We start from the raw sequence: 55,109 nt of genomic DNA, 5'->3' as shown, positions 1-55,109 counted from the left end.
ACAGATACCATCGTACCAGTCAACGATTTTGTCGTTCCGACTTATAATCGTCTGATAGATGCCGGAGCCAAGAATGTGCATTTATCCTTATTTGATAACGTTATTGACACTTCGGGTTTATACAAAAAAGAGGACGGAACGCCATACGAATACGATGGACATTGGTCATGGATTTACGTGTACAATAATGAAGTATCCAAGTTTATAAATAATAAAAAAATCACCCTTATGAAATGGTTATCTAATCAATCCTTAAGCCATTAAGTGTCAGCGCAGTTTATCGCCTCAAAATGACGAAAGGCAGTGGGATCACCACTGCCTTTCTAACCAAGTATTCAATTAACCACGGAATCCGCCAAGTTGTGATTCAGCTAAAGCCACAAGACGTTTAGTGATTTCTCCACCTACGCTACCGTTAGCACGTGAAGTAGTTTCACCACCAAGTTGTACACCAAACTCAGAAGCGATCTCATACTTCATTTGATCAAGAGCTTGAGTTGCACCGTTTACAACCAATGAGTTAGAGTTACGCATTTTGTTTCACCTCCTCGCTGTTTGTACTCTTATATTGTGTCGAAATGATTTTTTCATGTGTAGGAAATTTTGGTACTTTTTATTTTGCATCAAACAAAAAATATAAAAAGCAGATATCTCGTTTCGGAGACATCTGCTTTTGCTATTTTATCTTCAACTACAAAGCTTTGCTTGCTTTTTAAGATCTCGACGTTCTTTCCAAATCTGCTTCATCTCTTCATACAAATCGTATTGTTGCAAGAACTCATGACGCTCTTTTGCTAATAAGTATTCTTGCTCCAATTGGTTTAACCGCTCTTCCAGTGCATGTAGTTTTTCTTGCATATCTCCAGCACCTCTTATCTTTTATTTTAGAGACGAGTAAACATGATTAAAACCTTTTATACCCCAATTACGTAAATCAAAACCAAAAAAGTACATTTTTTTTGAACGAAGAAAACAAGTAGCTCTTAACTAATCGTTATGATTTCATCCACAATTCATTCTTGATTTTGATAAAATAAAAATTACACTAAATGTAACCATTTAATCGAAAGGAGTTTTTCCTATGTCAGTTAAGAATCATTATATGCCACCCTTTCTGGAAGAATTCCGATCTATGAAACTAGAGATCATGATCCGTGATCTTTCTAAGCTCTCATCAGAAGATTTAATAAAAATTCGCCATGAAATTGATCAATTGCTTGATACAGGAACCAAAGAATAAGCAGATAAAAAAACCAGCTTAGCAAAACATCAAGCTGGTTTCATTGATTTTGTTGATAAAATGAACGAGATATGATCGAATCACGAAACAATCGATACATCTTTAATGCGTCTACTGCTTTGTAAAGTTCTGTACCCGCAAAAATCGTCGTTTGTTCTTCATCCATTCGTATGTAATCATGGTTCTTTAGCAATAATAAAATTTGCATACATTGTTCTTTACTGCCAAGATATTCAAAAAATAGTCGTTGTAATTCAGCAATGGTAACAGCCTTTTTCTGTCTTCTTTGTTGAAGATCTTTATCTAATTGAGGATAAACAAGAAGTCCCCATAAAATGACAATGGCAGCACGAGCGGAAGCATCCCAGTTTTTATGTGGTGGTGATTCTGCGGGAGACTTCTTTGGAAAATGTATTCGTGTCGATAGGAAAGAGCTAATTTCTTTTATAGATAAAGAATTCATCTTCATTTCCTCCTTTTTCCAAAAAATAAAACCTATTAATGTGTATCGTCATGAATCCCCCTTTTTATACCTACGTAGAAAAATGACTGTCTTTTCTGTTATATTAATAAATATAGAGTATCCAGATTTTATGGAGAAAGGAGTTCGGAAAATGTATGATCCAAAAAAAGGAAAGTATACTGAGGAAGAAAATACCTATATTATAGAGGCTATAAATAAAGGATCTGCGGCAGGTAAACGAGATCGAGATTTATTAAAGCAAATCTCATTAGATTTAAATAGAGGATACGCGGGGATTATGTCTCATGTTCGAAAATTACGTGCAGAAAATCCCCATCGATTTATCCAAAATGATGGGGACCCAATCACATTTCGCTTAAACAGTTGGGAGAAAGAAGAAGAAGATCTCGTCATTGCTACGGTAAATCGTTTTTTGAAAGAAGGCAAATCTCTTTCCACTGCGATTGCAGAATTAGAGTCAAAACTATCTCGGACACAAGGTGCTATTTATCAAAGAATCTATACACTACGCCGAAAAAATCCGGAAAAGTTCTCGTTCGTCCCGGAACAACGCCCCCGCAAACGACGACAACTACAAGACTGGCAATTGAATCGAGCTACAATCCAAAAAGCACATCCTTCATTTGAAGAATCATTAATTTTAAAAACGTTCGAAGACCGATACGGTCGATCTACTCCCGCAACAAAAGATCAATTAGTTCGATTAATGAGACAATATGGATGTACTCGTGTTTCGATCGCTTTATTAACATTAGAAGAGGACAAAAACTTCCCCAATATCGTGGCAGATTTTTTGTCCAGTCGTTTACAACATCGGCATTTTCTATAAGGAGAAAAAAGCACGAACCAGATGGATCGTGCTTTTACCCATTTTCTTTTCTGCGAACCGGAATACTGGCGTTAATAATCGTCGTTCGTTCCTTGGATTGAGGAATTATCGTAACTTGTCCCACAACATCAAAGTCAAATTCATCACAAAGTTCGATCAATCTCGCTTGAAAGAACTTTAGCTTTCTCTCATCTATATCAGAACGCTGATAGCTTAAAACTAAGGATAAACGATCATCTGCCTTGGTAGCGGTCGGTTCTTCTTTACTACCAAACATATTTAAAAATGTCATATTCCATTCGCGCCCCCTATGCTATATGAAACAAGCGTTTGATTTTTGAGATCAATGTATCCGACTCTAACTCTAAGAATGGAACGTCATGACCAGAAAGACGACGAGCAATGTTGGCATATGCTTTTCCAGCCATTGATTTATCGTCTAAAATGACCGGCTCCCCTGTATTGGAAGAACGGATAATCCGTTTGTCTTCTGGTACGATTCCCAGTAAATTGATGGCTAAATGGTTTTGGACTCGTTCTACACTAAGCATATCTCCATCCTTTACCATATCCGATTGGACTCGATTGATAATGAGATCAATTTGTCCTATATTAGCTGACTCCAGAAGTCCAATAACCCGATCCGAATCCCGTACAGATGGGATTTCTGGATTTACAACGATAATGGCACGGTCAGCAGCCACAATGGCATTACGAAATCCACCTTCAATTCCTGCGGGTGAATCAATTAGAATATAATCAAATTCTTTTCGAAGCTCATGAATCAACTGCTCCATCTGTTGTGGAACGACTTCTTCTTTATAACGTGTTTGGGCTGCTGGTAACAACGCCAAATCCGGATACTCCTTATGGCGCACTAAGGCTTGTCTGATCTTACATTGTCCTTCTACAACATCTACCAAGTCATACACAATCCGGTTCTCTAACCCTAGCATCAGGTCTAACTTACGAAGACCAATATCCGTATCGACCAAGCAAACCCGGTAGCCTAACTGAGCCAATCCTAAGCCAGCAGAAGCAACAGTAGTTGATTTTCCTACTCCACCTTTTCCGCTGGTAATCGTAATTGCGACAGAACGATGATTCAATGTCAAGCACCCCTTTCTCCATATTCAACTAGAAGGATGACATGTTTCATATTTATTTCCGTTTCTTCTACAAGTTTCCTCCATATTGTAGCAAAAATGACTACATAAAAAAAGGAAATATTTAACACTATTACAATTATTTATTTACCTAATAAAATCTTTGGCCACAGGTAGAACATTGATTGGATTGGTTGGGTATTTGGTGGGCACAAGAAGGACATATATAGACGACAGCCATCGATATCGGCGCAATAGGCATGTCACCTGCTTGTGGCGCTTTAGACATATGTTGGAAATAATCCGTTCTGGGTTGATTTGTCTCTTCTTTTAACGATTGAATCATCTTTTCGATTGATTGAATTTCATCTTTTATCGCCGTGGCTTTCTGAAACTGAGCTTCTAATTCTGAATTCATCTGAATGGTTTGTGTTTGTTCCCACTGCTGAAGGGTATACTGTCCAAGTTGACTCATCAACTGATCTAATTCCTGTCTCTTTCCATTCCCTTTTTGGTTTAGGCGATTCATCTCAAGCATTCTCTGCGAAGATTTACTAACCTGTTCGACACTTTTTCCTATTTTCTGCTTGATATCTTGTAAAAAGTTATTCAACCGTGATCAATCCTTTCTTAATACAGCTTTCTATTCTCTAATTGTACGGGAACTAAAAAAGATCCGCCACTAGAATGATAGCGACAGATCTGATTATTGTTTGTACAAATTCGTTAGGTCGTAGGAAGATCTACTTTTTTTCCAAAATCCAGTGAAATGCTACTTCGATAAGAACGTTCCACTCTTCCTACGTACGGAAGGCGTTCAATTCGCTTTATCCATTGATCTGCTGATTTTCGATCAATATATAGAATCACATACTTAAATCGTTTGGAGATATAATGAATGTTCCCCATACGTGAAAGGGATTTAGCCGATTTTAGATCTTTCACCCACACTACGAGCCCTAAACGTTCAACCATATTCATAACAAGGTACCACTACGATATATTTCGTAGCTTTCCTTTCATATTTGGTTAGGATACGCGGGGAGAACTACCTTTATCGTACCATGTGAAGGTGCTTCATTCAACACTACAGAAAGAAGGGGAACTGGATTGAGAAACCCACTATATCAAAAACTACAGGAACAAATAAACCAAAAAAAACATTCTGACCTAGCACTAACCGTACGCCCTTATGCAGGAGTCGCCTTTCTATATGCAAATAAAGAACTCTATTCCACAAGAGAAGCGTTTGAAAATGAGTTACAGGACATAGCTCAAGAACTCATCCTAGGGACGGTCTGGAACTTCACATACCTTTTTATCCGCACCTCAACACATGCCTATGTATATCGTGCCCAATTTGTCGCGCCCATGGAAAAAAGTTTTTGCTGTGGCAATGGATGCCCGGATTGTGTCCGTTTACGCTCCACCTAGTAGCAAGTGGTGCTTACGATTGACACATTCCTCGTTTCTGCTTCCTTGGGGTGCTTGACTCAGGAATCGGGATATGAATTTGATGCGACACAGACTTGGCAATCGTAGACGAGATTTGGTATAGAAGTTGATCTAATCTCTCTTCTGCTTCTAGGAACTGGCGGATCGCTGAGTTGTTTCGTAATTGCGTCTGTACTTCTTCTATCTTCTGCTTGGCTTCATGATAATTTGGATGAAAAATGCCAAATCTCTTTGTTTCTTCGTATAATTCTTTCTGCTTTTGAAACTCCTTTATTAATTTCTGAGCCTCGGCATCCTCTTGTAACTCTGCTTGACTACTAAGGTAGCTTTGTACTTCGTGCGATTTATTAATCTCATCAGCCAAGTCATAGGCATCTGATAGTAATTCTGTCATATCAATCGTCTTCATTTCGAACTCACCCTCCTTGTATATTTTAACAAACTTTTCCCCTCAGTGTTCTGGAAGATGTACGAAAAAATCCCTCCAATCATTCAGGTGGAGGGAAATGGTAAGGAAGGGTGGAAGCAAACTGCTTCCTCTACTATGTATGCCTCTTAGGTAAGAAGCATTCTTCTGGTTCATCCTTTACTCGTCTTTCACTTCAATCCAAGGAGACTGTGGTGATTCAGGTGATTCCCACAAACTATGATAACGTTCTTCGTTTCGGTGCAGACTAACAGGTAGCATAAATCGGGATGGACGCCAATTGTAGAAATACTGGCTTCGAAATTGCATCCATGATTGAATCGAGACAAGGTTTGTATGAATTTTATCATGCATGATCGATTTTTCCATGTACATTCCCTCCCCTTCCACCAACTTAGATGGTCTATTGTATGCCATCACCCATGTAGTTGTTCAGTCAGAAAGGAGAGAAACATGATCTCTCTTACAGAATTAGCTGATTTACAGTCTAAATTAGAAATGAATGACCCTGATGCGATTCGAGAGATACTAGAAGAGCTACCACCTTATGATCTACGCCAATTTTTCTTCTTCATTGATGAAGAACAGCAGAAAGAGTTGCTCTCCTATCTATCTGTCTCCAAGACAGCTCACCTTTTTGAAGAGATGAAACATCTGGAACAAAAAAGGAAATTTATGAGTCTGATTCCAGATGCACAAAAATCGAAGATCTTTCGTGAAATCTCATTCGATGACCTTGCCGACTTCCTTGGGGAGATTAGTCAAAATGAAGCAGAAACGATTCTGACCAAATTAGACCAACCGGATGCAGAAAATGTTCGGGATCTCCTTCACTACCCAGAAGATACAGCTGGCGGATTAATGACGACAGAGTACGTTCATATTCTGAGTGAGATCACCGCTTCCGAAGCAATCGAGCAACTACGTCAGAAAGCCCCTAATGCCGAAACCATCTATTATCTTTATGTCGTCGATGTAAGCGGACACCTGCTAGGGGTCGTCTCACTGCGGGAGTTATTAGTTGCAAAGCCTGAAGTAAAAATGAATGACATCATGTATGAGCGAATTATTTCTGTACCTGTGGAAATGGACCAAGAAGAAGTAGCGAAAGTCTTTACAAGATATGATCTGCTCGCTGTTCCTGTCGTGGATCACAATCATACCCTTCGCGGAATTGTTACAGTGGATGATGTGATGGATGTATTAATCGAGGAGGCCCAAGAAGACTTTGCTAATTTCTCAGGGGGCGGAGGTGACCAAGGATTATTTATCTCTCCCATACAAGTGGTTCGTAAGCGAATTCCTTGGCTGATCTTACTACTCCTCATAGGGTTAATCACAGCTAATCTCATTAATCTGTTTCAAGAAACGACTCAAAAACTACCGATTTTACTAATCTTTATGCCTATGATCGCTGGAATGACGGGAAACGCCGCCACGCAATCCTTAGCTACCGTGATTCGATTGATTTCAAATGGAGAATTAAACAGAGAACATTACGGAAAACGACTCCGCCAAGAAAGTACGATTGCCATGCTCATAGGACTTTTTTGTAGCTTGTTTATTTTAGGTTTTATTAGCCTTTTTTATGATGGACGATTAGGAATTTTAGTAGCGGTTTGCTTATTTTTCACACTCATTATCGGAACAATTGTAGGGACATTGATCCCCATGGTTTTACAAGCTTTTAAGATCGATCCTACCGTTGCATCCGGGCCACTCATTACTACGATTAACGATGTCGTCTCATTAATGATTTATTTTGGTTTAGCCACCTTATTCGTCCAACTAATCAGCAGTTGACTGTCATACAATTTTCAAAGGACTAATATTCCTTTATAACAAGGCAGTTCCTAAGGTATAATGTTGTTCAAAATAGGTAACATTTTCTACACATGGGGGGTCTCAATCGTTGGATAGCGATCTGGTAAGTACGTTTTGGAATTTTGGATTAGTTGTGTTTCTTGTGCTTTTAAATGGTTTTTTCGTAGCTTCAGAGTTTGCCTTGGTAAAGGTGCGCTCCACACGGATCGCTCAATTAACCGAAGAAGGCAATTTTCGCGCTCTAGCGGCACAAAAACTAATTGCTAATCTAGATGCATATCTATCCGCTACACAACTTGGAATAACTCTGGCATCACTAGGGCTTGGTTGGGTTGGTGAACCGTTTGTAGCAAGATTGATTATACCACTCATTCAAACCCTTCATTTGCCCGAAAATGTAGTCCATATCATCTCGTTTGCCATAGGTTTTTCGATTATTACATTTTTACATATCGTCATTGGTGAAATGGCACCAAAATCACTAGCCATTCGTCAAGCTGAACGAGTTACACTTGTCATCTCAAGACCCTTACGCTGGTTCTTTATACTCTTCCGTGCTCCCATCTGGCTGCTAAATAGCTCAGCAAATAAACTCTTACAATGGTTAGGAGTCAGCATAGATGCTGAGCACCAAGCCGCTCACACAGAAGAAGAAATCCGAATGCTAGTAGAACAAAGCCATAAAAGTGGGATCATCGATCAAACAGAGCTTTCCTTATTTGACAACATCTTTGAATTCGCAGACCGGGTAGGTCGTGAAGTAATGGTTCCCCGGATTAATATGGTATGTCTTTATGCGACAGACACTATAGAAGAAAACATTGACGTCGCTAAAAAAAGTCAATTTACACGCTTCCCACTATGTGGAAAAGATAAAGATGAAATCCTAGGCGTGATACATATTAGGGACCTATATGAATGTCTAATTGAAGGTGGTACTCCCAATTTAATCGAGATTGCCCGTCCATCTGTCCAAGTTCCCGAGACGATGGAAATCAAAGATATTTTACGGACACTCCAAAAAAATAGAACCGAGATGGCCATTGTAATCGACGAATATGGCGGTACCTCTGGAATCGTCACCTTAGAAGATATCATTGAAGAAATTGTAGGAGAGATCCAGGATGAGTTCGACGATGAGCGCCCTTTTTTCCAAGAAAAATCAAGTGGTACCTCGATTGACGCTAGACTGTTAATCGAAGAGGTAAACGAATACTTTAATATTGAAATTGAGGATGAAAACAATGACACCATTGGTGGTTGGGTCTTCTCTCAACTACAGGCACTACCGAAAGTCGGAGTTTCTGTTCATTTTCTAGAATTCACCTTTACCGTGCAAGAGATGGATTCTCGCAGCATCACCCGTCTACTTGTTCGGAAATCGGATAAAGCCGATATCTTACAGGATCAGGACGACACACCCTTACATATGTAAAACACATAAACACGCCTTTCCTTCTAGAGAAAAGCGTGTTTTTTCATGACTTAAAATTGCACCAAACCACGTCCTGTCAATGTGTTTCGACCTGATGAACTAAGCACTTTCGTTGAAGCAAATAATCTCTTTAGAATCGATGCATGACTAGCTTTTGGATGCTTCTGTTTGAATAGAGCCAGCACTCCTGATACATGAGCTGCTGCCATCGAGGTTCCACTTAAAGCAGCATATTTCATCCCCGGATATGTGCTGACTACTTTCACTCCTGGAGCAGCCACATCTACCGTAGATCCAGTTGCCGAAAAAGAGGCACGCTTGTTACTTTTACTAAGTGCAGCCACTGCAATCGCATTGGGAACTCTCGCTGGGACTTCCACTGTATCCCCTTTTCCTGATAACTGTCCTGCATTTCCTGCAGCTGCAACGACAAAAATCCCTCTGCGAGTCGCTACTTGAATTGCTTTTTCTAATGCAACTGGACTCACCTTGCCACCACTAATGCTAATATTAAGGATATGCATATTATTAGAAATTCCCCATTCAATCCCGCGAACAAGATCAGATAAAGACCCAACCCCTTTCTTATTTAACACTTTAATCGCATAAAGGGATACGTCCGGAGCCACTCCAATAATACCTAATTGGTTGACGGCTGCCCCAATCACTCCCGATATATGTGTTCCATGACCATTTAAGTCATGAGGTGGCTTTCCTGGTTCAATAATATTCACTCCACCTTGAACGTTTTGACTCAAATCGGGGTGATTAAAATCAATTCCCGTATCAATAATGCCAACTTTAATTCCTTTCCCTGTAAAAGATCGACTTTGCCCTCGAAGAACCCTACGGATATTCCAAGGTACTACTTCACCTTTTTGTCGGTTTTTGACAAGGCGCCTCTTGGTATATACATTTTTTAATTCGTATGGAAGTAGCTGGAGGGATCTTTCTGACTCTACATGAACCAACTCAGAGTCCCTCTCAATTTGTTTCATTTGGTTCCAAGATGATACCGTTGCTGTTATCATCGGCGTGTAAGATCCGACATACTCCACCTGACATCCTAGCTCCAAGAACCGCTCAACCCTGGATTCATTTTGATAGAGAAAGGTAAACCGTTGCCCTCCTTGATGACTTTCCATAAAAAATCACCTCTTTCTCCTAGATATGAAGAATGAGGTGTTATGGCTTGGACTTCTATAAAAATATACGTACTCTACTTGAGATCTTCGAGATCCCCTTCTGTATGTTGTTTACCCTTTGATTGCTGGGGCTTCCGATGTTTTGAAACAGACGAGCGGAGAATGAATTCGATTTGAGCATTCACACTTCGAAACTCATCCGCGGCCCATTTTTCAAGGTCCTGATAGAGATCTGGATCTAGACGAAGTAGGAATTTCTTCTTGGAGCTCATTATTGATAAAGGGTACCCGTATTAATCACAGGGTTTACATTACCTTCTGAGACCAGGGCGACGAGTAAGTTATTCACCATAGCTGCCTTTTTCTCATCATCTAATTCAAAGCCCTTCTTCTCTAATTTCGCCAGTACCGTCTCCACCATACCCATAGCACCTTCTACAATTTGCTTACGAGCAGCAATGACAGCAGAGGCTTGTTGTCTACGTAACATCACTTGCGCAATCTCAGGAGCATAAGCGAGGTGACTAATTCTTGCTTCTATTACTTCGATTCCAGCGATCTCTAAACGCTCATGAAGTTCTTTCTCAAAGGTGTGCATAATCTCAGTTGGATTTCCACGTAAAGACAATCCATCATGTGGAGAATCATAGGGAAAATGGCTTGCTAGAGAGCGGAGGGCCGTTTCGCTCTGAATATCGGCAAATTTCTCATAATCATCTACATGAAACGTAGACTGGGTTGGCCTCTTTACTCTCCATACGATAACCGCCGCAACCTCGATTGGATTCCCATCTGCATCATTTACTTTTATTCGATCCGTATGAAAATTCCGTACCCGTAAGCTAATCTTTGTACGTTGAGAAAACGGGTTTACGAAATGGAACCCTTCTTCCCGAAGCTCACCTATATACTTCCCCATAAACGTTAGTACACGCGACTCATTCGGCTGAATCACGACATACCCACCAGATGGCAGGAGACCTATTACAAATAAAATGATACCGAATACTTGGTCACCGTCTTCAGGAGTACCTAGCACAACAGCACCCGCGAATAAGACAAGCAACTGAACAGACAAAGCAAGAAAGCCATTCACATGCCAAGCATTTTGCTCTTTCATCCGCTCCACACTCATCACCCATTTCTAATTTGTTATCAAAGTGATATCACTTTGTTATTATTATAATACCTCCCATCTGTATGGTGAAACCTAATTTTATGATAAAAATGAAAAATGCCTCTTCTGTCCCATTCCCGTGGCTTTTGAGGAGACCCACGATACTTGTTGAATGGGAATATAGTCTTGTGTCATCACCCGTTTTAATTCCTTGTACAGTTTAGATGCTTGATCTGGGGTCACTCTAACAAACGGAAAATAGATTCTCGGCATCCACTCATCCGGTTGATAGGTAGGACAAATCCCCATTCGAATCGATCTTGTCACCTCCCAAATGGTTTGTTGAAGTTGGACGAGAGGATAGCTCTTCACAATGGGAATGTAGAATCGTGGGCTTCTAACCTCCGTCATTCCCACCCCACAACAATGGATACAAAATGATGCTTGCTGTGGAATCACCCTTTCCAGGGCACCCTGCAAGCCTTTCACTTCGTATCCATTGGCCACTTGGTATACTAGTTGAGGTGGAAATGTATCAGCTTCCATTTGACATCGATAGGTTGCTTCCAGCCAGATTTGTTGAATTCGCTTTTCTTCTGTTATGGGTAAATAGGACAAAATCGCATTCATCAGGATTCTCCTTTAGGTCTGAGTCGTGGTGCAACTAGTTAAGAGATATGTTCGTGATGAAGGAGCGATTTCCTGTAGATTTAAAATGTTAGAAATGAAAAGCTTCGGACAAGTAGGACATTGCCACAAAACGCCCTTGTTACGAAGGACTGCGCTAAGCAGGTTCACTAAAATCGCAGTAATGAGATCCATACTCCTAAATCAAAAAGATAGCGCATCTGACTCGAATGCAACAGCATGAGCAACACAAGGAATAGGCTCTCCTTGTTGATAGGAAATAGGTGATAGTAGAGCACCCGTTGCAACAACTAGGATACGGTGAAGGTTGCCTCTTTCTATCTCTTTCATAAGGTGTCCATAGGTTACGCACGCACTAGAGGCACATCCGCTTGCTCCAGCAAACTGTTCTTGTTCCTCACTGTAGATCATCATGCCACAATCCCGAAATCGCTCGCCCATTTGATATCCTTCATTCATCAGTAATTCTCTAGCAATCGGATGCCCTACTGATGCCAGATCGCCGGTTACGATGAGATCATAATCACTTGGCTTTCTTCCGGTATCTTGAAAGTGAGTCGTGATAGTATTTGCAGCGGCGGGGGCCATGGCTGAACCCATGTCAAACGGATTTTTTACACCCAGATCCATCACCTTGCCTACTGTAGCATGTGTGATACAAGGGCCATCCCCTCCGATCCCCACAACCCCGGCTCCAGCCCCCGTTACAGTCCACTGAGCCGTATCAGGCTTCTGGCCACCAAACTCCGTTGGGAATCGGTACTGTTTCTCTGCAGTGCAGTTATGACTACTCACCCCTGCTACTGCATACTGAACAAATCCTGCATCTACTAAAGAGGTTGCTAGGAGCAAAGATAACATAGAAGTTGAACATGCACCATAAACACCCATAAATGGAATTTGTGTCGTCTGAGCAGAAAAGGAGGCTGTAATATTTTGATTCAACAAGTCTCCAGCGAGATACGCCCCGATTTGCTGTGTGTTAAGTCCCGCCTTCTCAATCGCCATGTTTACGGCATCCTCTAATATTTTCCGCTCCGCTTTCTCCCACGTCTCTTGACCTGCATATAAATCATTGTGAATCAGGTCAAACTCTCTACCTAGGAGTCCTGCTCCTTCTTTCGGCCCCACTACAGCAGCACTTGATTGTAAGCGTACATCATTTAAAAATTGAAATGTACTTGATCCGATACATCGTTGGTGCACCATTCTCCCTCCTCTTTTCCTAGATAAACATCTTTACGATCAGCTGAATGAGACTTACTAAAAACGCGGAAACCACTCCAAAAGTAATAACGGCCCCTGCTATTTTAAACATATTACCTCCGACTCCCAGTACCCAGCCTTCTGATTTATGTTCCAATGCAGCTGATGCCATTGAATTGGCAAATCCTGTTACAGGAACCGCAGTCCCTGCTCCCGCCCATTGACCAATCGTGTCATATACTCCAAGCCCTGTTAATAAGCAGGACAGAAGTACCAAGGTGGCTACAGTCGTATTAGCCGCAGTTACAGGGTCCATGCCAAGATGGGCATATAATTTTCCTAGACCTTGACCGATCACACAGATCAATCCACCTACTAAAAATGCTTTAATACAATTCATAAATACCTTGGGTTTCGGTCTATATTTATCAGCTATTTGTTGATATTCATCTTCTAATTTCTTCTTTTTCTTTGATTGTTTATCCATTTATGTACACTCCTTCTATCTTCTTTTAGCCTGCACCCGAAACACAATTTTATTCCTACATCAAATACGTGTATGAACAAAATAACTGCTCACACTCCTTCTTCAACCATTCATTCAAAAGTCTATCCGTATACATATCATCTTGATGGAGGTACCTTACTTCTCGATATCCTAGCTTCGGTCTTACTGCTAGGACTCGTATCCCACATTGCTCTAATTCACGCTCTAAAAACTCCTTCTGCTGAAAAGCATGTTCCTCTAATCGTTTTAGCCATCCGTGGTATACATCCCTTAATTTCAGTGGAAATCTCGTCATCTTCCGTTGATCCGATTGAATAGTGAATAGAAATACCTCATATACCACATGTTGGTGAACCAAGTGTTGATGCCCAGTGGTTGTAAGAATCATCATAAACCAGCCTTTCTTATCTATCATCACCCATAGTTTTTACAGAAATAAAAAAAGTGATTCCTTTTTAGCTGAATCACTTTTCACGGGTCTAAATTTATTACATCATAATACATTTAAAAGTAGAAAACGTAAGCAAAGGAGACCTCAAATGAGTAGACTACGGGAATACTTTTTTTCGAATCACAATCATTTGGTTGACAAATGGGATCATTATTTAAACATTTATGAGAGACATTTCAGTCGATTTGTAAATAAAAAAATAAATGTATTAGAAATTGGAGTTTACCATGGTGGGTCTCTTCAAATGTGGAAAAATTACTTCGGTCCACAAGCCACCATATACGGCTTAGACATTTATGAAAAGTGCAAAGATCTGGTAGAAGAGCGAATCAATATCATAATAGGGGATCAAGGGGATCGAAATTTTTGGAAGGAAATAAAACCACACCTCCCTACATTCGATATCATCATTGATGATGGAGGACATCATATGCATCAACAAAAAATCACATTTGAAGAAATGTTTTCCGAGGTTTCACCTAATGGCATCTACCTCATCGAAGACATGCACACCAGCTACCTTACTCCCTATGGAGGAGGTAAGAATAGTAAGGAAAATTTTATTAACTATACCAAAAATATAGTAGATTCTCTATATGGATGGCATAACGATGAAGTAGATCAATACACCACCTCGATTGGTTCCATGACTTACTACGATAGCATATTAGTAATCGAAAAGGAGCCTAGGCAAAAGCCCTTTACAATCAAATCAGGGGTCCCTACGATGACGTTTACGTAAGGAATAACTGGATATATGCAATAACTAAAAGCGATTCCCGTAGAAGGAATCGCTTTTAGTTATTGCATATATCCGTGATCTGTATTATGTGAAATCTCGTTTAGTGCTTCACTTGCTTCATTCATATACGGCATGTGGACTGCTAAGTCTCCCAATGAAACCACTCCAACCAGGATCTCATTCTCCACAATAGGTAAACGGCGAACCTGATAATCAGCCATTAGCAATGCTACATCATCGACAGACATATCTGGACTTCCCGTTACAAGCTCATCCGACATTACTTCCCCGATTTGGCTTGAATTCGGACGCTTCTCCGCAATACCACGAATGACTAAATCTCGATCCGTAACCACTCCACAAATCTTTCCATTCTCACAGACAGGGATAATACCCACATCATTTTGTCTCATCATGAGGGCTGCTTCATAGAGACTGTCGTCCGGTGAAAGAACTTGAAGATCCGTTGACATGATACTCCGAACTGGACTACTCATAGGAAAAACTCCTTTTATAATGGGAATATTCCCAAGTAGTCTCTCCAGTCTCTACTTATTCCATACACTCCGCTAATTCAGCGCGACTCCTTTCCTTCTGCAAAAACCGAAGCGCTACAGTTGCGAGTAATTCCATGCCGATTTTCATGCTTTCCTCATCGAGATCGAAATGAGGATGGTGATGGGAACCCAAATATTGTTCAGGATTACCACATCCCACGAAGCAGAAGGCGCCAGGTACCTTTTGGAGGAAATAAGAAAAGTCTTCGCCGGGAGCAATCGGTTCTGTTTCGATAACTCCCTGATGGCCCACTACATCCAATGCGACACTTCGGACTAACTCTGTCGGTTCTGGATGATTTATAACGGCTGGGTAGCCATTTACATAAGTAAGTTTGCACTCTGCTCCAAACGATTTCCCGATTCCTTGGCACATCTGATCCAGCTTTACAACAATCGAATCACGAACGTCCACATCAAATGTCCGAACGGTTCCTAAAATCCGGCAACTATCTGGAATCACATTGTGAGAATCGCCCGCCTCTATCTTACAAACTGAAATCACGGCTGCTTTTTGTGGATCAATCTGTCTACTTACAATACTCTGCAATTGAATAACAAGATGAGAGGCAATCACGATCGGATCTATACATTGATGAGGGATTCCGGCGTGTCCACCTTTTCCTTGAATTTCGATCGTAAAGTTATCAGCTGCCGCCATCAACTCTCCCGATCGCGTTCCGATCGTCCCGGTTGGACTAGTAGCCCAGAGATGTAGGGCAAATATACCGTCCACCTGATCCACAATCCCTTCTTGCACCATCGCAATCGCCCCACCTGGTGGTAATTCCTCAGCTGGTTGAAAAATGAACAACACTTGCCCTTCTAACTCGTCTTTCATTTGAGACAGGATTTCGGCTACTCCAAGCAAGGTAGCAGTATGTCCATCATGTCCGCAAGCATGCATTACTCCCGGAACGGTCGATCGATATACAGAATCTTTTGCATCTTCAATCGGTAATGCATCCATATCCGCTCGAAGAGCCACAGTAGGTCCCAGTTTCGATCCCTGTAAAAAGCCCGTCACTCCATGTAAACCACCCACCCGTGTCCTCACTTCTAAGCCCAGATCTGCTAAATGTTTCGCTACAAGGGCAGCTGTCTGCTCCTCTTGGTAAGAAAGCTCGGGATGTTGATGTAGGTGTCTACGTATTCCTACGATTTTTGGATATACTTTCTCTATCATCTGTTTCATAATCCATTTCCCCTCCAGATTTTCCAACTAAAAATGGTATTTGGTTGCACGATGATCTCCTTCATATTATCATTGGGATGTCAGTAGTGCATTGCAAAGGAGGTACACACTATGTTTTTTCATGATTCGAAAACAAAAGGAGTCCAAAAGGATTTCAAAGACCTAGAAGCCATCATGTCTGGACTCGGATTCTTCCGCGGAGCTTGGGATTACACGAAGGCAACGTACGATATAAAGTATACGGTCGATGAGGTGGATTACTATCTACGTCTTCGTGCTGTCGTGGTGAATAAAAAACAATTAGAGAACCCAAAGGCCCGTCTAGAACTAGATATTCCCTACTTCGTACGTCACTTCTTCCCACATGGAATGGATGAAAATTCTGAAATTCCAGCAGAGTTAACAGAAGAAGTAAACCAAAAGGTAGCCGAACTCGAACATGCTCTTGCGAGTGCGTAGACTTCTAGTCCTCTACATATCCACATCCATTTAGAGCAAATAACAAAGGAGATGCCTTTTGATGATAGGCCATCTCCTTTGTTATTTGCTGTTTCACAATCCAGTTGCTCAATATAGATTAAATAGTGTGGCTTTGGTAATCAACGCCTTCCACCTTTACATTTACTTGAACAACATGGAGTCCTGTCATATTCTCTACCGCTTCTTTTACTTCATATTGTAGCTCGCGACATACAGCGGGAATTTCTTTTCCATATTCAACAATTACGCGTAAATCGACTACTGTCTCGCGCTCTCCAACTTCCACATGTACTCCTTTGGTCAGGTTTTTGCCGCTTACTCGCTTGGCAAGCCCCTCTGTCATACCTGCAGACATACTGGAAATTCCAGGAATCTTGCTAGCTGTCATCCCAGCTATGACCGCCACTACATCATCGGCAATTCGAATGATTCCACCGTTAGCTTCAGTCATAAAAGACACCCCTGTGACAATACATAGATAGTAACCATAACAAATTAGAGTTTTCGCTCTCGTTTCTTTATTGTAGCATACAGGGTCTTTGAAAAGAAGAGAGAACCATTTCATGTTATTTCTACAGAAATCCTTTTAACTAACTTTATATCCTGCGATCTTTACAATCATCTGAACCTGTGGATGTGTAAGGTTTACTTTATACCCGTAAAAGATCTTTTCATCAATCTCAATTTCATAAGGAAGAAGATATTTCCCTTTTACTAATCGAGTAAATAAGTGGTTCGATTCTAATTCACTTAGACTAAACTTTCGTGCTAAGTCATTCTTAATCCAAGTACTACCATAACTCTTACCGATATTATTTGGATCTCGATACCACTCGTAAATTTGCAACACGGCATTGTGCATAATGCGATCGATTTGCGCGTAGTCATTCATCTTTTCAATATTAATGAACTCCAGGATATTGTGTGACTGATCACAGAACTCTTGAATCTGTGATGATTTCGATAAACTCTCATCCCACAAACTAAACAACTCCACTTTTTTCCCTTTTGACCACAGACGATCTAAAAGTGGAATCATATCCTGGTCGGCACTAACAATTACAAAGGTTGTGATCTCTGGAATTTGGTACAGCACCTCCATCGCATCTAAACAAAGTTGGATATCTGCTGCATTTTTTCTTTCCTTACCCTCACGACCATTTCCATAAACTTGGTTTACGTGTACTCGTTTCTTTTGCAAACTCATCATCGATAGATCCATCTGTTCAAAGTCGGCATATGCTTCCATCATACGAATGGAATCTTTCCCATAATACTCTTGTAGGCGCAAAAATAAATTATGATGTATCTCAGGATGATCTGGATCCATGTGATACTTCTTTAATCCATAGTACACATTCTCTAAATCTATAAATATGGCGGTATCCCTTGTAAACTCCATTTGTCCCCCTCCTTTCCAAATTTTAGCATGATGCAATATTTCGCTTAAAAGTTGGATTTTCCTGCTTAAATACTAGGCACATCAAGCCTACAGCCTTCTTGTGTCTTTGACAAATTTTCTGTCATCCGTATCCATAGTTTGAACCAACTTCAACAGATTATGACAAAATCCAGATTCATACATGTCTAATTTGTAGATAAATCGCTCATTCTAACATAGAAAGGTGTGGATTTTGTGAACAAAAAAATTTGGTATCCATTACTAGCTGTATTTACATTATTGAGTGCTTGGGCTCATTTTTATACCTCCATTCAACCATTACAATTTGGTACAGCTTGTTTATCATTGCTTATATGGGCAGCCCTTCTAGGAAAAGCAACCGAAAGTGTAGCACATTATGCGGGTGAACGAATTGGAGGATTTCTCAATGCCACGTTTGGTAATGCCGCGGAACTGATTATCGCCATCTTCCTCGTAAAAGAGGGTTTATTTGATATGGTAAAAGCGAGCATCACCGGTTCGATCATCGGGAACCTATTACTTGTACTAGGCTTATCCATGTTCATGGGCGGTGTAAAGTATAAGACGCAAAACTTCAACCCTATCTTAGCTGGGCATAATGCCTCTCTCATGATGCTTGCCGTCATCGCACTCTTTGTCCCGGCAGCTTTTTTAACAGATCCTAAGCGTGTTACAGCGGAGGAAGACATCACAGTTAGCGTCATCATCGCCGTGGCTCTCATTCTCGCCTATATTTTATGGCTCATCTTTTCCTTAATTACGCATCGGAAAGAACTAGGTGCATCGATTGATGGCATGGTCGATGGGATTGAAGATAAAGAGCATGCGATCTGGTCAAAATGGGGATCGATCCTTGTACTCGTCATCTCCACCACCTTTGTTGCGATTCAATCCGAATGGTTGGTGCATAGCGTCCAGTCTGTCGCACATGCACTGGGTTGGACCGAAATGTTTGTGGGTGCGTTCCTCATTGCCATCATCGGAAATGCCGCTGAACATAGTGCCGCCATCTTTTTAGCGATGAAAAACCGTATGGGAGCTGCTGTAGAAATCGCCATCGGCAGTAGTTTACAAATTGCCTTATTCGTCGCTCCTATGCTTGTATTCATTAGCCTACTATTCAACCGCCCCATGGATCTTGTCTTTACCAACTACGAAGTGGCCGCCGTTGCTGTATCTGCCTTCATTGCCTCCTCCGTATCACGGGATGGCTCTACCAACTGGTACGAAGGCACCTTATTGTTACTGGTATATGTGATTTTAGGAACTGTATTTTTTATTGTTTAGAGTGAAAACAATAGACGATTTCATTTTCAAAAGGAACCACTTCACATCATGGATCATATGTGAAGTGGTTCCTTTTTCTTTTCTATAGGACCTTGCAGGAAATAGCACCTTCCACGGAAAAACATATTAAAATACAGAATTTGGAAAGGAGTAACAAAGATGACAGTTTGGATCTATCAACGTCAAATCGAAGACCTACACATCGAGATCGAACGACTCGAAAAAAAAGAAAGAGAAAAACAAAACGATTTTCAAATGGCCACTCGCCGTGGAGATGAGCCATTAGCACGTCAAACACGCCAAGAGCAATTACGTTTAAATGATCAAATTCGACAATTGAAAAGGGAGCTAATCCAAACCGAACGGGCATTATGGAAAGCGCAGCAGATGGAACAATTTAAATAAAAAAACAGCCTATGAGTTTGATACTCAAAGGCTGATATTTTCTATACTTAATATCATTACGGCATAATAAGACTAAATAAATCCGCTAATTTCCGTTCCAAATCATTAATGATTTGCTGACCTTGTTCACGATTGATCATACCAGCGCGAACAGCAAAATCGATTTGACGAGAAAGCCCGAACATCTGCATATTCATCACTTCTTCATAAAGTGGACACTTAGGTAGAGCTAGGTGTTCTAACTGAACCGCAATCAACTGCTCAATCTTAGAAGCATCACTCCTAAGGATTTCGAGCGCTTTTGCATTTAAATCGGTCTGTGTCGGTGTGGTCATTTCTACGCCCCCCATCGACCGTTCCACACGGGGTACGGTACTTCTTCAACATGTATGCTAGAACTAGTTTATCATGAAGAGTGGTAGATTTGCAAAATGAGTTGGAAGAAAAGAAGATTTTATATATATAATAGGGAGAATGTACCATAGAGATTGGGTGATGATGAGATGATTATTCAAATAAAGGGAGATACCAACTTTACTATTAATATAGATCCAGGAGTTTGGATCTTTGACGAACGACGATTCCCGATCGAACCAAATAGCCTCGGGATGGCTCTTCGTCCATTTCTGCTTAATGCTGAACCAAAAGAAGATGTACATACCGCCCTTATTCATCGCAGAGATGGCGAGAAAATAAGCCTTTCATACGAAGAAATCCTTGATTCCTATCTATGTTTTGCAATTGATGGAAAGCCTCTGAGCGAAAAACAAGGTGGGCCTGCTCTTCTCTATCTAAGAAATCAAGATCATGACCAACCAATCGACTCCATACAGACCATTGAAATGATAAGCTCTTAACATTTACAGATAGTAGGCGAACGCACAGGCGGAGAAAGGGATAACGCATAGGCTGTAGCATTCTGAATGTTTTAGAAGGGAGAATGCTACATGGCCACTTTTATAGACTGCATCAGGTACAAAAAACAAATTTCTCCTGCCATTTTACGGAATGAGAGTGTGCATGCGATTGGGGTGGGATACGCTAACCCTCAAAAACCATCACTAGGGGCTTGTATTATTACCTATATCGACAAGAGCCTCTCCATGCGGAAACAGTCCTCAATGACATCCTCCTTCAGAGCAAAGCTAGGTATACCCGCTCGTATTCCTGTACTTTTCGAACGAGTGGGGAGATTTCAACATCATGCTGCCAAACCTCTGAATCAAACGAGAATCCGTCCTATTCCTGGGGGAGTAAGCATTAGCTCAGACGAACCCATTGCCGGAACGGCCGGGATTATCGTTACCAACTTCCCTAAATCCAAACATTTATATGTATTTAGCAATAAACATATACTTGTTCCCGAAAGACCAGGAGCGACTAACTCTACCTATCAACCGGGAGTATACGATCGAGGAAGAGCAAGAATAAACAGGATCGGAAAATTGTTTCAATATACAGAACCGATAGCAGATATTAACTATGTAGACGCTGCGCTGGCGAGACCTAGACAAAATAGACTCCTAGACCCGAGATACCTTTTAGGAAATACAGGTCAAAAAATCGTTGTACCTGGGCATCTCATTTCCTGTTGTGTAGGGATGAATTTGATCAAAACAGGACGGACAACTGGTTTTCGAAGAGGAAACATTCGATCTGTCCATACAGACGTACTTGTAGATGGAGAGGTGGTATTTGTGGATCAAATCGTTGTAACCAGACATCGACAAGTAGTTGGAAAAGCTGGAGATTCAGGTTCTGTCTGGCTACAAGATCGAGATCACTATGCTGCCGCTGTAGAATATGCAGGAACGACGGATGGCAGAATCTCCGTTTGCTTTCCTTTCCATTGGGTGAGCCAAGTATTTGGAATCAGAGTGGCTGTCCCTACACCAAACGGAGGATTTCGGGCAGGAGTGACCAAAGGGAGAATGAATCGGCCTGACTGTACTCTCCCTCTTACAAAAACTCAGCTAAAACAAATTCAAGTGATAAATGCTTCCTAAAAAATCCCGACGTTTTTTACAATGACTCTGTTTCCAAGTACTTGTTTAAAAGTTGATATGTAGCTTGTAGAGAGTCTCGATGAGTACGCTCAAATGCGTGGGAAGCATCCACACCAGGACCGATGAGGGCATGCATAACATCTTCTCCTGCTTTTAAAGCTGCACCTGCATCTGAACCATAAAATGGATACAAATCAATCTGATACGGAATCTTGTACTCTTTTGCTAACTTCACTAATTTCCTACGAAGTTCGTAATTATACGGCCCTACCCCATCCATAGCACAAATCGAAACCGTAAACTCATCTGTACTCTGTCCTTCGCCAATCGCACCCATATCAACAGCCAAGAACTCTCTCACCTGAGCTGGAATATTAGAATTAGCGCCGAAGCCAACTTCTTCAAAGGTACCGATTTGAATATGAGTTGTATGAGGTAGCACGATTCCTTGCTTCTTCATCTCGAGCACTAGCTCAATCAACACAGCCACACTTGCTTTATCATCTAAATGCCTCGTTTTGATAAATCCAGTCTCTAATTCCTCATAATTTGGATCAAATGTAATAAAGTCTCCCACCTGAATCCCTAACTGTTCTACATCCTCTTTACTCTGAACCTTCACATCCAGACGGACGGCCATCGTGTGTTGCTCTCTTTTCGTATCTGCTTCTGGATTTACATGCACGGAAGGATTGGTTGCAAGAATGGTTCCGCGGATTTCTTTTCCATCTTCTGTATGAACAGTGCAGTAGACTCCATCGATAGCGAACCATCCAAAGCCTCCGATTTTCATAAGAGCAAGCTTACCATCGCTTCTGATTTCTTTCACCATGGCACCAAGGGTGTCCACATGTGCCGTTACGAATCGATGGACTTCTTGATCCTTTCCGGGGATGGTTAGGGTAAGCGCTCCCTTTGCATTCCGTTTCATCTCCCAATGGGTCTGCTTCCATCGTTTCTCTACATAATCGATTGCAGAAGTAGGCCATCCTGTTGGGCTTGGAATATGTACTAGGTCTTTTATCGTAGATACAATTTGATCGATTGGAGTTGTCATTTTGTCTCTCTCCTTATGCAAATATATACGACAAAGAGAATCTCTCCAATTGAGGATTCTCTTTGTCGTATATAACCATTTACTTTAAGTTATTTGGATTTAGACCTTCTAGATCTTCGACCAGAAATAATCCATCTTTGCGGATTAACTCACCATCAAAATAGATTTCTCCCCCACCGTACTCAGGGCGTTGGATACAAACCATATCCCAGTGAATCGCAGAACGATTGGAGTTATCTGCCTCTTCATAAGCTTGGCCTGGTGTAAAGTGGAAGCTACCATTGATCTTCTCATCAAATAAGATATCTTTCATTGGGTGTGAGATGGATGGATTTACTCCAATCGCGAATTCGCCAATGAAACGGGAGCCTTCATCTGTGTCTAAAATTTCATTAAGCTTTAGCGTATTTGCATCAGAGTTCGCCGTCGCTTTTACAATTTTTCCGTTCTCAAACTCGAGGCGCACATTTTCAAATACTGTGCCTTGATAGAGAGTAGGAGCTGTAAAAGTGATGTAACCATTGACCGAATCTTTGACAGGGGCCGTATATACTTCGCCATCTGGCACATTGCATTCACCGGCACATTTGATAACCGGAATTCCTTTAATGGAAAAACGCAAATCTGTACCTTGTCCTTTAATTTCAACTAAATCAGCGTCTTCCATACGCTTTTGAAGTGGATTCATCGCCTCATCCATCTTCTTATAGTCCACATTACATACTTCAAAGTAGAAGTCCTCAAACTGCTCTGTACTCATCCCGGCAAGCTGTGCCATGGATTCATTTGGATAACGAAGTACAACCCAGCGAGTTTTCTTCACACGAATTTCAGAATGCACCTGATGATTAAACAAACGCATATACAATGACATGTTTTCTGCTGGCACATCACTAAGTTCATTGATGTTATTCGCCCCACGAATACCTATGTAGCAATCCATCTTACTCATGATCGTCTTCTGTATCTCGGTTACCTGTGTCATGTGGTCTTTACTTGTCCCCATTAGCACAGCACGTGTAACAGTGTGGTCGTTTAATTGGACATGCGGAAACCCACCTGCTTCATACACCTTCTGAATGATTTCTCGAATCAGATTGCGGTCGTCTCCAAACATATCAACCAAGACGTTGTCGCCCTTCTTCACTCGACAAGAGTGATTGACTAAAATATCAGCTAGTTTTGTAATACGTTCGTCGCGCATCATAAATCCCCTTCTCCATTGTTTAAATAAGTCCTATATGATAAAGATATTGTAACGGTCATTCCTTGTATTCACAAGGGCACAGATTAATTTTTTTCTGTCAAGCTAAAATATTTTTCGCATACAAACCGAAAAGGGAGGAATGGAAGATGTTTTCCTTTGAAATCACAGCCCATGATCGAAAAAATCAGTATCCCCTTATTCTAAAACAACTTCAACACCTGATCGAGGGAGAAACCGATTGGTTAGCAAACCTTTCGAATAGCGCAGCTCATCTCTTCCACACCCTCGGACAAGTCAACTGGGTCGGATTCTACTTACTAAAGCAAGATCAACTCGTACTAGGACCTTTTCAAGGGAAACCCGCTTGTGTACGAATCTCCACTGGAAAAGGGGTTTGTGGCACAGCAGTAGCTGAAAACAAAACCATACTCGTGCCAGATGTACACCAATTTTCGGGACATATCGCTTGTGACGCAGAAACAAAATCAGAAATCGTCATTCCCTTGCGATTTCAAGGAAGCATAATCGGGGTTTTAGATATTGATAGTCCTGAATTAGAGAGATTCGACGAAGAAGATCAAACTTATTTGGAACAATATGTAGATTATTTGATTAACCATACAGATTTAATATCGTTTCACTAACCCATTCAAAAAAAGAAGCGATTGATTTAGGCCAATGAACCTAATCAATCGCTCCCTTCTTACAATCCAGTAAAACGTTTTAGCACATTACGCAACATTTTTGATAAAACGGGATCGACCCACATAGAAGTCCCATATGTGGTGGAGCCGACTGAGTACACGCCTCCGCCTTTGGCATGATCATAGTAAACAATTTCTCCGCCACCTTTGCCCACTTCCATGCCCTTTTCTGTTTCGACCGGCAAGCTTCCGTCACTCCGTTGAAGTGGGTCTTCATCCGGATTAAGCCCTTTCGCAAGGAGAATCACATTTTTAGGTGAATGCGCATCTCGTTTATCCGTTTCGTGTCCGGAAGCAGGCCCTCTCGGACCTTCTTTTCCCATAAGATCTCCTTTTTTTACTCCCGTTCCTTCAAAAATCCAATGATCTGGATGTAAGACCCGATACGGAGCAAAGGTAGTGATACCCGGCGTGGTATAGCGCACTCCTAATAATCGCGACTCAGGTCGTTTCAAACTTCTCCAAGTCCCGCCCTTTTCACCATTCAACATATGCATTTCGTTATCCTTACGCACTTCCATCAGATCATTATTAATAACCATCTTCCAGTAGACGCCATTCCCGCAAAGATAGATCAGGTTCCCACCACGGTCTACAAATTTTTCAAGTTGATCATACATTTCCTTGGTCCAATATTCGTTATGGGTTTGAATACAGAGGGTCCCATATGAGTCCAACAGATGAGGGTTTTGATGAAAATCCATATCGCTATATAAATCAAACGGGATCTTCTCACGCTCAAACCAAGCAAACACATATCTCTCTCCGCTCGCAAGATGTGTAGGCTCTTGCCCTAGCATCGGAACCGGACGTCCTTCCGGATTTGGGCGTTGTGTGGTTACATACTGCGCAAACCTCGGGCCTATCTGATCGGGTAGATATCGTTGGAACCGTGGATTTCTCTTATATGTATATAATGACGCTCCACCCCAAGGATTATAGGCTTGCCATGTATTCGTAGCAGAAAGCATAGCGATACGCTTTTTCTTCGCTTCCGCAGTTACCTTCTCCTTCATTGGTTTAGGTCGAACAATCCAAGTGATATAAAATTCCCGTTTACTCTCATCCCATACCTTAGCCGCATACATCCCCGACTTCCAATCCTCTGGGATCGTAAATTCAAAACTCGTTTGCCAATGACATCCTTCTCGATATGCATAAGCTGGATAGTTTTGTACCGCCCCTTTTATTCCTGTTTTTTGATATAAAACTTTCTCTTCCAATCCAAATCGGCTAATTACTAGATTAAATTCTTTTTTCTTTGTATGAACCTTAAATTCTACCTTCTCTCCTGGCTCATAACTAATCTTTGGCGTATATCCTTCTATCGGGTGAGTATTTTCAATCATCTTCACTTCCGTCTGCCGAATTACTCTCTGATCGTAAATGGGGATTCCTTTTGCTTCTACTTTTAGTTCTGGATAGGAGTCATACTCTGGCGACAAAGCAATCGTTACAATCGAAACATCTTGTTCTTTCGAATACGCAACATGTGGATAATCCGCTTTTTTTTCTTTACTTAGCTTAATGGTGTTGGAAAACAAAATGTTATTCTTATGTCGTAATTCAATCAAACTCTGAGCCGGTGCCTGCCCCTTTACTTTAAACTGATATAATAATTGTTTTGCCTGAAAACTGGGCAATGACCCAGGTGTGGCTGGCGTAGCAACCGAGGAGGGGGTGGTCGTATTCGGAAAAAGTTCTTGTATTTTCGAAAGAAGCCATTTCCATTGCCATGCGATAATGGACAAAAATAATAAAGCAATGGATTTAATAATACTTCTCCTAGTCATGATCATAACACCTTATTTCTCGATTATTTAAACAAACATTCTAATATATCTGTAGTATATCATGAAAATACTTACAGGAAGAAGCGGTCTTATGGCAATTCTGTGCTCGAAAAGCCCTGGAAAACAAGATGTTATCCAAGGCAATCAGCTCTATTTTTGGAATTCTTTATAGACACGCTGAGCCCGGCGAATCTCTTCTTTCATCCACTCTGGAATCGTTGCTTGGTGCAAGCTATCAAGATCAAACCAATGATAAGAATCGTGCTCCTCACTGATCATGACCTCTCCACTCGGTTGGTGACAAGCAAACTTAATGATCATCATATGTTTTTCTTCCTGAATCTCATCGTAAATATACGCAGGGGCCACCACTTTTACGGATAAACTCACTTCCTCCTGTAACTCCCGCGATAATCCATCCATTAGTGATTCATCAGGTTCTAGTGTCCCCCCCGGAAAATCCCAGCCATGAGAATCTTTTGCGAGCCTCTCCTGCAATGACTTACGCAAAATCAACACACGATTTTGATCGAAGATAATTGCTTTTGCCACAACTTTATATGGCTTCATCATATGCATAATCCCCCACTTCACCTCCATCTTAGCGCACGATTCAACCTAGCGCAATCTAGGGAAAACTTTTCAATCTTTGTCGACAAGCTCAGTCTAGGCTATAATAGTATAGCGAATTCTGAACAAATGAGGGACATATTTATGCGTTTACGAAGACATCCATTAGCACGGCAAATCTTATCTACACATCCACTCGTCATACAACAACCCGAAGAAAGCAAAGGGCAGTGGGAGACTCACTTTCCTTCCAAGCAACCGCTATATATCGAGCTCGGAACAGGAAAAGGGCAATTTTTAGCCAAAGCAGCGGAGCTTCACCCCCACATCAATTGGATCGGTGTAGAAAAGATCGAAGAGCCTCTCATGTATGCAGTCCAAAAAGGGGAAGCGACGGAGTGTACCAATCTCCGATATGTATGGATGGATATTACCAAACTAGAAGAAATTTTTGCTCCAGGAGAAGAAGTGGATCGAATTTACCTTCATTTTAGCGATCCGTGGCCAAAAACTCGCCATGCCAAACGTCGTCTCACTCATCACACATTTCTAGACAAATATCGCAATGTATTAAAGCCAGACGGTGATCTTATTTTAAAAACAGATAGTGTTTCTCTGTTCGATTTCTCATTAGAAGAGCTAGAAACAAACGGCTGGAACATCGTCGAAATATCACGCGATCTACACCAAAGCGAATGGGCAAACACCAATATCACGACTGAGTACGAGGAAAAGTTTTCCGCACGCGGCTTTACGATCAACTATGTACGTGCCTATCCGCCTCGGAGAGCATAAACTCTGTCCAAGAGCTCACCATTGACTTTTTTTAGTAGAATGATATAATTCATCCTTGTATGGCTCAAATGTATCCCTCCTTAGGGAGATGAGGATAGCTCACAAAAGGTGAAGGGATCACCCTCACTATTTCGCCCTATCGTATATAGATAGGAATCTCTTGCTTTCGTCGCTATCCGGAAGCAGGCAGATCCATTTAGCGAAATAGTCCCTGTCGTTTGTGCGATAACAACACAATTGATCGCAAATGATCACAAAAGGAGAGTTAATACTATGGCACGTTATACTGGCCCACGCTGGAAACTTAGTCGTCGTCTTGGCATCTCTCTTTCCGGTACTGGTAAAGAGTTGGCAAAACGTCCTTATGCTCCAGGACAACACGGACAAGCTCGTAAAAAACTGAGCGAGTACGGAATCCAATTACAAGAAAAACAAAAACTACGTCTCATGTACGGCTTAAACGAGCGTCAGTTCCGTAACCTATTCGACAAGTCTGGTAAAGCGCAAGGGATTCATGGTGAAAACTTCATGAAAGCTCTTGAAGTACGTCTAGACAACATCGTATACCGTCTTGGTCTTACACGCACTCGTTCTCAAGCACGTCAATTAGTAGTTCATGGACACGTTACTGTGAACGGCAAAAAAGTAGACCGCCCAGCATTCACTGTTTCAATCGGTGATGTAATCGGTCTTCGCGAGCGTAGCCAAAACCTAACCATCGTGAAAGAAGCTCTTGCAGAGCGCTCTTTCTTACCAGAATATCTCACTTTTGATGAGAGCAAAATGGAAGGTTCTCTCACTCGTCTTCCTGACCGTAGTGAATTACCATCTGAAATCAACGAAACCTTGATCGTAGAGTTCTACTCCCGTTAATCGTTTCGTAAACCAACTGCCATGTCTAGTCGACATGGCAGTTTTTTTATCCTTCTATTCATATATAACCGCATTAAATCATATAAAAAAGAAGTGGAACTATTTTTGTGTGTTATTCCCATTCTACAGCAATTAATGTTTCTTTTCCTCCACGCTCTCTCGGTAGCCGTATTTCAAAAATTCCTTCTTTACATTTCGCACGAATTCCTTTTTCCTTCACTAAACAAGGTAGCGAAACAGTTGTTCTACTTCCTTTCGAACCCGTCTCAATAATGAGTTCTGATTTTGTACAAAAAAATCGAATCTCATTGGGGCGAACGGTATTCGGTAGCTCACCCTTTATAATAACGTAATCCATCAACTCGACTAAATCCCATTGAATTCCGGAATCATTCCCACTAAAAGAAGTAGCAATCGGATTACTTTGAAATACCTCACCCAACGATTGTTGAATGCTTTTTTGAATAAATGATTGTATTTGAGTGGGGTTCAATTGGCCAGGAGAAATCGTTTCTCCACCCTGCCAAGGTATTGATCGAATGGTACTCCAAATATCGTTCATCGTATCCACACCTTCCTTATCATCTCATGTTAGGAGGTTTTTCAGATAAAATTTAAATTAGACTCACTAAAAGTAGACTCCATGACACAGTCATCAGGCATTTTCTCGGGAAAGAACATTCATACACAAATCCGATCCATTATCAAAAAGAACGAGGGTTCTAGCGTGGTAGGGGATCAGAACCAGATGATCCATACGATCCAAACCATTCACGATCAAGACCATTTCGACTTTCATCATCCAAGCTCGAATTAGCCATTAATCATAAAGGATGAGTTACATGATCTCTTGGTTTCGAAAACGTCGTAATCATTCGCCTCATCCAACCCAGCAATTAGCCACCAAACTCGACCAATTAGAGGCTAGTGTTAAGGAGCTACTAAATCGATCCCCTGAAGTCCATATCCATATCCATCAACTTGATATTCACCAACCCGTACTCGAACAACTCACCTTTCGGCTGGACCAGCTGGATATCGACGAGCTAAGCGGGTCGCTAAACATCGGAAACAATCTAGGTATCCAAGCCTCCAAGAAATCGGTATCCAAACACTCACAGCCATCCGCTCCATCTTCTACTGACCCATTATCTGAAATGAAAGTGAGTTCGAACCAGAGTGGATTTTCCATTCGCTATCCCAATAAGCCGGTGGATTAGCTCAGACGAATATAAAAAGGGAGTGGTGATACCGATGAAATCTCCCACGTTTTTACTTGGAACAATCCGGATCGGAGTCATGGAGGGGGCTTCTTCTGTCAATATGGGGAATAACTGGTTAAGTGACTTCGAGAGTGTTAAAAAGCATAATCAAGGCTTGGGGTCATTTCATGGGGACCAGAACCAGATTCACGATCTTTACTCAGTTCTACAGGATTCTGATCTCATTGATACTTTTACGCAATGTGCCGACTCAAAAGACATTCCGGACTGGCTACAAAAGTTGATAACAGAAAAAATGAAGCCAGATAAAAACGAGAAAAATGAAGCACCCTCATCCACCACTTGAGTGTGGTCCCACTGTCCCTTCATCTTCCTTTGAATCATCCTTCTCGATCTTGATCCAATTCGAATCAATAATATCAGGATCATCAATAACGTTTATGACTCGATACAAGATATTTCCATCCCCTGCAACCGTCCCACCTGCAGAATTAATCTTTAACTGCATGCTCCACTGGATCGGATAATTCTCCCCTACAAAAATCCCTGCATTTTGGGTGATTAACTGAACTTGGATCGTTCCAACCGTGACATCCATCTATTTCTCTCCCATATCGCATCCCTATATCTGCACACTCGCATCCGGTGCAATCAACTCAGGCTGTGTAATGGCAGTATCAAGTAGGTCACTATCCATTTGGAAGTTTATAGGTGCTGTCGATAAGAAGATGCCAGCCTGTATACCGTTTGCTATGTTCGCCTTGCCCTGACAAGTCCAATCCGACAAATTATTTTGCCCCGTCGAAACAGCGCCGTTCCCCTGAACCAAATTTACATTAATTTGATTCATAATCACCGATACTGGCATACTAATTCTCCTTTGGTTCACACTTAACTTATGGTTTAGCTTATGCATACAGCCCAACTAGCGTGATAACTGCCTACAACTATTCATCCATGAAAATGGACTAGCTATCATACCATTGTTATATAAAAAATAGACTCTACTTTTGATCGTAGGGTCTATTCATATTTATTCAGCAAATGTATTCTCTTGTTTTAAACACTTCTTGTACTTGAAGGTAAAAACCATCGTCATGATGATGCAAAACCAAACTGGTGCACAACGCATAAGTGCAAAAGGGGTTTCAAATAGTAAAGCCTTTATAAAAGCACTACCTTGTTTTCCCCATAAACCTGGGGTCAAATAGGCATCCATTGGGTTAAGATATACGTTGCCAGATGTAGAAACAGCCAAAAATACTACAAACCACAACAAGTAATAATTAGCGATTCGTTTTAACATGGCACCAGAGGATTGTACATCAGAAAACAACTCATCATGACCGTCTTTCTCTTTAATCCAGTAATGGATATAATGATGTCGGCTATTTGCAACACGTCGCCAGCCAAATTCTTCGTGTAAATCAACATATGTATTATATTTCTCTTTCGACATGCCATTTTGAACATCCAACTTAATAACCTGATTCGGATTCGTTGTTTTTTTAAAATGATAAACACCTGTAAGTGAACTTCTCTTTACCAATTCATAACCCTTCTTTAATTGCTCATTTAACCAAGCTTCTTCCTTATGGATATCGATAAACATTTTAAACTTTTTCATTTTATCATTCCCCTTTGTATACATGGATGATGTGTTGCATTCTTTCAATATCCAACTCCAAAACGTCTCTTCCTTGATCTGTCAGTACATAAACCTTTCGCCGGGCATCCTGTGTCTCCACCCGTCCAATCAGCTTATGTTTCATCAAATTCTCAATCGCACCGTATAACGTTCCAGCTGCAATTCGGACAGCGCCCGCACTCATTTCCTCCACCTTTTGCATAATCACATACCCGTGCGCCGGCTCTCGCAGCGCTAACATGATATAGCTCATTGTCTCCGTTAACGGTAATAACTTATTTCTCTTCACTATCATTCCGCCTAACTGTATAGTTTGACTGTATAGTTATATAATATACAGTTAAACTATATAAGTCAACTATATAACTGAAATCTTTTTCATTCCTAATAGAAAACAGGCATCTAGATCCTTTTTTTAGGGCCTAGATGCCTGTTTTTAAACCAACTTAATCTGAGCAAACTTCCTCTTCCCAACCTGAATCACAAGCCCATCTTCCAACTGAATCCGCGCCTGCACATCTAATAGCTTCTCCTGATTCACACGCACACCACCGTTTTGAATCATCCGCCTCGCCTCTCCATTTGACGGACAAAGCTTCAATTGAGTTAACAATGGTACAATCCATGTGCCCTCCGTCTCTAGACCAGCCTGTGCGATCTCTACTACAGGAATATCATCTGGCAAGGCATTTTGTTGAAAGACGGTGCGGAAACGTTGCTCTGCTTCTTTTGCCGCATCCCTGCCGTGGTACATCTCGACAAAGGTGTAAGCCAGACGCATCTTGGCATCGCGTGGATGAATCGAGCCAGCTTCGATACCCGCTTTCAGATTCGTTAACTCCTCATTCGGAAGATCCGTTGCAAGCTGGAAGTATTTGTACATCAACTCATCTGGGATCGACATCGATTTCCCGTACATATCACTTGGTTCATCGTCCACACCAATGTAGTTGCCCAAGCTTTTACTCATCTTCTTCACGCCATCGAGACCTTCTAGAAGTGGCATCGTTAAAATGACTTGCTCCTCTTGGCCAAATTCTTTTTGCAACTGACGCCCCATGAGCAGGTTAAAGGTTTGGTCCGTTCCCCCTAACTCCACATCGGATTGCAACGCAACGGAATCGTATCCTTGCATCAGTGGGTAGAAGAACTCGTGAATACTAATCGCCTGACCGCTTTGGTAACGTTTCGAGAAATCATCACGCTCGAGCATCCGAGCAACGGTTACTTTCGCCGCTAAATTAGTTACATCAGCAAAGGTCAAAGGAGCTAGCCACTTACTATTAAAGGAAATCTCTGTCCTAGCTGGATCAAGTCTCTTAAATAATTGAGTGGTATACGTCTTCGCATTATGAAGTACTTCTTCTTCTGTCAACTGTTTTCGAGTCTCCGATTTCCCTGTTGGATCACCAACCCGAGCCGTGAAGTCTCCGATCACTAATTGAACCGTATGACCGAGATCCTGAAATTGTTTTAGTTTATTAAATACAACGGTATGCCCTATATGAATATCGGGAGCGGTTGGGTCTAGTCCTAATTTTACTTTTAGCGGCTTCTTTTGTTCAATCGAACGACGTAACTTACTATGAAAGGCATCTAGTGGTAGAATCTCCACTGTCCCTCTCTGTAAAATAGCTAACTGTCGTTGTAATTCTTGCTCAACCTCTGGTGTCATTTGCTTTTTTTCGTCTTGATGGCTCAACATTCTCTCTCCTTTTTTAGGCAAAATAAAAAACTTCACTCCCGATAAGGGACGAAGTTATTCCGCGGTACCACCCTTGTTGAAGATCACATAACAAATGAATCTCCCACTCAATCATGATATCGGTTTGAAACCGTGCAGACCTGTGTCCGCATAAGCTCCCAAGCGTAATTCACCAAAAAGACTCGACTGGTTTGCACCTACCACCAGTTCTCTGAATTCGAAAAAACTTATTGGCTACTGTACTTGTTCGTCACTTTCAAATATATGGTATAATATTACCCGAAACCGAGGAGGGTATCAAGTAAATGGAGAAACGGGTCGATAAATACAAAAACTCCCATTCAACCACCCAAAAAATACTAAGAAAATTCCTTTATATCGGAATGATTATTGTAACCATTGCTCTTACTGGTGTGATGTTGGGAGTCGGTGTTGCAGCTGGTGTGGTTCAGTCGATCGTAAAAGACGAAAAAGTTCGATCGAAAGATGATTTAGATAAAGATTTAAAGAAACTATTTGAAACGAGTTATGCCTATTTTCAGAATAAAGATGAAGATGGAAAACCTGTCCTCATCGGATCTCTACGTGCCGAAAATCAGGACCGTACCCTATTAAGCGATATCAAAGAAGTAAGTCCTAACTTAACCAATGCCTTTATTTCCATCGAAGATCGAGACTTTTACAAACATCAAGGCATTGTTCCACGTTCCATCATACGTGCTGCCTATCAATCTGCCACAAACGCCTCTTCTCAAACAGGCGGCAGTACCATTACACAACAACTAGTTAAGAATCTTATTCTAAATGATCGATCCAAAGATTTAGAGCGAAAATCAAAAGAAATCATTTTAGCTCTGCGCCTAGAGCAATTATACAATAAAGATGAAATCATCCGTAACTACATGAATGTCGTCCATTTCGGCCCCGGTGCTCACGGCCAACAAATGTATGGTGTGAAATCAGCGGCAAATGGACTATTTAAAAAAGATGTAAAAGACCTAAACCCTGCCCAAGCCGCTTACATCGCTGGAATGGTTCAACGTCCTAATGCACTAAGTCCCTTCTACAGCGATTCCGCTACAGCTAATAAAGAAGAGTCCAATGCCGGCCTTGAACGCGGATTAAAGCGAATGAAGCTCGTTCTTTCTAAGATGAAAGAATATGGATATCTAAATGAAAAAGAGTACCAAGAGGCTCTTTCCTTTAACCTAGAAGAATCCTTGGCCAAACCAGAGCAATTTGAAAATGCCTACAGCAAATATCCATTCATCATGTTTACCATTGAAGATGAAGCAGCCAAGACCCTGATGGAAAAAGACGGGTTAAATCTGGCGGAGTTGAACAAGCAGGGAAAATACCGCTCTACACTGGAAGAGTATAAAAAGCTTGCCTCGACAAAGGGATACCGTTTCTACACTACATTAAACGAGCAATTATACAACGAAATCAATCAGGACGTCATAAAAGGAATCACACTTCGCCCCCGGTTGTATCCCAAATCCGGCAAAAAGTATGAAGAAGAGCTTGGCGCTTGTGTCATCGAAAACCAGACAGGAGCCGTCCTCGCCTTTGTCCCAAGTACGCACAAGTTTGATAAGAACCAAAAGGATCACTGCTTCGATGTCCAAAACCAGCCGGGTTCAGCCATCAAGCCAGTCCTTGACTATGGACCTGCCCTAGAACTAGGACTTCTCTCCCCTCAAGCTAAAATTGTGGATGAAGTGATTAAAAAAGGCGGAGGTGGCGGCGATTATAAAAATGCGAATGAAAGATTCCAAGGACCCGTCACAGTGGAGCATGCTTTGAAATTTTCACTAAATACTCCTGCCATTAAAACATTTCGTGCCGTCGGACAAGAAAGAGCGTTTAACTTTATCCGTCAGATGGGGCTAAATCCACATCCACATGATACAGAGTCGGCGGCCATCGGAGGAAATACGTACGGATTTACCGTAGAGAAGATGACAGCATCCTTTGCTACTTTTGCTAACGGCGGAACCCATTATCCCCCTTTTGTGATCAGTAAGATCGAAGATGCAGATGGAAATGTCATTTTTGAACACAAAAGCAAGCCAGTCGAAGTCTTCTCTCCGCAGACTTCCTATAAAATTACCAAGATGCTACGCACAGTTGTAAAAGGAGGCACAGCCTCGCTCATAGGAAGGAAAATCAATCCGAAATACGATGTGGCTGGTAAAACCGGAACCAGTAGTGACTATGACGATCTATGGTTTGTAGGATATACACCTAAAATCAGCATCGGCGTATGGGCTGGCTATGATTACAACATGTCCATGACCAATAAAGACATGGCGAAAAATGCATGGGTCAATATCTTTAAAGCGATCGAACGGGCCAATCCTCAACTGCTCGCAGGTAAATTTTCGAATCCAGGAAACTTAGGTTTTGAGATGGCAGTCGCTTCATTTGACCGAGCCCGCTTCTCTGCATGGCAAGAGACGAAGAGAAAAGAAGAAGAAGAAGAGAAAAAGAAGAAAGAGGAAGAAGAAAAGGAAAAAGAAGATGGGAATGAAGAAGGAAACGAAATCACGATACCGGTTATTACACCCCCCGGCAAACCTAAACCTCCGGGCAAACCACCCGAGCCAGGAAGGCCAACTAAACCAGACGATATTCAACATCAGAACATCCCATTTTCTCTTGACCCATCAAGAGAACGAAAGTTTCCGTAGCGATGCAAATATCCACAGATTGCCATAATTCACTACTAAAATACCATACCCTCTACTTGGGACTTCTGATACAATACAGGAGTCCCTTTTTTATGCCCATAACAAATGTAGTAGCACGGAATTGTCACATGAAAATCATCCATTAAATGATATAATTCTTACATGAGGAGGTAGCAAGATGGAATCAGAGAAACAAGAGAAACAACAACCTAAAAAAGGTAAACGCATACTAAAAAAGCTGGGTAAGACTACTTTTATTGTAGCCGTATCCCTATTAACCATAGCAGTAGGAGCTGCTGGAGTAGGTTTAGGAGCGGTTCAAGCATTCACCAAAGATGAGAAAATTCGCACAAAAGCAGATTTTGAGGAAACACTCGCTAATTTTAGCTCAGATTCGTATGTTTATTTCGGTGACAAAGATAAAACAGAAGTTGAAAAAATGCACCGCAAAGATTCACGGGAATTAATTAAAAGCTCAAAAGAGGTAAGCAAGCACTTATTAGATGCATTATTCGCAACAGAAGACCGAGAGTTTTATCAACATAGCGGATTCGTCCCTAAAGCGATCCTGCGCGCCACATGGCAAAGCGCTATTGGGATGGATGACGCGAGTGGCGGTAGTACCCTCACCCAACAACTAGTCAAACGAGAAATTCTCAAGAACCCTGAGAAGTCCTATCAACGGAAAGCAAAAGAACTAATTGATGCAAACCGCATAGAAAAATACTATAGCAAAGAAGAAATTTTAGTAAGCTACTTAAACAGTGTATTCTTAGGAAACGGTGCCAATAATAAGCTTCTTTATGGCTTTAAGGTAGGAGCATACGGACTTTTTAACAAGGATATCGATAAGCTCACGCTTCCAGAAGCGGCGTATCTCGTAGGGATGGTACAAAGTCCAAATCGGTACAATCCTAATAACCCAGCTAAAGAAGCAGACGAGGCTATTAAATTAGGGACAAAGCGGATGCAGTTAGTCCTAAAAAATATGCTTACCGTAAACAAGATCACCCAAAAAGAATATGATGAAGCGATTAAAGCTGATATCTCAAAATCATTTGTTTCCGAGGAAGAACTGAATGAAGAAGGTGGAATGGAAAACTATCCATACATCATGACAGCCGTTCAAAAAGAAGCTGTTGATATTCTCAAAGATATCGATAAAGAAAAAAATCCTGACCGTGGGTGGAAAGACAAACAATACAACGATTACGTAAGAAGTGGTGGATTCAAAATCTACACAACTATCGATAAGAAAATGTACGATGAGATGGATAAAGCTGCCTCTAAGATCAAATACAATAGTAAATCAATCAAAGGTCTTAAAAAAGGTAAGCAAACCGAGCAAATTGGTGCCGTTATGGTAGATCAAAAAACAGGTGAAGTCTTATCTTTCGTAGGTGGTACAGACTTTAAGAAAAACCAAAAAGATCATGCATTTACGGCCCGTAACCAACCTGGTTCGGCGATGAAGCCTATCTTAGCCTACGGTCCAGCACTAGATAAAGGAATCATCAGTCCAAGCTCGATTGTCGTCGATGAACCTCTCGCCAAGCGTGGTAGTAGCGGTTACTATGACGGAAGTAAAGGACCTATTACTACTACGTATGCTCTTGAGTGGTCTAGAAACGTACCTGCTGTCAAAATCTATCGCGATGTCCTACGAAAACTCGGGCAAGGCGGATTGTTTGATGGGTATGTGAAGAAGATGGGCATCGACATTATTCAGAAAGACCGACCTGTAGATAGTTTGGTTCTAGGTGGAGCATCTGTTGGCTACACTGTAGAAGAAATGACAGGTGCCTACTCCATGTTTGCCAATGATGGCGTATATAATGAAACGCATATCATTCGTGAAATCCGTGATAAGGATGATAACATCATCTATCAATACAAACCAAATCCAGTAAGAGTGTTTGAAACCAATACAGCAAGACAACTTACTTCTATGTTACGTGGAGTTGTGACGAGTGGTACAGGTAAGACCATTGGAAACGGTACAGGTGGATATAATGTCGCAGGTAAAACAGGTACAACTACGAGCTACTTTGACCTCTGGTTCGTAGGCTATACACCGGAAGTGACTATGGGCGTCTGGTCTGGTTATGACTACAATGCAATCGGAGATCAACATTTAGCTAAGGAAGCATGGGTAAAATTGTTCAAAGCCGCTGCTGCCGCTAGACCTGATTTGATCAAGAAAGGTTCAAGTTTCCCAAGCGGATCTTCCAGATATGTTCAGTATGAATCGGGAACACCTGTTGATTCGGATACACCTTCTTCCGGAACACAAACGAATCCGAATACCAACTCAAACACGAATACTAATAACCAAAAGAAAGAAAAACAACAACAAACACCAACACCTCAACAACCACCGCGAAATAATGGTCAAAAACCGCCAGGTGGAGATAAGATTAACCCAGAGGACCCCACAAAGAACCAGACACAATTTAAATTTGGCGATGGTGGAGAATAATTAATTCGAATCCCGAGAGCATATCTCGGGATCCTTTTTTATCATTTTTTCATAGATTTCTCACGATTTCGCTTTGCCCTGCTCCATCAAATCGTTTAAAATTATAATAAGATATCTTGATAAATAAGTAGAAAAGTTAACGAAAGGTGAGAAGCTATGTCTACCCTACGTGAAGAAGTGCGTCTAGAAGAAGTCGTAGATGGGGACACGATTATTGTCCTATGGCGCGGGCAAAAAGAAAAAGTACGCCTTCTTCTCATTGATACTCCAGAAATGAATTATGCTCCGTTTGGAGCCACACCGGAACCATTTGCAAGGGATGCGAAAACCTATATCTATGACGAATTGATCTTCGCTAACAAATTGGAAATCGAATTAGACCACCCTCTACGAGATCAGCATGGGCGAATTTTAGCTCATATCTGGATTAACACCGATCGCCTGTTAAACGAAGAACTACTCCGCAAAGGCTATGCTCGCTACGCATATGATTTTGCACGGCATAAACACAAAGTACGCTATCGGAAAGCGGAACAGCTAGCAAAGACAGAAAAGTTAAGAATCTGGTCGCAACCGAACTATGTGAAAAAGAGTGGATTCCGCTCAGATAAAAAGTATAAAACACTAGCCGAACATGTACCTCAATCAAGGCACAAATATAATTAAGAATATAGACATAAAAGAAGGAAGCGCTTACTTGCTACGTAATGGCGCTTCCTTCTTTTATTGTAAAAAAACTATTTTCTTATAGAAATTTATTATCCACTCAAATACTAACAGATTGCTTACTCTTCCATAGTCGATAAGTCACCTGTAGGCAAGCCTAATTCCCAAGCTTTTAACACACGTCGCATGATTTTCCCACTCCGCGTTTTCGGAAGCTTCCCTATAAACTCAATCTCACGAGGAGCCGCATGAGCCGCCATGTGATCCTTCACATACTGACGAATCTCTTCTTTCAACTCAGCAGAGGCTACATATCCCTGCCTTAAAGAAATAAATGCTTTAATAATCTCTCCCCTTACTGGGTCTGGTTTCCCGATTACCCCAGCTTCTGCTACGGCCGGATGCTCAACTAAAGCGCTCTCCACTTCAAAAGGGCCCACCCGCTTCCCTGCTGTATTAATCACATCATCAATTCGGCCCTGGAACCAAAAGTAGCCGTCCTCATCTTGGTAAGCCGTGTCTCCAGATAGATACCAACCCGGGATTTGGAAGTACTCTTGATACTTGGCTTCATTATTCCAGATCTGTCTCATCATCGAAGGCCATCCAGCCCGAATCGCTAAGTGTCCCATTGAATACGGTGGAAGCTCATTTCCATTATCATCGATAATCGCTGCGTAGATACCCGGAAAAGGTCGCCCCATAGAGCCCGGCTTCACCTCCATCTGCGGATAGTTGGAAATAAGGGTTCCACCTGTCTCTGTCATCCACCAGTTATCATGAATTCGCTTTCCGTAAACTTTTAATCCCCAACGAACCACTTCCGGATTTAAAGGCTCGCCCACACTTAAAACATGGCGTACCGAAGATAGGTCATGCTTCTCTACCAGTTTATCTCCTGCACTCATCAACATCCGAAATGCAGTCGGCGCGCTGTACCAGATCGTCACCTTTTTCTCTGCAATCGTCTGATACCAATCCTCGGGTGTAAACCTGCCACCCCGAACCACATTCGTAACACCATGTAACCAAGGAGCAAAAATCCCATAGGAAGTACCCGTCACCCACCCAGGATCTGCTGTGCACCAATAGATATCATCTTCTTGTAAATCCACGACCCATTTTCCCGTTTGGTAGTGGTGAATCATCGCATTATGGACATGCACGACTCCTTTTGGCTTCCCTGTGGAACCCGATGTGTAGTGAATTAGCATCGGATCTTCTCGATCTACCCATTCAATCTCTAAATCCACAGAGGCTGATGCCATCTCTTTCTCATATGAAATCGTTCCTTCTGTATCAGCATCATCGCCTACTAAGATGACATGTTTGAGATGTGGAAGTTCATCAAGAGGCACACGCGAGAGTAACGAAGGTGTAGTCACAAGGGCTACTGCTTCACTATCTTCCAAACGATCTTTTACTGCTACCGTCATAAACGCTTCAAACAAAGGACCAATAATCGCCCCCACTTTTAAAGCACCTAAAAAACTGATATATAACTCAGGTGTTCGCGGTAAGAAAATGAAAACTCGGTCTCCTCTTTTAATTTTGTATTTTCTAAGTAAATTTCCAAATTGATTTGATTTTATCTTTAAATCACCAAACGAATATTTCTCATCCCTTGATTCATCACTGTACCATAAAGCGGTTTTATGCTCTTTTCCTTCTACCACATGCCGATCAATCGCCTCGTAGGCAGCATTCACTTTCCCTGTCTCACTCCATGTAAACGCTTTCTCAACATCCACCCAAGAAAAATCTTTATAAGCTGCCTCATAGTTCTCTAAATTATTTTCTTTTGTTTGAATCCCTACTGATTCCGAGTGATCTAGCATATGATTCTCCTCCTAAGAAAAGAAAAATTTTCTTTTATGTATGATTATAACATAGAACGTTTTCTTCATTCATCATGAATCTAGTTTATATAGAAAAGCTTATGCTTGGGAAAAACATAAAATCTGACCTTTTTATGGGTCAGATTTTCTCAACCGTCTCATGAAACAGACTTAGTGCTTTGCTTTCCGTTCAAAGGTGTGGCAATCGGTTTCCTTTTGATCTTCCGCTTCTTTTCCTGTATGACTTACTACATAGATCGCATCGGCCTCACATTTATCGCCAGATCCCCAGTACGTGCAGTTGTTTACCTCACAACGAACATCACGTGCCATTTAGAAAACCCCCTTTCATATTGTGACTTTATTTTGCTCTGAAAAGGGGATTTTAAACGCACAGAAACAGGGATCATTTTCTACGTATATACATGTTTTTATGCAATTTTATGTAAGAGGTATCGGACCATCATATAAGACCGATCAGCCGCTAAAAGGGTAAACTCCTCAAAATTTACATGGGCAGAATGGTCGGCTCGATCCGACATAGAGCGGATTACGACAAACGGAGTGTTAAGCATAAAGCAGACATGGGCGACCGCCGCCCCCTCCATCTCCACGCAAGCGCCTTGCAACTCTTCACGAAGGATATGTACCGCTTCACTACTAGATATAAATTGATCTCCGGATAAAACCTTTCCTACTTTCACCTGCACTCCATCCATCTCCTGACCCGCCTCTTTAGCCCACTGGACTAAAAACGGATCAGCTGGGAAGATCGAAGTCTCTTGAAATGGAATCTGGCCACGAGCAAAACCTAGAGCCGTTACGTCCACATCATGATACTGGCACTCACTTGAAACCACGATATCCCCAATCTCTAGATCAGGATGAACAGCCCCGGCAACCCCGGTAAATAGGACCGATTTCACTTGAAACTGACTCATTAAGGTCGTTGCACAGATCGCAGCATTTACCTTCCCCACGCCTGACTTGGTAATCACCACTTCGCGCCCTGCCATAACCCCTTCATAGTAGGAAAAACCATGGATCTGATGTACTTGTTTTTCTGTTAAATCCTCTAAAAAACGAGCAATCTCGCTATCCATTGCTCCTATGATTCCGATCTTCATCCGATTGATTCCTCTCTCTCTATTCTGGCCACTGCTTTAAATTCGTTGAGTTTCGTAATTCCAAACTAAAAGGTAACCAAACTTGCTCTGCTCCGATTTCTTCATGTAACATGTATTTGGTCAATAATCGCATCGATACGGCTCCCACATCGTACATCGGATAACTTACTGTACTGAGCAATGGGCGTACTTGCGAAGCAAGAGGAATATTATGGAATCCAATGACAGAAAACGCCTCTGGAACCTTTTTACCTGCATCTTGCAGTGCATGCAGTGCTCCGACTGCCATCTCATCACTAGCACATGCCACTGCCGTCATCTCAGGCTCCGCCTTAAGCAAATCCTGCATCGCCTGATATCCGGATCGATATCCGTTATCCCCATAACGAACAATCGAGTCGTCATACTCCATTCCTGTCTCATGAAGAGCTTGCTTATACCCTTCTAAGCGCGGCACACCTTGCACACTATCTTCATTTGGATTGGAGATATAGCCGACCTTCTTGTGTCCTTCTGCTAGTAAAACCATTACCGCTTCTTTAGACGCCTCTTTTTGGTCAATATGAACAAAAGGAAGCTTCTTTTCTCGATCTTCTGTCGCTGCCAACACAACCGGAATCGAGGATGCCGAAAAAATTTCCTTATGAGCAGGCGTAATCGTTCCACCTAAAAATAACAATCCATCCACTTGCTTCTCCATTAACGTTTCAATCAGCCGAAGCTCTCGCTCTTGTCGTAAGTCTGAGTTACTCAGGATAATATTGTAGTTATACATCGTGGCGATATCTTCAATTCCCCTCGCCACCTCCGCATAAAAAGCATTTGAGATGTCAGGAATCACGACTCCTACTGTCGTTGTCTTTTTGCTGGCAAGACCACGCGCCACTGCGTTTGGACGGTAGCCTAAGTTCCGGATCACTTCTAACACTTTTTTACGTGTAGCTGGTTTTACATTGGGATTGCCATTTACAACCCGGGAAACAGTAGCCATCGATACATTGGCTTCTCGTGCAACATCATAAATCGTGATCGTCTCTTTTTTCTTCATGTTGTTTTCCCACATCCATTATGGTTATTCGTTTTTAGTATAGCAAAGATTATTCTTTCCATTGTACCAAAAAAGAACCAACCTAATTAGGCTAGTTCTGATTTCGCTCGTTTTGGGCCATTAATTGCAGGATATAGGGAATGGTATCCCCCATCACACTTGTCCAAGCAACCGGTGTTCCGCGGTTAATCCACACGATAGGTTGGCGACTAGCAAGTGCCCGGAAAAGTTTCTTCGTCGATACAAGTCTTGGCATCATTTCGGGAAGACTGGAGTTTTGTTTCTTTGCTTCTAGTATTAACTGCTCTGCATGAGCATCAGAAGTAAAGAAATCAACAATCGGACTTTGATCTTGACCCGCCAAAATGACCATATTTCCATTATGATCGGTAATTACCCAGATCCGGCGGCTATCTGCTAAAAGCCGGCATACTTCCCAGCCATTCGCTACACCTTGCCCCGACATCGTAGCCCGTTCTAATTGTTCTAATTGAGCTTTTAATTCGGGTGGGATGGAGAGATTTCCAGGGACAACATGTTCTTTTGCCGGTGTTGGGGTTGGTTCTGATGTTGGGGTTGCAACAGATGGAGCCATATCCACTTTCTTTGATGATGAATCTTTTTCAACAGAGAGTGGTTCTTTCGGACCTTTATCCTTTTCGATCGTTTCTGTTTGAGCCACTTCTCCAGTAGGTTCTTCTTCTCTATTTTCATCTGCGGCCCCATCATGTACCGGGTTTAGGTCGTTCTCTTCTTCTTGACGATTTTGTATCGTGGGATCTGTTATAGTGGTAGTCGCAACTTCTTCAAACGGGGACACACTTTCATCTGGCTTCACTTCTTGCGTGACACCTGCATCTTCAGTCTGCTCTGAGGCTGGATCGCTTACAGGGATAAATGGATGTTGAGTTATTTCAGGTTCAACATAGCCTAACTTCGGACCCTGCTGGATGGCGACTACTTGACTTGGCGTTAATAACATCTGCTCAGGGAGGCCCGAATGAAATAGGGGAGCCGGTGCACCTAATTTCGCCACACGCCCAAAAATATCGTCCCATGAAGCTAATCTCACCTCTCCGCCTTGTTGTGCACTTACGTGACGAGCATCTTTTTCTGTTACGTAGATGACCACTGTAAATTTGCCCGGTTCGTACGGAGCTAATAATAATTCATTTCCCCTCGAAGGAAGCCATGCACCTGCTGAGTGGGATAGTATATGTACCGCGTATGCACTAATAAGCGCCATAAGGCGTCCTTTATCTATATACAACCTAGAAGGCAATCCGGGGTTAAATAAAACGCCCTCTGCATCCGAACGAAATGCCTTTAGTAAAAAAGGTAGGGCTGGTTCTTCTTGAATTACTAGATATTCTGGATTCGTAGCTCTTACATATCGCGCAACATCGACATCCGTAAACGCAATCACATTTTTCCCATTTGGGTGATTACTCTTCGCTAATAAAGGCTTTCTGCCAGCTTCTGAATTTTGATATACAACGGTTAGCCTGGGTACATTCTGAGAAAAGAAATCATACAGACGATCAGGACTAATCTGATTTTGACTAGCAAGTTCTAAGCATTCCCTTGCATTCATAGGGAACTCCTCCCATCAACTTCTCTATATTTAATCATCATAACAAACTTTTTCGTAGAAAAGCGAACAGATTCGCATCTGTTCGCTTTTCTGTAATGATTTATCTAGTTCCCAGCAATTCTGGAAGAAAACGCGATTCACGTAGTTGAGTCATAAATTGCTCAAACGTTGGTAAATCAATCTGTTGGCGTGAGTCAGATAAGGCAACGATTGGGTTAGGATGAGTCTCTACCATCACCGCATCCGCCCCCGCTGCAAAAGCCGCTTTCGCTAGCGGGAGAAGCAAATCCCGACGGCCAGCCGAATGCGTTACATCAACCATAACCGGCAGATGGCTTTCTTGTTTGATTAATGGAACCGCGGATATGTCTAATGTGTTCCTCGTCCATTTCTCATATGTACGAATCCCACGCTCACACAAGACCACTTGATCATTCCCATTTGCGACAATGTACTCGGCGGCAAATAAAAACTCCTCCATCGTAGCGGCGAGTCCCCGTTTTAAAAGAACCGGAGTAGGAGCAGTGCCCACGGCTCGAAGTAGATCAAAATTTTGCATGTTTCGAGCGCCGACTTGAATGACATCCACATATCGAGTAGCCATTTCAACATCGGCTGGATTCATAATTTCACTGATTACTTTTAGTCCGAAATGATCCGCAACACGCCGTAATATCTGGAGACCTTCCAACCCTAAACCTTGGAAATCATAAGGAGATGTACGCGGTTTAAATGCTCCACCGCGAATCATCTTCACGCCTTGTCTAGCCAATACTTCGGCCACTTGGAAGACTTGTTCCTCTGATTCCACCGAACAAGGACCTGCCACAATCTTAGGAATCCCATCCCCAATTTGAACGGTTCCTAAATCGATCACAGTATCCTCAGATTTTCTTTTTCGACTAACGAGTAAGCCATTATTATGATTATCTTCAATTAAGGTCAAGGATGCTTGAAAGATCTGCTTAAAGAGATGCTGAACCGTCTGATCATCAAAAGGACCGTGATTATGGTAAATAATTTTGTTCAACATATCCGTTTCACGCTCAGGATCAAACTTTTTAGTCCCTTGCTTCTGCTTCATCTCACCAATCTCTTGTACATACCTTGCGCGTTCATTTAGAAGTTCTAAAATCTGCAAGTTTAATCGATCTAATTGCACTCGAATCTCGTCTACTCTGCCACTCAACTCTGCTCCTCCCCTCTCTAAGGTGTTATATGAGCATTACTACGCTTGTCCTCTAAATGCGATCTTTATCCATTGATTCTTTGATTTCGATCCACTTACTTTGAACTTTAGTCCCTGCATCACCCATTTTTTCAAACGCATCGCCTGTCTGGGACTTTACAGCATGGACCAACTCACTACTCTTATCTTTCGCTACTTCCAATCCTTCTTTTAAATCCTCTCGCATCTCTTTGCCTGTCTTGGGTGTGGTTAATAACGCTACGGCTGCTCCAATGATGCCACCGATTACTGCACCAACCATAAATTCGCTTACATTCATTCCTTTTTTCTCGCTCATCTTTGCCCGCCTCCAGCTATGATTGATTTCGATCTTTCCATTTACGTATTAACTCTAATCCTAATCCCATATAAGATACCGCATTTCCAATCGTCCCTCTATGAGTTTGTACACTTTCAACAATCGTATGTGAAACACGGTCAATGGATTTTCCGAGGTTTTGAATCGTGTCAAATACTTCTTGGGTTTGTGCCGCTTTATGTCGGACGTCTGCTACAAGTTCATTGGTCACATGAAGAGCCTTCTCTGTTTCGGAAAGCACGGACTGAACCTGAGGTTGTAAATCCTGGATCGTTTTTTGTATGGTTTGTAAGGACAATGTCGCCTCTTCCAAACTAGATGAAGCACTTCGTAATGTACGATTCATAGTTATGAGTGTGCGAATGATGTAAATCACTAGAAGCAAGAAGGAAAATGTTGCTATACCCGCACAAATTTGATAAATCACCGTGAACTCCACCTCATTCTACATACCTTGATAATGGTTGGAACAAACTAAATATAGGTTATATGTTCAATCTTGATCATACCACAGTTCGCGCAAATCTATACAAGGCTCTTTAATATTCTTAATTTTCTTTGTCTAGTTTGTGAAATTATCTACGAGTATAATAAGAAAGTGGTATTTTTAAAATGGGGTGAATGATATTGAGTGATCAAAAAGTGATTGTTGTAATGAAAGGAGACCAGACAGGTCAAGAGTTGTTAGATGAGGCTCTTCGTGTACTGGATCCAAACGTAATTGGTCTAGACTTAGAATTCCAAGAGTTTGATCTGAGTTTAGAAAATAGACGGGCAACCAATAACCAAGTCGTCCATGATGCGGCAAAAGCGATGAAACGAACTGGTTACGGAATAAAAGCAGCTACTGTTACTCCAGAGATAAAAGGAGATGTGGGCTCCCCGAATGCAATTTTACGCCGAGAAATCGATGGAAAAGTAATCATTCGTACAGGGCGTCGTATTCCTGGAGTTCGCCCAGTAGCAGGGACTTATTCTCCCATCTCTGTTATTCGTATGGCAGTCGGTGATGCATACGGCGCGAAAGAATGGCGTGAAGGAAGCGGTTTAGACGAAGTCGCTTGTCGTACTGAAACGATTGATCGCAAAACCTGTCGTGCTGTAGCGGAGTTTGCTTTTATGCATGCAAAGAAAACCAAAGCGAAAGTATTTGGCGGCCCAAAATATACCGTTAGCCCTGTATATGAAGGTATGTTGAAAGAAGAGATGGATGAAGCAGCAAAACGTTATCCTGGCGTTCGATACGAACCTCAATTAATTGATGCAACCTATGCATTATTGCTGAATAATTCGGGTGATCCGATGGTTATTCCTGCTTTAAACCGCGATGGGGATTGCTTGAGTGATTTGGTTCTTCAAATGTTTGGAACCATCGCTGGCTCCGAATCAATCCTCATGAGCTTTAATGACAACTTTGAACCTGATATCGTAATGGCTGAAGCTCCGCACGGAACAGCCCCATCCTTATTTGGAAAAAACCTTGCGAACCCGATGGCCATGATTTTAGCAGGGGCTGCAATGCTTACCTACATGGATGACCCACGCGCGATCAATGCTTCCCGTGCCATCTATGAAGCCACGATTGAAACCGTAAAAGAAGGTATCCGTACCTCCGATTTAGGCGGAAGTGCTACCACAACGGAGTTTACTAATGAAGTGATTCGTAAAGTACAAACAAAAATTGAAGTTTGGAAAACGCTAACTGGTTTTTAAGCGATGATTCCATATTCATAGAAAAACAGGCCCACTGCTTCACACAGTCGGCCTGTTCTTTTGTTTCAACGATGGAGGAGCTAAACGGGTCTATGTATCTATCTGTCGCTCCATAGCGAGCCTCACTAGCACAGTAGGTAGATACATCAAATCTTAGCCTGTTTCCATTACTGGTTAAGTCCTTGTTTTTGTTCTTGTTTTTGTTCTTGCTTCTGTTCCTTTTTTTCAGCCCGAAGCTTGGCAAATAATTCTTTTCTCGCTTCACTAAGTTTTTGTTTATCCACATTTAGCTTCGTAGCAACATCTTCCCACTTATTATCCTTTGTTTTTAGTTTAAGTACGTCTTCCAGCTTCTTTCCACTCGCTTTGGAGAGAACCGAAGCCTTCATCAAACCTTTGGGATGAATATTATATTTCTCGTTTAATCCCTTTAAAGTACTTGTGCTTTCTCCTGTGTATGTGGATAGTACTTCATACATCATCGTTGGATTTTTGATCAACTTAAGCTTTTTACCGAAATGAGGGGCGATTTTCTTCATTTCAGGATAAATATCTTTCCACTCCAGCTTATGAGCTGTCATCACTTGCTTCCAATGACCTAGCTTCTCCTTTTCAGCTATAGCTTGTGCCAGTGGCTGATTCGTCTTCTTCGCAATCACTGCACCAAAGACTACGTTTTTCACACCGATTTTCGAATCTTGGGCGAGCTTTTGTACTTCTGCCTGCGGAACTCCTAAGTAAGTACTAACCTTGCTTGAAATCTGTTCAATACGTTGTTCCTTTGACATCTTCTCTTTCTTCTCATGCCCTTTTTGTTCTCCCATTTTCGAGGTGGGCTCGTCCGCGAATGCCTTTTGGTTAAATACAAATACCCCACCTGCCAGTAAGCCCATCGATAACGTAACAGCTAAAAACTTCTTTTTTAACATTTCTTTTCCACCTTTCCTTTTACTTGCTACATAGTGTAACCAAAATAGTTGGCATTAATTGGTTCTCCTTTTGGTCTTTTCTTGATCCCTTGGACAAAAAAAGAAGCAAACAAAGTACGTATAGTTTGCTTCTTTTTTCCTACTACCTTTTCTTTTTTTGTGGGCGAATGCTTTTTTTACCTTCTAAGATGTCCATTCCGATCTGTGGGTTGTTTTTGACATTCTCTGCAAATTGGGTAAGTTCTTGGGCGTCAACATCTGCCTGTGTGACCTTCATTAAGTATTGAATAACAGCTGGCATGCCACCCTTCTCGTATATCTTCTTCGCCCCTTCTAAAATCTTATTTAATTGCTGTTCACTGAGAACGTTGTGTCCCATGATATTATTGATCATTTTTACTAAACTCTGCATCGATGGCCCTTGATTCATAGGTCCCCCTCCTATCCTGATTCTTCTTTACTGTATGAATCCGCTCATTGCTCGGTCACACTCTATTCTCTTTCTGCTGCCTATTTTTCTATCTAATCAATAAATGGACACTCCTGATGAGGAGTTTTTACATATGGTAAAAAACAAATATCTATCCAAGGCAGGAGTGATGATCCATGAGTATCTGGCGCGCACTTCTCTTATTTCTGCTATTGATACCAACCATATTCGTATTTGTACTCTCTCTATAAGCATCTACCCAATTTCTTTTATACAGGCTCATGCCTGTACACGGGAACCTTGAGGCGCATACAGTAAATTAGCTTAAGAGATCATGAAGAACCGATAAAACTTGTCAAACAAATCGTGGTACAACTGCAAACCGTTCTCTTCAGCAATCTAAACAAATAGGAGGGTGTTACATGGGTGCATATGCAGGTGGATTTGGATGGAGAAGCCTTCTCATCTTCTTATTAGTTACAGCTACTATCTTCGTATTTGTTTGCGGTGGATTTGACTGCTAAATAAATAAAGGAACATTACTTGTTTAGGGAGGTGAGATCTATGAGCGGCTGTGGAAGCTATGGTGGCGGAGGATTCGGTTGGAGAAGTCTTCTAATCTTCTTGCTCGTCGTTGCTACTATCTTCGTATTTGCATGTGGATGGGGCGGCGGTTACAGAGGTTGCTAATCACTAGAAAGAATTCCCTCTGGTAGGAGGTGAAATCTATGGGCGGCTGCGGAAGATATGGTGGCGGAGGATTCGGTTGGAGAAGTCTTTTGATCTTCTTACTCGTTGTTGCTACCATATTCGTATTCGTTTGCGGATGGGGTTGTGATGATTATAAATGCTAATCTTATGATCATCAGCAACCTATAAGGGAGGTGAGATCTATGAGCGGCTGTGGAAGCTACTACGGCGGTGGTGGATTCGGTTGGAGAAGCCTTCTCATTTTCTTGCTAGTCATTGCTACCATATTCGTATTCGTTTGCGGATGGGGTTGCTAATACAAAAATAAGAACAAAAAGGTTGCGTCCTCTCTGGCAGAGGGCGCTTTTATATGAAAAAAGCCCTAACACCAGTGATATCAGTGAATCCAACTCTAAAAGAAATTAGATTTGCAAACGAATTGCAAACCGGTCCAGAAGTTTTTTCAAAAACAAAATAAGACACCGATAAAACAGTGTCTTATTCTGAATGAATTCGCAATGTACCTTGATTCCGATCCATAATTTGTAGTAGCATATGATATTCTTCTAATAACATTAACTCTAAAAAGCGTAAATCTTGTTTCATCTTCTCATGGGAATGGTTTAAACGTGTAATCTCAGACTGTACCAATCCGACCCGTTTTTCAAGCTGTTCCATATACTTCATCATTTCTTGCTTATTCATACGTTTGGATGGATCTTGCTCTGCGATAGTTCTCACCTCTCCCTACAACCACTGCTATATCTTATGATGAGGTGTCTCTATCTGACTTCCCATCTATCACGGGAATCTCAAATTTCATCTCCGAAAAAAACTTTGCAAAGGCAGGCTGTTGTTGAATCTCACCTACCAAATGTAACAAATCCTGATAGCGCTCCTCCAACTCTTTTTGTGTCAGTTCTTCCGACTTTCTCTCAGGCGAAGATCTCAAAACACTCTCTAATGCTTGAATCTCCTGATCTAAATATTGGATTTTTTTCTTTAATTGTTCAACGTGCTTCTTCTTATAAAACCATTGTCTTTCCACTTCAGCTAGTGATTCTCCAATACGAGACAATGATTCAAAACGAGGACGTCTCTTCCTCTGGAGCTGTGTATATACCCGTTGTTTCTTTGCATCTGAATACGACTCTGGATCTTGTTGGCGCAATACTGCATTCCATCGAAACCCACATGCCCCTGCAGTACGTCCCATTTTCTTACCCACTTCATCGAATGCATCTAACTGGCTACCACCGCTACTTATAGACTGTAATACTCTCTCTCTCAAATATTGATCTTCTTCTGTCGTCCAACGTCTCCCCTTCATTTCAGTCCTCTCCTTCTATAAAACATCATCCACCTAGTGCTTATCACTTTTTCTAGGCTCTTATATATGTATTTAGTCAGAAAGTGATTCAATTATGTAAGAAAGCAATAAAAAAAGCCCTAAATAGGACTTGTTATACCCAAAGTCGTTGGGCTATCTATCTTATTTTGTTTCCTGCAACTCTTTCGAAGTAGGCAATGAGCAAATAGGTATGGAAAATTTAGCCATATCTTCCGCAGGTACTTGCTGTATGTCCCCAGGTAAACGGTCCAAGCACATCTGTAACCATTCTAAAATGCATGTAAGCTGCACCCTATCATTTTCTGGGGCATAAGGGGTTAAATATCGTAGCGCCGAAGTGGCTAGCTTTCGTACTCCACGAACTTTTCCGCGCTCTAACTGATGGTGGATAGCAGCAATTTGAATCAATCCATGGTAAAAATCATTCGATCTTTCCGTCTGCCATAGTTCTTCTAATGCTTCATGAGCTTCCCAATACTCTTTTGCATGATATAAGTCAAAAAATTGGAGATAGAGTGGATGAAACGACATCCTTACCCCCTCCTTATTCTATAATGAGCAATTTCTTCGTTATTGTAACAAATAAAAAAGACCAGGTACAGGTTCCACCCTGGTCATAAAAGTGGGTTAAGATTCAGGAGTTAAAAAGAAGCATAGTAAGTAACATAAGTAAGAAGGTCAACCTTACCTACGGGAAACATTGTAACATAGCTATCGAATTTTGTCGATATTTCAGACAACTATCATAAGCTATATTCGTTCGCTAACCGTAGGCCTGTTCAGCATGTATATGTACTTTACTGATTCATGAACAGGCCATCACTCACATCATTTACTATACCGTCTTCTGTTTTGATAACCTCTCTACTTTTTGCAATTGATGCCTTATATAGATATTCTTTTTATCCTCTTTCAAAGCTTGCTTATAATGATGGACTGACTCAGCAAACCGCTCTAATTCTGCCAAGATAGAAGCACGTCGCTGATGAATCCATGGTTCTTCCTGTAAATAGCGCAGACCGATTTCTAGGTGTAGCTCTGCTTGACTTCTTTGATTTAGCTTCCAGTAAATCTCCGCCAAAATTGTATGTGCATAGGAGTCTTTCGGATCTAGTTCCAAACCCTTTAGAACCAATGATCGTATATGAAGGATCGAATCATCATGATCCATACTCAGCAAAAATCGTCCATACTCGCGATATCCTTCAGCAGAGACAGGATGTAGCATAATATTCGTACGATATACCGATTTTGCACGATCCCATTCACCCGTAAGCTCTAGAATGTTTGCATATAATAGTTGGCTCTCTGCATCAGTAGGGTCTAGCTGTAAGGCCGCTTCTACTGCCTCCATTGCAAGGCCATAATTCTGCTTCCGCAACTCTAATCGGGCTAGTTCTAAATAATCTGTACGAGATGGTTCACCTTGAAGATTTTCTTCCAGTCTCGTTTTAATGCGTTTGTATTGACTTGCAGGAATCCGAGTGCCACGAATCCATAACAGTGATGAATCTACAATCGAATTTGTCATCACGTATTCCCCCTCGTCTCGTTTGTAACGTTTACAAGCCGCTCCTATTATTGTCCCTTTTATTGTATCATTCAACGTTTAGGTAGAAAAAGAAAAACGAAACTCCCTTCGTTTTTCTTTTTCATCATTATGCACTAAACAACCGAAACAATCTTTTTCCAAATTCTGATACAGAGAAAGAGTTCTTTTTGCCGTTTTGATCAAGATATAATTTTTTTACATATTCAATCATCCATTTAGGAATTTTCATCCCTCGGATCAGTGGGTAAAATTGCCGATATCCTTCTACCAAGTGATCCCACCGATGATCATTTCCAGGAATCACATACTCGGATATATCGATCAGCTTTGCACGACCTTCTTGGAGAAAAACATTTTTTAAGTGAATATCCCGTGGATTTAATCCGACAGATCGCGCATAGGCACGAGCTTCGTCTACATCTTCTAGCACTTGCTCTGGGATCTCAACACCCTGTTCCAAGCATTCTAATAGGGTCAATCCAGATTCATAACTTAAGATAAGATAGTGTTCTTCATTTCCATAGCATTTAGCGAAATAGGGTGATTCACCTAGTTTTTGATAAGATGTCCATTCATTATCTTTTTTCCATAATCGATCAGGATGAAAAAGTTTATAAACGACAGATATGTCCCGAGGATCCTGCACCACGATAGCATCTGTTCCAGTACCGATCAGACGAAGCTCAGGTGGAATATGAATATCTGTAACGGGTAGATTTTTTGGGAAAACACGAAATGATACTTTTTTTAATAAGGCCACAGTCGTAATGGACATGGTCCCTCCCTAACATGTACTCCAACTACAAATTTACTCGCTATGATTTGCTTGCTGGAGTAGAGTAACTTCCTCCTGGGTTAGCCCTCGGTATTCTCCCAAATCAAGAGAGGGATCTAATTCGAGAGGACCCATTGAAATCCGCCTAAGATACGTTACCTTTTTCCCTACTGCTTCAAACATCCGTTTTACTTGGTGGAACTTTCCTTCTGTAATCGTAAGTTCAATCTCAGATAGCATTCCACTAGTTAAGATAACTAATTTTCCAGGGAGTGTCTGATACCCATCTTCTAACGTAACTCCCTTAGAAAACGCCTCAATATCTGCCTCTGTAACCACCCCGTCTATTTCAGCATAGTACGTTTTCGTTACATGCTTTTTAGGCGATAACAATTGATGGGCCAGTTTTCCATCGTTCGTTAGTAATAGAAAGCCCTCTGTATCTTTATCCAGACGACCTACAGGAAACAGATCAAAGCTCTTGTACTTTTCATCGATTATGTCAATGACTGTCTCATGTTGATGATCTTCCGTAGCAGAAATGACGCCTGCTGGTTTATTCATCAACAAGTAGATCCACTCACTATAAAAAACTTTTTCATTTCCCACAAATATTTCATCTTGATACGGGTTTACGTGGGTAGATGGATCTTTCACCGTTTGACCGTTTACGAGGACTAGTTCCTGTTTGCAAAGCTTTTTTATCTCCTTGCGAGTTCCAAATCCAGTGTTAGCAAGGATTTTATCTAAACGAGAGGTTTTTGTTTTACTCATATTATTCTCCTAACTACATGTTAGCTTGATTTTAGCCTAGTTTCTATATTTGATTGTAACAGAGAAAAAGCCATCTAGAAAATGTATTCTAGATGGCTTTTAGTAATTGCTGTCGTGGACTTATTACGCCTTGTTCCGCTTTTCATTACTTGGGATCAAACTAGGGATCGCATTATACACACCCAAACTAATCACCGTACCTACAAGCGCTTTCATCACATCTCCAGGTATAAAAACAAGCAGTCCAAGAACTAGATTCTTCCCATAAGGCACATTCATATAACTACAAAACCAGATATATCCGATTAAGTGAACAACCACGATCCCTCCTAACAGATAGGCACATAGAACATGCCAA

73 protein-coding genes and 1 other annotated feature (2 of these 74 running past the window's edge) are annotated in these 55,109 nt (G+C 41.5%); of the genes, 25 read left to right on the top strand and 48 right to left on the bottom strand.

Features of this window, described 5'->3' with window-relative positions:
• Positions 1–264, top strand: the 3' portion of a protein-coding gene (locus BLU58_RS03755; RefSeq protein WP_093290891.1) for a prolyl oligopeptidase family serine peptidase. It extends 1,062 nt beyond the left edge of the window; only the last 264 of its 1,326 coding nucleotides appear in the window; its start codon lies beyond the left edge, outside the window; its stop codon occupies positions 262–264.
• A gap of 75 nt (positions 265–339) precedes the next feature.
• Here the strand turns inward: BLU58_RS03755 and BLU58_RS03750 are convergent, their stop codons facing one another.
• The gene (locus BLU58_RS03750) at positions 340–534 is read right to left on the bottom strand and encodes an alpha/beta-type small acid-soluble spore protein (protein ID WP_093290890.1); all 195 of its coding nucleotides are present in this window, start codon (positions 532–534) and stop codon (positions 340–342) included.
• Positions 535–687: 153 nt separating this feature from the next.
• On the bottom strand, positions 688–858 hold the full coding sequence (locus tag BLU58_RS16290; RefSeq protein ID WP_165873857.1) for a hypothetical protein: 171 nt from the start codon (positions 856–858) through the stop codon (positions 688–690).
• A 223-nt stretch (positions 859–1,081) separates the two neighbouring features.
• On the opposite strand from BLU58_RS16290, the gene BLU58_RS16285 reads away from it, so the two are divergent.
• Positions 1,082–1,240: a hypothetical protein gene (locus tag BLU58_RS16285; RefSeq protein WP_176786485.1), complete on the top strand. Its 159-nt coding sequence runs from the start codon at positions 1,082–1,084 to the stop codon at positions 1,238–1,240.
• A 40-nt stretch (positions 1,241–1,280) separates the two neighbouring features.
• On the opposite strand, the gene BLU58_RS03745 is transcribed toward BLU58_RS16285, so the two are convergent.
• Positions 1,281–1,703, bottom strand: coding sequence for a hypothetical protein (locus BLU58_RS03745; protein WP_093290889.1), 423 nt, complete (start codon positions 1,701–1,703; stop codon positions 1,281–1,283).
• Positions 1,704–1,854: 151 nt separating this feature from the next.
• Between BLU58_RS03745 and BLU58_RS03740 the strand changes: the two genes are divergently transcribed.
• On the top strand, positions 1,855–2,553 hold the full coding sequence (locus BLU58_RS03740) for a hypothetical protein (protein WP_093290888.1): 699 nt from the start codon (positions 1,855–1,857) through the stop codon (positions 2,551–2,553).
• A gap of 34 nt (positions 2,554–2,587) precedes the next feature.
• Here BLU58_RS03740 and BLU58_RS03735 read toward each other — a convergent pair whose 3' ends face one another.
• From BLU58_RS03735 to BLU58_RS03720, 4 genes are all read right to left on the bottom strand, one after another.
• Entirely contained in the window at positions 2,588–2,845 is a 258-nt protein-coding gene (locus BLU58_RS03735; RefSeq protein ID WP_072333624.1) for a hypothetical protein, read from the bottom strand.
• A 16-nt stretch (positions 2,846–2,861) separates the two neighbouring features.
• The gene (gene minD, locus BLU58_RS03730; protein WP_093290887.1) at positions 2,862–3,662 is read right to left on the bottom strand and encodes a septum site-determining protein MinD; all 801 of its coding nucleotides are present in this window, start codon (positions 3,660–3,662) and stop codon (positions 2,862–2,864) included.
• 148 nt (positions 3,663–3,810) lie between these two features.
• A complete protein-coding gene (locus tag BLU58_RS03725; RefSeq protein WP_093290886.1) occupies positions 3,811–4,272 on the bottom strand; it encodes a zinc ribbon domain-containing protein in 462 nt (153 codons plus the stop codon).
• Positions 4,273–4,385: 113 nt separating this feature from the next.
• Positions 4,386–4,640 carry a YlbG family protein gene (locus tag BLU58_RS03720; protein ID WP_093290885.1) on the bottom strand — a complete coding sequence of 85 codons (255 nt, stop codon included), beginning with the start codon at positions 4,638–4,640 and terminating at the stop codon, positions 4,386–4,388.
• Positions 4,641–4,769: 129 nt separating this feature from the next.
• Between BLU58_RS03720 and BLU58_RS03715 the strand changes: the two genes are divergently transcribed.
• The gene (locus BLU58_RS03715; protein ID WP_093290884.1) at positions 4,770–5,093 is read left to right on the top strand and encodes a hypothetical protein; all 324 of its coding nucleotides are present in this window, start codon (positions 4,770–4,772) and stop codon (positions 5,091–5,093) included.
• Positions 5,094–5,106: 13 nt separating this feature from the next.
• Here BLU58_RS03715 and BLU58_RS03710 read toward each other — a convergent pair whose 3' ends face one another.
• On the bottom strand, positions 5,107–5,523 hold the full coding sequence (locus tag BLU58_RS03710) for a YlbF/YmcA family competence regulator (protein WP_093290883.1): 417 nt from the start codon (positions 5,521–5,523) through the stop codon (positions 5,107–5,109).
• Between the two features lie 177 nt (positions 5,524–5,700).
• Positions 5,701–5,910, bottom strand: a complete 210-nt coding sequence (locus BLU58_RS03705; protein WP_143123690.1) for a hypothetical protein — start codon at positions 5,908–5,910, stop codon at positions 5,701–5,703.
• An 84-nt stretch (positions 5,911–5,994) separates the two neighbouring features.
• Between BLU58_RS03705 and mgtE the strand changes: the two genes are divergently transcribed.
• Positions 5,995–7,344 (top strand): magnesium transporter, encoded by a 1,350-nt coding sequence (mgtE, locus tag BLU58_RS03700; protein WP_176786484.1) that lies wholly within the window; start codon positions 5,995–5,997, stop codon positions 7,342–7,344.
• A 109-nt stretch (positions 7,345–7,453) separates the two neighbouring features.
• Positions 7,454–8,800, top strand: coding sequence for a hemolysin family protein (locus tag BLU58_RS03695; RefSeq protein WP_093290880.1), 1,347 nt, complete (start codon positions 7,454–7,456; stop codon positions 8,798–8,800).
• A gap of 50 nt (positions 8,801–8,850) precedes the next feature.
• Here BLU58_RS03695 and BLU58_RS03690 read toward each other — a convergent pair whose 3' ends face one another.
• The 7 genes from BLU58_RS03690 to BLU58_RS03660 form a co-directional block, all read right to left on the bottom strand.
• Positions 8,851–9,945 (bottom strand): S8 family peptidase, encoded by a 1,095-nt coding sequence (locus tag BLU58_RS03690; protein ID WP_093290879.1) that lies wholly within the window; start codon positions 9,943–9,945, stop codon positions 8,851–8,853.
• 74 nt (positions 9,946–10,019) lie between these two features.
• The gene (locus tag BLU58_RS03685; protein WP_093290878.1) at positions 10,020–10,217 is read right to left on the bottom strand and encodes a type II toxin-antitoxin system antitoxin; all 198 of its coding nucleotides are present in this window, start codon (positions 10,215–10,217) and stop codon (positions 10,020–10,022) included.
• Positions 10,217–11,065 (bottom strand): SPFH domain-containing protein, encoded by an 849-nt coding sequence (locus BLU58_RS03680; RefSeq protein WP_093290877.1) that lies wholly within the window; start codon positions 11,063–11,065, stop codon positions 10,217–10,219. Before BLU58_RS03680 ends, BLU58_RS03685 begins: the two co-directional genes overlap by 1 nt.
• 96 nt (positions 11,066–11,161) lie before the next feature.
• Positions 11,162–11,692 carry a hypothetical protein gene (locus BLU58_RS03675; RefSeq protein WP_093290876.1) on the bottom strand — a complete coding sequence of 177 codons (531 nt, stop codon included), beginning with the start codon at positions 11,690–11,692 and terminating at the stop codon, positions 11,162–11,164.
• A gap of 201 nt (positions 11,693–11,893) precedes the next feature.
• Positions 11,894–12,916, bottom strand: a complete 1,023-nt coding sequence (gene spoVAD / locus BLU58_RS03670) for a stage V sporulation protein AD (RefSeq protein WP_255404578.1) — start codon at positions 12,914–12,916, stop codon at positions 11,894–11,896.
• Positions 12,917–12,935: 19 nt separating this feature from the next.
• Positions 12,936–13,403, bottom strand: coding sequence for a stage V sporulation protein AC (gene spoVAC, locus BLU58_RS03665; protein ID WP_093290874.1), 468 nt, complete (start codon positions 13,401–13,403; stop codon positions 12,936–12,938).
• Between the two features lie 55 nt (positions 13,404–13,458).
• Positions 13,459–13,815 (bottom strand): YhjD family protein, encoded by a 357-nt coding sequence (locus BLU58_RS03660; RefSeq protein ID WP_093290873.1) that lies wholly within the window; start codon positions 13,813–13,815, stop codon positions 13,459–13,461.
• 148 nt (positions 13,816–13,963) lie between these two features.
• Here BLU58_RS03660 and BLU58_RS03655 point away from each other — a divergent pair, with 148 nt between their 5' ends.
• The gene (locus tag BLU58_RS03655; protein WP_093290872.1) at positions 13,964–14,617 is read left to right on the top strand and encodes a class I SAM-dependent methyltransferase; all 654 of its coding nucleotides are present in this window, start codon (positions 13,964–13,966) and stop codon (positions 14,615–14,617) included.
• Positions 14,618–14,676: 59 nt separating this feature from the next.
• Here BLU58_RS03655 and BLU58_RS03650 read toward each other — a convergent pair whose 3' ends face one another.
• Positions 14,677–15,114: a CBS domain-containing protein gene (locus BLU58_RS03650; RefSeq protein WP_093290871.1), complete on the bottom strand. Its 438-nt coding sequence runs from the start codon at positions 15,112–15,114 to the stop codon at positions 14,677–14,679.
• Between the two features lie 55 nt (positions 15,115–15,169).
• Positions 15,170–16,369: a M20 metallopeptidase family protein gene (locus tag BLU58_RS03645; RefSeq protein ID WP_093290870.1), complete on the bottom strand. Its 1,200-nt coding sequence runs from the start codon at positions 16,367–16,369 to the stop codon at positions 15,170–15,172.
• Between the two features lie 111 nt (positions 16,370–16,480).
• Between BLU58_RS03645 and BLU58_RS03640 the strand changes: the two genes are divergently transcribed.
• Entirely contained in the window at positions 16,481–16,828 is a 348-nt protein-coding gene (locus tag BLU58_RS03640; RefSeq protein ID WP_093290869.1) for a YugN family protein, read from the top strand.
• 118 nt (positions 16,829–16,946) lie between these two features.
• Here BLU58_RS03640 and BLU58_RS03635 read toward each other — a convergent pair whose 3' ends face one another.
• On the bottom strand, positions 16,947–17,300 hold the full coding sequence (locus BLU58_RS03635) for an Asp23/Gls24 family envelope stress response protein (RefSeq protein WP_093290868.1): 354 nt from the start codon (positions 17,298–17,300) through the stop codon (positions 16,947–16,949).
• Between the two features lie 135 nt (positions 17,301–17,435).
• The gene (locus tag BLU58_RS03630) at positions 17,436–18,251 is read right to left on the bottom strand and encodes an NYN domain-containing protein (RefSeq protein WP_093290867.1); all 816 of its coding nucleotides are present in this window, start codon (positions 18,249–18,251) and stop codon (positions 17,436–17,438) included.
• A 234-nt stretch (positions 18,252–18,485) separates the two neighbouring features.
• Between BLU58_RS03630 and cax the strand changes: the two genes are divergently transcribed.
• Together cax and BLU58_RS03620 are read left to right on the top strand one after the other, a co-directional pair.
• Complete coding sequence (gene cax, locus BLU58_RS03625) at positions 18,486–19,559, top strand: calcium/proton exchanger (protein ID WP_093290866.1); 1,074 nt, start codon at positions 18,486–18,488, stop codon at positions 19,557–19,559.
• A gap of 159 nt (positions 19,560–19,718) precedes the next feature.
• Positions 19,719–19,964 carry a hypothetical protein gene (locus BLU58_RS03620; RefSeq protein WP_093290865.1) on the top strand — a complete coding sequence of 82 codons (246 nt, stop codon included), beginning with the start codon at positions 19,719–19,721 and terminating at the stop codon, positions 19,962–19,964.
• A gap of 56 nt (positions 19,965–20,020) precedes the next feature.
• Here BLU58_RS03620 and BLU58_RS03615 read toward each other — a convergent pair whose 3' ends face one another.
• The gene (locus BLU58_RS03615; protein WP_072333558.1) at positions 20,021–20,299 is read right to left on the bottom strand and encodes an Fpa/YlaN family protein; all 279 of its coding nucleotides are present in this window, start codon (positions 20,297–20,299) and stop codon (positions 20,021–20,023) included.
• Positions 20,300–20,467: 168 nt separating this feature from the next.
• Here BLU58_RS03615 and BLU58_RS03610 point away from each other — a divergent pair, with 168 nt between their 5' ends.
• Entirely contained in the window at positions 20,468–20,821 is a 354-nt protein-coding gene (locus tag BLU58_RS03610) for a molybdopterin-binding protein (protein ID WP_093290942.1), read from the top strand.
• A 90-nt stretch (positions 20,822–20,911) separates the two neighbouring features.
• Positions 20,912–21,970 carry a hypothetical protein gene (locus BLU58_RS03605; protein ID WP_093290864.1) on the top strand — a complete coding sequence of 353 codons (1,059 nt, stop codon included), beginning with the start codon at positions 20,912–20,914 and terminating at the stop codon, positions 21,968–21,970.
• A gap of 16 nt (positions 21,971–21,986) precedes the next feature.
• Here BLU58_RS03605 and BLU58_RS03600 read toward each other — a convergent pair whose 3' ends face one another.
• Positions 21,987–23,027, bottom strand: coding sequence for a M42 family metallopeptidase (locus BLU58_RS03600; protein ID WP_093290863.1), 1,041 nt, complete (start codon positions 23,025–23,027; stop codon positions 21,987–21,989).
• 79 nt (positions 23,028–23,106) lie between these two features.
• The gene (locus tag BLU58_RS03595; protein WP_093290862.1) at positions 23,107–24,231 is read right to left on the bottom strand and encodes an aminopeptidase; all 1,125 of its coding nucleotides are present in this window, start codon (positions 24,229–24,231) and stop codon (positions 23,107–23,109) included.
• Between the two features lie 149 nt (positions 24,232–24,380).
• On the opposite strand from BLU58_RS03595, the gene BLU58_RS03590 reads away from it, so the two are divergent.
• Entirely contained in the window at positions 24,381–24,878 is a 498-nt protein-coding gene (locus BLU58_RS03590) for a GAF domain-containing protein (protein WP_093290861.1), read from the top strand.
• A 59-nt stretch (positions 24,879–24,937) separates the two neighbouring features.
• On the opposite strand, the gene BLU58_RS03585 is transcribed toward BLU58_RS03590, so the two are convergent.
• Together BLU58_RS03585 and BLU58_RS03580 are read right to left on the bottom strand one after the other, a co-directional pair.
• Complete coding sequence (locus BLU58_RS03585; protein WP_093290860.1) at positions 24,938–26,731, bottom strand: N,N-dimethylformamidase beta subunit family domain-containing protein; 1,794 nt, start codon at positions 26,729–26,731, stop codon at positions 24,938–24,940.
• A 150-nt stretch (positions 26,732–26,881) separates the two neighbouring features.
• A complete protein-coding gene (locus BLU58_RS03580) occupies positions 26,882–27,304 on the bottom strand; it encodes an NUDIX hydrolase (protein WP_176786483.1) in 423 nt (140 codons plus the stop codon).
• A gap of 141 nt (positions 27,305–27,445) precedes the next feature.
• Between BLU58_RS03580 and trmB the strand changes: the two genes are divergently transcribed.
• Together trmB and rpsD are read left to right on the top strand one after the other, a co-directional pair.
• On the top strand, positions 27,446–28,096 hold the full coding sequence (trmB, locus tag BLU58_RS03575) for a tRNA (guanosine(46)-N7)-methyltransferase TrmB (RefSeq protein ID WP_093290858.1): 651 nt from the start codon (positions 27,446–27,448) through the stop codon (positions 28,094–28,096).
• A gap of 273 nt (positions 28,097–28,369) precedes the next feature.
• Complete coding sequence (rpsD, locus tag BLU58_RS03570) at positions 28,370–28,969, top strand: 30S ribosomal protein S4 (RefSeq protein ID WP_093290857.1); 600 nt, start codon at positions 28,370–28,372, stop codon at positions 28,967–28,969.
• Between the two features lie 112 nt (positions 28,970–29,081).
• On the opposite strand, the gene BLU58_RS03565 is transcribed toward rpsD, so the two are convergent.
• Positions 29,082–29,531 carry an Hsp20/alpha crystallin family protein gene (locus BLU58_RS03565; protein WP_093290856.1) on the bottom strand — a complete coding sequence of 150 codons (450 nt, stop codon included), beginning with the start codon at positions 29,529–29,531 and terminating at the stop codon, positions 29,082–29,084.
• Between the two features lie 81 nt (positions 29,532–29,612).
• Here BLU58_RS03565 and BLU58_RS16280 point away from each other — a divergent pair, with 81 nt between their 5' ends.
• Genes BLU58_RS16280 through BLU58_RS03555 form a run of 3 tightly spaced genes read left to right on the top strand, consistent with a single transcriptional unit; the run spans position 29,613 to position 30,538 of the window.
• Positions 29,613–29,786: a hypothetical protein gene (locus tag BLU58_RS16280; protein ID WP_176786482.1), complete on the top strand. Its 174-nt coding sequence runs from the start codon at positions 29,613–29,615 to the stop codon at positions 29,784–29,786.
• Positions 29,787–29,811: 25 nt separating this feature from the next.
• The gene (locus BLU58_RS03560; protein WP_093290855.1) at positions 29,812–30,189 is read left to right on the top strand and encodes a hypothetical protein; all 378 of its coding nucleotides are present in this window, start codon (positions 29,812–29,814) and stop codon (positions 30,187–30,189) included.
• A gap of 34 nt (positions 30,190–30,223) precedes the next feature.
• Complete coding sequence (locus BLU58_RS03555; protein WP_255404577.1) at positions 30,224–30,538, top strand: hypothetical protein; 315 nt, start codon at positions 30,224–30,226, stop codon at positions 30,536–30,538.
• Here BLU58_RS03555 and BLU58_RS03550 read toward each other — a convergent pair.
• From BLU58_RS03550 to tyrS, 5 genes are all read right to left on the bottom strand, one after another.
• Complete coding sequence (locus BLU58_RS03550) at positions 30,524–30,790, bottom strand: hypothetical protein (protein ID WP_093290854.1); 267 nt, start codon at positions 30,788–30,790, stop codon at positions 30,524–30,526. The two genes, BLU58_RS03555 and BLU58_RS03550, sit on opposite strands and share 15 nt — an antisense overlap.
• Positions 30,791–30,814: 24 nt before the next feature.
• The gene (locus tag BLU58_RS03545) at positions 30,815–31,060 is read right to left on the bottom strand and encodes a hypothetical protein (protein ID WP_093290853.1); all 246 of its coding nucleotides are present in this window, start codon (positions 31,058–31,060) and stop codon (positions 30,815–30,817) included.
• 165 nt (positions 31,061–31,225) lie between these two features.
• A complete protein-coding gene (locus tag BLU58_RS03540; RefSeq protein WP_176786481.1) occupies positions 31,226–31,819 on the bottom strand; it encodes a DUF2812 domain-containing protein in 594 nt (197 codons plus the stop codon).
• 4 nt (positions 31,820–31,823) lie between these two features.
• Positions 31,824–32,129 carry a PadR family transcriptional regulator gene (locus tag BLU58_RS03535; protein WP_093290851.1) on the bottom strand — a complete coding sequence of 102 codons (306 nt, stop codon included), beginning with the start codon at positions 32,127–32,129 and terminating at the stop codon, positions 31,824–31,826.
• Positions 32,130–32,276: 147 nt separating this feature from the next.
• Entirely contained in the window at positions 32,277–33,545 is a 1,269-nt protein-coding gene (gene tyrS, locus BLU58_RS03530) for a tyrosine--tRNA ligase (RefSeq protein WP_093290850.1), read from the bottom strand.
• A 41-nt stretch (positions 33,546–33,586) separates the two neighbouring features.
• Positions 33,587–33,805: a binding site (T-box leader), on the bottom strand.
• A gap of 45 nt (positions 33,806–33,850) precedes the next feature.
• Here tyrS and BLU58_RS03525 point away from each other — a divergent pair.
• From BLU58_RS03525 to BLU58_RS03515, 3 genes are all read left to right on the top strand, one after another.
• A complete protein-coding gene (locus BLU58_RS03525; protein ID WP_093290849.1) occupies positions 33,851–36,238 on the top strand; it encodes a transglycosylase domain-containing protein in 2,388 nt (795 codons plus the stop codon).
• A 178-nt stretch (positions 36,239–36,416) separates the two neighbouring features.
• Entirely contained in the window at positions 36,417–38,717 is a 2,301-nt protein-coding gene (locus BLU58_RS03520) for a transglycosylase domain-containing protein (protein WP_093290848.1), read from the top strand.
• Between the two features lie 156 nt (positions 38,718–38,873).
• A complete protein-coding gene (locus BLU58_RS03515) occupies positions 38,874–39,383 on the top strand; it encodes a thermonuclease family protein (RefSeq protein WP_093290847.1) in 510 nt (169 codons plus the stop codon).
• A gap of 119 nt (positions 39,384–39,502) precedes the next feature.
• On the opposite strand, the gene acsA is transcribed toward BLU58_RS03515, so the two are convergent.
• From acsA to BLU58_RS03475, 8 genes are all read right to left on the bottom strand, one after another.
• Positions 39,503–41,221 (bottom strand): acetate--CoA ligase, encoded by a 1,719-nt coding sequence (gene acsA / locus BLU58_RS03510; RefSeq protein ID WP_093290846.1) that lies wholly within the window; start codon positions 41,219–41,221, stop codon positions 39,503–39,505.
• Between the two features lie 171 nt (positions 41,222–41,392).
• Positions 41,393–41,554, bottom strand: a complete 162-nt coding sequence (locus BLU58_RS03505) for a DUF1540 domain-containing protein (protein ID WP_093290845.1) — start codon at positions 41,552–41,554, stop codon at positions 41,393–41,395.
• A gap of 98 nt (positions 41,555–41,652) precedes the next feature.
• Positions 41,653–42,348 (bottom strand): 5'-methylthioadenosine/adenosylhomocysteine nucleosidase, encoded by a 696-nt coding sequence (locus BLU58_RS03500; protein WP_093290844.1) that lies wholly within the window; start codon positions 42,346–42,348, stop codon positions 41,653–41,655.
• Between the two features lie 19 nt (positions 42,349–42,367).
• Positions 42,368–43,396, bottom strand: a complete 1,029-nt coding sequence (gene ccpA, locus BLU58_RS03495; protein ID WP_093290843.1) for a catabolite control protein A — start codon at positions 43,394–43,396, stop codon at positions 42,368–42,370.
• A 91-nt stretch (positions 43,397–43,487) separates the two neighbouring features.
• The gene (locus tag BLU58_RS03490; protein ID WP_093290842.1) at positions 43,488–44,990 is read right to left on the bottom strand and encodes a hypothetical protein; all 1,503 of its coding nucleotides are present in this window, start codon (positions 44,988–44,990) and stop codon (positions 43,488–43,490) included.
• Positions 44,991–45,090: 100 nt separating this feature from the next.
• A complete protein-coding gene (locus BLU58_RS03485; protein WP_093290841.1) occupies positions 45,091–46,179 on the bottom strand; it encodes a bifunctional 3-deoxy-7-phosphoheptulonate synthase/chorismate mutase in 1,089 nt (362 codons plus the stop codon).
• A gap of 52 nt (positions 46,180–46,231) precedes the next feature.
• Complete coding sequence (locus tag BLU58_RS03480; protein WP_093290840.1) at positions 46,232–46,516, bottom strand: YtxH domain-containing protein; 285 nt, start codon at positions 46,514–46,516, stop codon at positions 46,232–46,234.
• A 16-nt stretch (positions 46,517–46,532) separates the two neighbouring features.
• Positions 46,533–46,964, bottom strand: coding sequence for a DUF948 domain-containing protein (locus tag BLU58_RS03475; RefSeq protein ID WP_176786480.1), 432 nt, complete (start codon positions 46,962–46,964; stop codon positions 46,533–46,535).
• 227 nt (positions 46,965–47,191) lie between these two features.
• Here BLU58_RS03475 and BLU58_RS03470 point away from each other — a divergent pair, with 227 nt between their 5' ends.
• Entirely contained in the window at positions 47,192–48,250 is a 1,059-nt protein-coding gene (locus tag BLU58_RS03470; RefSeq protein WP_255404582.1) for an isocitrate/isopropylmalate family dehydrogenase, read from the top strand.
• Positions 48,251–48,417: 167 nt separating this feature from the next.
• Here the strand turns inward: BLU58_RS03470 and BLU58_RS03465 are convergent, their stop codons facing one another.
• Positions 48,418–49,179 carry a hypothetical protein gene (locus BLU58_RS03465; protein WP_093290837.1) on the bottom strand — a complete coding sequence of 254 codons (762 nt, stop codon included), beginning with the start codon at positions 49,177–49,179 and terminating at the stop codon, positions 48,418–48,420.
• A 142-nt stretch (positions 49,180–49,321) separates the two neighbouring features.
• The gene (locus BLU58_RS03460; protein WP_093290836.1) at positions 49,322–49,609 is read right to left on the bottom strand and encodes a hypothetical protein; all 288 of its coding nucleotides are present in this window, start codon (positions 49,607–49,609) and stop codon (positions 49,322–49,324) included.
• 133 nt (positions 49,610–49,742) lie between these two features.
• Between BLU58_RS03460 and BLU58_RS16275 the strand changes: the two genes are divergently transcribed.
• The 3 genes from BLU58_RS16275 (at position 49,743) to BLU58_RS16760 (ending at position 50,463) form a co-directional block, all read left to right on the top strand.
• Positions 49,743–49,913, top strand: coding sequence for a hypothetical protein (locus tag BLU58_RS16275; protein ID WP_176786479.1), 171 nt, complete (start codon positions 49,743–49,745; stop codon positions 49,911–49,913).
• A 260-nt stretch (positions 49,914–50,173) separates the two neighbouring features.
• Complete coding sequence (locus BLU58_RS16620) at positions 50,174–50,299, top strand: sporulation protein YjcZ (protein WP_207896825.1); 126 nt, start codon at positions 50,174–50,176, stop codon at positions 50,297–50,299.
• Between the two features lie 38 nt (positions 50,300–50,337).
• Positions 50,338–50,463, top strand: a complete 126-nt coding sequence (locus tag BLU58_RS16760; protein ID WP_255404576.1) for a hypothetical protein — start codon at positions 50,338–50,340, stop codon at positions 50,461–50,463.
• Positions 50,464–50,797: 334 nt separating this feature from the next.
• On the opposite strand, the gene BLU58_RS03455 is transcribed toward BLU58_RS16760, so the two are convergent.
• The 7 genes from BLU58_RS03455 to BLU58_RS03425 form a co-directional block, all read right to left on the bottom strand.
• A complete protein-coding gene (locus BLU58_RS03455; RefSeq protein WP_093290835.1) occupies positions 50,798–51,040 on the bottom strand; it encodes a hypothetical protein in 243 nt (80 codons plus the stop codon).
• 25 nt (positions 51,041–51,065) lie between these two features.
• Positions 51,066–51,629: a hypothetical protein gene (locus BLU58_RS03450; protein WP_093290834.1), complete on the bottom strand. Its 564-nt coding sequence runs from the start codon at positions 51,627–51,629 to the stop codon at positions 51,066–51,068.
• Between the two features lie 162 nt (positions 51,630–51,791).
• Complete coding sequence (locus BLU58_RS03445; RefSeq protein ID WP_093290833.1) at positions 51,792–52,181, bottom strand: DUF309 domain-containing protein; 390 nt, start codon at positions 52,179–52,181, stop codon at positions 51,792–51,794.
• A 304-nt stretch (positions 52,182–52,485) separates the two neighbouring features.
• Positions 52,486–53,181 (bottom strand): tetratricopeptide repeat protein, encoded by a 696-nt coding sequence (locus tag BLU58_RS03440; RefSeq protein WP_093290832.1) that lies wholly within the window; start codon positions 53,179–53,181, stop codon positions 52,486–52,488.
• 127 nt (positions 53,182–53,308) lie between these two features.
• Positions 53,309–53,977: a hypothetical protein gene (locus BLU58_RS03435; RefSeq protein WP_093290831.1), complete on the bottom strand. Its 669-nt coding sequence runs from the start codon at positions 53,975–53,977 to the stop codon at positions 53,309–53,311.
• Positions 53,978–54,010: 33 nt separating this feature from the next.
• Positions 54,011–54,751: a pseudouridine synthase gene (locus tag BLU58_RS03430; protein WP_093290830.1), complete on the bottom strand. Its 741-nt coding sequence runs from the start codon at positions 54,749–54,751 to the stop codon at positions 54,011–54,013.
• A gap of 123 nt (positions 54,752–54,874) precedes the next feature.
• On the bottom strand, positions 54,875–55,109 hold the end of the coding sequence (locus tag BLU58_RS03425) for a biotin transporter BioY (protein WP_093290829.1). It continues 350 nt past the right edge of the window; 235 of the gene's 585 nt are visible here — the last part of the coding sequence; the start codon falls outside the window, past its right edge; its stop codon occupies positions 54,875–54,877.

The sequence above is a fragment of the Thermoactinomyces sp. DSM 45892 genome (assembly GCF_900107305.1).
In the GTDB taxonomy this organism is placed as follows: Bacteria; Bacillota; Bacilli; order Thermoactinomycetales; family Thermoactinomycetaceae; genus Baia.
This window is presented reverse-complemented; position numbering and strand designations above follow the sequence as displayed.

Coding starts and splice junctions, on each gene's coding strand:
- BLU58_RS03750 (WP_093290890.1), bottom strand. CDS start 534: ATGCGTAACTCTAACTCATTGGTTGTAAACGGTGCAACTCAAGCTCTT.
- BLU58_RS16290 (WP_165873857.1), bottom strand. CDS start 858: ATGCAAGAAAAACTACATGCACTGGAAGAGCGGTTAAACCAATTGGAG.
- BLU58_RS16285 (WP_176786485.1), top strand. CDS start 1,082: ATGTCAGTTAAGAATCATTATATGCCACCCTTTCTGGAAGAATTCCGA.
- BLU58_RS03745 (WP_093290889.1), bottom strand. CDS start 1,703: ATGAATTCTTTATCTATAAAAGAAATTAGCTCTTTCCTATCGACACGA.
- BLU58_RS03740 (WP_093290888.1), top strand. CDS start 1,855: ATGTATGATCCAAAAAAAGGAAAGTATACTGAGGAAGAAAATACCTAT.
- BLU58_RS03735 (WP_072333624.1), bottom strand. CDS start 2,845: ATGACATTTTTAAATATGTTTGGTAGTAAAGAAGAACCGACCGCTACC.
- BLU58_RS03720 (WP_093290885.1), bottom strand. CDS start 4,640: ATGAATATGGTTGAACGTTTAGGGCTCGTAGTGTGGGTGAAAGATCTA.
- BLU58_RS03710 (WP_093290883.1), bottom strand. CDS start 5,523: ATGAAGACGATTGATATGACAGAATTACTATCAGATGCCTATGACTTG.
- BLU58_RS03705 (WP_143123690.1), bottom strand. CDS start 5,910: ATGGAAAAATCGATCATGCATGATAAAATTCATACAAACCTTGTCTCG.
- mgtE (WP_176786484.1), top strand. CDS start 5,995: ATGATCTCTCTTACAGAATTAGCTGATTTACAGTCTAAATTAGAAATG.
- BLU58_RS03690 (WP_093290879.1), bottom strand. CDS start 9,945: ATGGAAAGTCATCAAGGAGGGCAACGGTTTACCTTTCTCTATCAAAAT.
- BLU58_RS03685 (WP_093290878.1), bottom strand. CDS start 10,217: ATGAGCTCCAAGAAGAAATTCCTACTTCGTCTAGATCCAGATCTCTAT.
- BLU58_RS03680 (WP_093290877.1), bottom strand. CDS start 11,065: ATGAAAGAGCAAAATGCTTGGCATGTGAATGGCTTTCTTGCTTTGTCT.
- BLU58_RS03675 (WP_093290876.1), bottom strand. CDS start 11,692: ATGAATGCGATTTTGTCCTATTTACCCATAACAGAAGAAAAGCGAATT.
- spoVAC (WP_093290874.1), bottom strand. CDS start 13,403: ATGGATAAACAATCAAAGAAAAAGAAGAAATTAGAAGATGAATATCAA.
- BLU58_RS03660 (WP_093290873.1), bottom strand. CDS start 13,815: ATGATGATTCTTACAACCACTGGGCATCAACACTTGGTTCACCAACAT.
- BLU58_RS03655 (WP_093290872.1), top strand. CDS start 13,964: ATGAGTAGACTACGGGAATACTTTTTTTCGAATCACAATCATTTGGTT.
- BLU58_RS03650 (WP_093290871.1), bottom strand. CDS start 15,114: ATGAGTAGTCCAGTTCGGAGTATCATGTCAACGGATCTTCAAGTTCTT.
- BLU58_RS03645 (WP_093290870.1), bottom strand. CDS start 16,369: ATGAAACAGATGATAGAGAAAGTATATCCAAAAATCGTAGGAATACGT.
- BLU58_RS03640 (WP_093290869.1), top strand. CDS start 16,481: ATGTTTTTTCATGATTCGAAAACAAAAGGAGTCCAAAAGGATTTCAAA.
- BLU58_RS03635 (WP_093290868.1), bottom strand. CDS start 17,300: ATGACTGAAGCTAACGGTGGAATCATTCGAATTGCCGATGATGTAGTG.
- BLU58_RS03630 (WP_093290867.1), bottom strand. CDS start 18,251: ATGGAGTTTACAAGGGATACCGCCATATTTATAGATTTAGAGAATGTG.
- BLU58_RS03620 (WP_093290865.1), top strand. CDS start 19,719: ATGACAGTTTGGATCTATCAACGTCAAATCGAAGACCTACACATCGAG.
- BLU58_RS03615 (WP_072333558.1), bottom strand. CDS start 20,299: ATGACCACACCGACACAGACCGATTTAAATGCAAAAGCGCTCGAAATC.
- BLU58_RS03610 (WP_093290942.1), top strand. CDS start 20,468: ATGATTATTCAAATAAAGGGAGATACCAACTTTACTATTAATATAGAT.
- BLU58_RS03605 (WP_093290864.1), top strand. CDS start 20,912: ATGGCCACTTTTATAGACTGCATCAGGTACAAAAAACAAATTTCTCCT.
- BLU58_RS03600 (WP_093290863.1), bottom strand. CDS start 23,027: ATGACAACTCCAATCGATCAAATTGTATCTACGATAAAAGACCTAGTA.
- BLU58_RS03595 (WP_093290862.1), bottom strand. CDS start 24,231: ATGCGCGACGAACGTATTACAAAACTAGCTGATATTTTAGTCAATCAC.
- BLU58_RS03590 (WP_093290861.1), top strand. CDS start 24,381: ATGTTTTCCTTTGAAATCACAGCCCATGATCGAAAAAATCAGTATCCC.
- BLU58_RS03585 (WP_093290860.1), bottom strand. CDS start 26,731: ATGACTAGGAGAAGTATTATTAAATCCATTGCTTTATTATTTTTGTCC.
- BLU58_RS03580 (WP_176786483.1), bottom strand. CDS start 27,304: ATGATGAAGCCATATAAAGTTGTGGCAAAAGCAATTATCTTCGATCAA.
- trmB (WP_093290858.1), top strand. CDS start 27,446: ATGCGTTTACGAAGACATCCATTAGCACGGCAAATCTTATCTACACAT.
- rpsD (WP_093290857.1), top strand. CDS start 28,370: ATGGCACGTTATACTGGCCCACGCTGGAAACTTAGTCGTCGTCTTGGC.
- BLU58_RS03565 (WP_093290856.1), bottom strand. CDS start 29,531: ATGAACGATATTTGGAGTACCATTCGATCAATACCTTGGCAGGGTGGA.
- BLU58_RS16280 (WP_176786482.1), top strand. CDS start 29,613: ATGACACAGTCATCAGGCATTTTCTCGGGAAAGAACATTCATACACAA.
- BLU58_RS03560 (WP_093290855.1), top strand. CDS start 29,812: ATGATCTCTTGGTTTCGAAAACGTCGTAATCATTCGCCTCATCCAACC.
- BLU58_RS03555 (WP_255404577.1), top strand. CDS start 30,224: ATGAAATCTCCCACGTTTTTACTTGGAACAATCCGGATCGGAGTCATG.
- BLU58_RS03550 (WP_093290854.1), bottom strand. CDS start 30,790: ATGGATGTCACGGTTGGAACGATCCAAGTTCAGTTAATCACCCAAAAT.
- BLU58_RS03545 (WP_093290853.1), bottom strand. CDS start 31,060: ATGCCAGTATCGGTGATTATGAATCAAATTAATGTAAATTTGGTTCAG.
- BLU58_RS03540 (WP_176786481.1), bottom strand. CDS start 31,819: ATGAAAAAGTTTAAAATGTTTATCGATATCCATAAGGAAGAAGCTTGG.
- tyrS (WP_093290850.1), bottom strand. CDS start 33,545: ATGTTGAGCCATCAAGACGAAAAAAAGCAAATGACACCAGAGGTTGAG.
- BLU58_RS03525 (WP_093290849.1), top strand. CDS start 33,851: ATGGAGAAACGGGTCGATAAATACAAAAACTCCCATTCAACCACCCAA.
- BLU58_RS03520 (WP_093290848.1), top strand. CDS start 36,417: ATGGAATCAGAGAAACAAGAGAAACAACAACCTAAAAAAGGTAAACGC.
- BLU58_RS03515 (WP_093290847.1), top strand. CDS start 38,874: ATGTCTACCCTACGTGAAGAAGTGCGTCTAGAAGAAGTCGTAGATGGG.
- acsA (WP_093290846.1), bottom strand. CDS start 41,221: ATGCTAGATCACTCGGAATCAGTAGGGATTCAAACAAAAGAAAATAAT.
- BLU58_RS03505 (WP_093290845.1), bottom strand. CDS start 41,554: ATGGCACGTGATGTTCGTTGTGAGGTAAACAACTGCACGTACTGGGGA.
- BLU58_RS03500 (WP_093290844.1), bottom strand. CDS start 42,348: ATGAAGATCGGAATCATAGGAGCAATGGATAGCGAGATTGCTCGTTTT.
- ccpA (WP_093290843.1), bottom strand. CDS start 43,396: ATGAAGAAAAAAGAGACGATCACGATTTATGATGTTGCACGAGAAGCC.
- BLU58_RS03490 (WP_093290842.1), bottom strand. CDS start 44,990: ATGAATGCAAGGGAATGCTTAGAACTTGCTAGTCAAAATCAGATTAGT.
- BLU58_RS03480 (WP_093290840.1), bottom strand. CDS start 46,516: ATGAGCGAGAAAAAAGGAATGAATGTAAGCGAATTTATGGTTGGTGCA.
- BLU58_RS03470 (WP_255404582.1), top strand. CDS start 47,192: ATGAAAGGAGACCAGACAGGTCAAGAGTTGTTAGATGAGGCTCTTCGT.
- BLU58_RS03465 (WP_093290837.1), bottom strand. CDS start 49,179: ATGTTAAAAAAGAAGTTTTTAGCTGTTACGTTATCGATGGGCTTACTG.
- BLU58_RS03460 (WP_093290836.1), bottom strand. CDS start 49,609: ATGAATCAAGGGCCATCGATGCAGAGTTTAGTAAAAATGATCAATAAT.
- BLU58_RS16275 (WP_176786479.1), top strand. CDS start 49,743: ATGGTAAAAAACAAATATCTATCCAAGGCAGGAGTGATGATCCATGAG.
- BLU58_RS16620 (WP_207896825.1), top strand. CDS start 50,174: ATGAGCGGCTGTGGAAGCTATGGTGGCGGAGGATTCGGTTGGAGAAGT.
- BLU58_RS16760 (WP_255404576.1), top strand. CDS start 50,338: ATGGGCGGCTGCGGAAGATATGGTGGCGGAGGATTCGGTTGGAGAAGT.
- BLU58_RS03450 (WP_093290834.1), bottom strand. CDS start 51,629: ATGAAGGGGAGACGTTGGACGACAGAAGAAGATCAATATTTGAGAGAG.
- BLU58_RS03445 (WP_093290833.1), bottom strand. CDS start 52,181: ATGTCGTTTCATCCACTCTATCTCCAATTTTTTGACTTATATCATGCA.
- BLU58_RS03440 (WP_093290832.1), bottom strand. CDS start 53,181: ATGACAAATTCGATTGTAGATTCATCACTGTTATGGATTCGTGGCACT.
- BLU58_RS03435 (WP_093290831.1), bottom strand. CDS start 53,977: ATGTCCATTACGACTGTGGCCTTATTAAAAAAAGTATCATTTCGTGTT.
- BLU58_RS03430 (WP_093290830.1), bottom strand. CDS start 54,751: ATGAGTAAAACAAAAACCTCTCGTTTAGATAAAATCCTTGCTAACACT.